The 56,572-nt window shown below is 67.8% G+C and carries 51 protein-coding genes and 1 tRNA gene (2 of these 52 running past the window's edge); 21 read left to right on the top strand and 31 right to left on the bottom strand.

Going from position 1 to position 56,572, the window contains the following annotated elements:
• From gyrA to ACT9AS_RS11525, 8 genes are all read right to left on the bottom strand, one after another.
• Positions 1-371, bottom strand: the 5' end (the start) of a protein-coding gene (gene gyrA, locus ACT9AS_RS11560; protein ID WP_445100271.1) for a DNA gyrase subunit A. Its footprint begins 2,263 nt before the window's first position; the window shows 371 of its 2,634 coding nt (coding positions 1-371); its start codon is at positions 369-371; the stop codon falls past the left edge of the window.
• Positions 372-585: 214 nt separating this feature from the next.
• A complete protein-coding gene (mtnA, locus tag ACT9AS_RS11555) occupies positions 586-1,644 on the bottom strand; it encodes an S-methyl-5-thioribose-1-phosphate isomerase (protein WP_445100270.1) in 1,059 nt (352 codons plus the stop codon).
• 120 nt (positions 1,645-1,764) lie between these two features.
• Complete coding sequence (gene epmA, locus ACT9AS_RS11550) at positions 1,765-2,760, bottom strand: EF-P lysine aminoacylase EpmA (RefSeq protein WP_445100269.1); 996 nt, start codon at positions 2,758-2,760, stop codon at positions 1,765-1,767.
• Between the two features lie 106 nt (positions 2,761-2,866).
• Positions 2,867-5,269, bottom strand: a complete 2,403-nt coding sequence (ligA, locus tag ACT9AS_RS11545) for an NAD-dependent DNA ligase LigA (protein WP_445100268.1) — start codon at positions 5,267-5,269, stop codon at positions 2,867-2,869.
• Between the two features lie 118 nt (positions 5,270-5,387).
• Positions 5,388-6,140 carry a cell division protein ZipA gene (zipA, locus tag ACT9AS_RS11540; protein WP_445100267.1) on the bottom strand — a complete coding sequence of 251 codons (753 nt, stop codon included), beginning with the start codon at positions 6,138-6,140 and terminating at the stop codon, positions 5,388-5,390.
• A gap of 18 nt (positions 6,141-6,158) precedes the next feature.
• Positions 6,159-9,662 (bottom strand): chromosome segregation protein SMC, encoded by a 3,504-nt coding sequence (gene smc, locus ACT9AS_RS11535; protein WP_445100266.1) that lies wholly within the window; start codon positions 9,660-9,662, stop codon positions 6,159-6,161.
• 209 nt (positions 9,663-9,871) lie between these two features.
• Entirely contained in the window at positions 9,872-12,880 is a 3,009-nt protein-coding gene (locus ACT9AS_RS11530; RefSeq protein WP_445100265.1) for a TonB-dependent receptor domain-containing protein, read from the bottom strand.
• Positions 12,881-13,089: 209 nt separating this feature from the next.
• Entirely contained in the window at positions 13,090-13,389 is a 300-nt protein-coding gene (locus tag ACT9AS_RS11525) for a YciI family protein (protein ID WP_445100370.1), read from the bottom strand.
• 523 nt (positions 13,390-13,912) lie between these two features.
• On the opposite strand from ACT9AS_RS11525, the gene ACT9AS_RS11520 reads away from it, so the two are divergent.
• The 3 genes from ACT9AS_RS11520 to ACT9AS_RS11510 are packed head-to-tail and all read left to right on the top strand — an operon-like array spanning position 13,913 to position 17,259.
• Positions 13,913-14,767, top strand: a complete 855-nt coding sequence (locus ACT9AS_RS11520) for a segregation/condensation protein A (RefSeq protein ID WP_445100369.1) — start codon at positions 13,913-13,915, stop codon at positions 14,765-14,767.
• A gap of 21 nt (positions 14,768-14,788) precedes the next feature.
• A complete protein-coding gene (gene scpB / locus ACT9AS_RS11515) occupies positions 14,789-15,688 on the top strand; it encodes an SMC-Scp complex subunit ScpB (RefSeq protein ID WP_445100264.1) in 900 nt (299 codons plus the stop codon).
• Positions 15,685-17,259, top strand: a complete 1,575-nt coding sequence (locus tag ACT9AS_RS11510) for a pseudouridine synthase (protein WP_445100263.1) — start codon at positions 15,685-15,687, stop codon at positions 17,257-17,259. Before scpB ends, ACT9AS_RS11510 begins: the two co-directional genes overlap by 4 nt.
• A 507-nt stretch (positions 17,260-17,766) precedes the next feature.
• Here the strand turns inward: ACT9AS_RS11510 and yecR are convergent.
• Both yecR and ACT9AS_RS11500 read right to left on the bottom strand, forming a co-directional pair.
• A complete protein-coding gene (gene yecR / locus ACT9AS_RS11505; RefSeq protein ID WP_445100262.1) occupies positions 17,767-18,105 on the bottom strand; it encodes a YecR family lipoprotein in 339 nt (112 codons plus the stop codon).
• A gap of 93 nt (positions 18,106-18,198) precedes the next feature.
• Positions 18,199-20,037 (bottom strand): 3-hydroxybutyrate oligomer hydrolase family protein, encoded by a 1,839-nt coding sequence (locus tag ACT9AS_RS11500; RefSeq protein WP_445100261.1) that lies wholly within the window; start codon positions 20,035-20,037, stop codon positions 18,199-18,201.
• A gap of 116 nt (positions 20,038-20,153) precedes the next feature.
• Between ACT9AS_RS11500 and ACT9AS_RS11495 the strand changes: the two genes are divergently transcribed.
• Positions 20,154-20,819, top strand: coding sequence for a response regulator (locus ACT9AS_RS11495; RefSeq protein ID WP_445100260.1), 666 nt, complete (start codon positions 20,154-20,156; stop codon positions 20,817-20,819).
• A gap of 96 nt (positions 20,820-20,915) precedes the next feature.
• On the opposite strand, the gene ACT9AS_RS11490 is transcribed toward ACT9AS_RS11495, so the two are convergent.
• Positions 20,916-24,272 (bottom strand): PAS-domain containing protein, encoded by a 3,357-nt coding sequence (locus ACT9AS_RS11490; protein WP_445100259.1) that lies wholly within the window; start codon positions 24,270-24,272, stop codon positions 20,916-20,918.
• 129 nt (positions 24,273-24,401) lie between these two features.
• Positions 24,402-26,639 carry a TonB-dependent receptor domain-containing protein gene (locus ACT9AS_RS11485; RefSeq protein ID WP_445100258.1) on the bottom strand — a complete coding sequence of 746 codons (2,238 nt, stop codon included), beginning with the start codon at positions 26,637-26,639 and terminating at the stop codon, positions 24,402-24,404.
• Positions 26,640-26,825: 186 nt separating this feature from the next.
• Here ACT9AS_RS11485 and ACT9AS_RS11480 point away from each other — a divergent pair, with 186 nt between their 5' ends.
• On the top strand, positions 26,826-28,229 hold the full coding sequence (locus ACT9AS_RS11480) for a GntP family permease (protein WP_445100257.1): 1,404 nt from the start codon (positions 26,826-26,828) through the stop codon (positions 28,227-28,229).
• A gap of 9 nt (positions 28,230-28,238) precedes the next feature.
• Here the strand turns inward: ACT9AS_RS11480 and ACT9AS_RS11475 are convergent, their stop codons facing one another.
• From ACT9AS_RS11475 to ACT9AS_RS11460, 4 genes are read right to left on the bottom strand one after another with little or no spacing between them, the layout of a single operon-like run.
• A complete protein-coding gene (locus ACT9AS_RS11475) occupies positions 28,239-28,727 on the bottom strand; it encodes an arsinothricin resistance N-acetyltransferase ArsN1 family B (protein ID WP_445100256.1) in 489 nt (162 codons plus the stop codon).
• Entirely contained in the window at positions 28,724-29,845 is a 1,122-nt protein-coding gene (gene arsB / locus ACT9AS_RS11470; protein ID WP_445100255.1) for an ACR3 family arsenite efflux transporter, read from the bottom strand. The genes ACT9AS_RS11475 and arsB overlap by 4 nt, the downstream gene beginning before the upstream one ends.
• Positions 29,838-30,350, bottom strand: a complete 513-nt coding sequence (locus tag ACT9AS_RS11465) for an arsenate reductase/protein-tyrosine-phosphatase family protein (RefSeq protein WP_445100254.1) — start codon at positions 30,348-30,350, stop codon at positions 29,838-29,840. The genes arsB and ACT9AS_RS11465 overlap by 8 nt, the downstream gene beginning before the upstream one ends.
• Complete coding sequence (locus ACT9AS_RS11460; RefSeq protein ID WP_445100253.1) at positions 30,347-30,679, bottom strand: metalloregulator ArsR/SmtB family transcription factor; 333 nt, start codon at positions 30,677-30,679, stop codon at positions 30,347-30,349. Before ACT9AS_RS11460 ends, ACT9AS_RS11465 begins: the two co-directional genes overlap by 4 nt.
• Positions 30,680-30,722: 43 nt before the next feature.
• Between ACT9AS_RS11460 and arsH the strand changes: the two genes are divergently transcribed.
• Complete coding sequence (arsH, locus tag ACT9AS_RS11455; RefSeq protein WP_445100368.1) at positions 30,723-31,445, top strand: arsenical resistance protein ArsH; 723 nt, start codon at positions 30,723-30,725, stop codon at positions 31,443-31,445.
• Between the two features lie 55 nt (positions 31,446-31,500).
• On the opposite strand, the gene ACT9AS_RS11450 is transcribed toward arsH, so the two are convergent.
• From ACT9AS_RS11450 to ACT9AS_RS11430, 5 genes are all read right to left on the bottom strand, one after another.
• Positions 31,501-32,112 (bottom strand): COG4315 family predicted lipoprotein, encoded by a 612-nt coding sequence (locus ACT9AS_RS11450; protein ID WP_445100252.1) that lies wholly within the window; start codon positions 32,110-32,112, stop codon positions 31,501-31,503.
• Complete coding sequence (locus tag ACT9AS_RS11445; RefSeq protein ID WP_445100251.1) at positions 32,109-32,447, bottom strand: thioredoxin domain-containing protein; 339 nt, start codon at positions 32,445-32,447, stop codon at positions 32,109-32,111. The genes ACT9AS_RS11450 and ACT9AS_RS11445 overlap by 4 nt, the downstream gene beginning before the upstream one ends.
• Before the next feature lie 288 nt (positions 32,448-32,735).
• A complete protein-coding gene (locus ACT9AS_RS11440; protein WP_445100250.1) occupies positions 32,736-33,533 on the bottom strand; it encodes an amidohydrolase in 798 nt (265 codons plus the stop codon).
• Positions 33,534-33,599: 66 nt separating this feature from the next.
• The gene (locus tag ACT9AS_RS11435) at positions 33,600-34,856 is read right to left on the bottom strand and encodes a serine hydrolase (RefSeq protein WP_445100249.1); all 1,257 of its coding nucleotides are present in this window, start codon (positions 34,854-34,856) and stop codon (positions 33,600-33,602) included.
• 266 nt (positions 34,857-35,122) lie between these two features.
• Entirely contained in the window at positions 35,123-36,271 is a 1,149-nt protein-coding gene (locus ACT9AS_RS11430) for a methionine aminotransferase (protein WP_445100248.1), read from the bottom strand.
• 115 nt (positions 36,272-36,386) lie between these two features.
• On the opposite strand from ACT9AS_RS11430, the gene ACT9AS_RS11425 reads away from it, so the two are divergent.
• The 14 genes from ACT9AS_RS11425 (at position 36,387) to ACT9AS_RS11360 (ending at position 48,032) form a co-directional block, all read left to right on the top strand.
• A complete protein-coding gene (locus tag ACT9AS_RS11425; protein WP_445100247.1) occupies positions 36,387-36,884 on the top strand; it encodes a DUF3293 domain-containing protein in 498 nt (165 codons plus the stop codon).
• 51 nt (positions 36,885-36,935) lie between these two features.
• Entirely contained in the window at positions 36,936-37,595 is a 660-nt protein-coding gene (gene ccmA / locus ACT9AS_RS11420) for a heme ABC exporter ATP-binding protein CcmA (protein ID WP_445100246.1), read from the top strand.
• Complete coding sequence (gene ccmB, locus ACT9AS_RS11415) at positions 37,592-38,281, top strand: heme exporter protein CcmB (RefSeq protein ID WP_445100245.1); 690 nt, start codon at positions 37,592-37,594, stop codon at positions 38,279-38,281. The genes ccmA and ccmB overlap by 4 nt, the downstream gene beginning before the upstream one ends.
• A 74-nt stretch (positions 38,282-38,355) precedes the next feature.
• Positions 38,356-39,114 (top strand): heme ABC transporter permease CcmC, encoded by a 759-nt coding sequence (gene ccmC, locus ACT9AS_RS11410; protein ID WP_445100244.1) that lies wholly within the window; start codon positions 38,356-38,358, stop codon positions 39,112-39,114.
• Entirely contained in the window at positions 39,111-39,284 is a 174-nt protein-coding gene (gene ccmD, locus ACT9AS_RS11405; protein WP_445100243.1) for a heme exporter protein CcmD, read from the top strand. The genes ccmC and ccmD overlap by 4 nt, the downstream gene beginning before the upstream one ends.
• Positions 39,281-39,766 (top strand): cytochrome c maturation protein CcmE, encoded by a 486-nt coding sequence (gene ccmE / locus ACT9AS_RS11400; RefSeq protein ID WP_445100242.1) that lies wholly within the window; start codon positions 39,281-39,283, stop codon positions 39,764-39,766. The genes ccmD and ccmE overlap by 4 nt, the downstream gene beginning before the upstream one ends.
• A gap of 147 nt (positions 39,767-39,913) precedes the next feature.
• On the top strand, positions 39,914-41,848 hold the full coding sequence (locus ACT9AS_RS11395) for a heme lyase CcmF/NrfE family subunit (RefSeq protein WP_445100241.1): 1,935 nt from the start codon (positions 39,914-39,916) through the stop codon (positions 41,846-41,848).
• The gene (locus ACT9AS_RS11390; protein WP_445100240.1) at positions 41,845-42,402 is read left to right on the top strand and encodes a DsbE family thiol:disulfide interchange protein; all 558 of its coding nucleotides are present in this window, start codon (positions 41,845-41,847) and stop codon (positions 42,400-42,402) included. The genes ACT9AS_RS11395 and ACT9AS_RS11390 overlap by 4 nt, the downstream gene beginning before the upstream one ends.
• An 80-nt stretch (positions 42,403-42,482) precedes the next feature.
• A complete protein-coding gene (locus ACT9AS_RS11385; protein ID WP_445100367.1) occupies positions 42,483-42,905 on the top strand; it encodes a cytochrome c-type biogenesis protein CcmH in 423 nt (140 codons plus the stop codon).
• A complete protein-coding gene (locus ACT9AS_RS11380) occupies positions 42,905-43,909 on the top strand; it encodes a c-type cytochrome biogenesis protein CcmI/CycH (RefSeq protein ID WP_445100239.1) in 1,005 nt (334 codons plus the stop codon). The genes ACT9AS_RS11385 and ACT9AS_RS11380 overlap by 1 nt, the downstream gene beginning before the upstream one ends.
• Before the next feature lie 7 nt (positions 43,910-43,916).
• A complete protein-coding gene (gene metX / locus ACT9AS_RS11375; protein WP_445100238.1) occupies positions 43,917-45,068 on the top strand; it encodes a homoserine O-acetyltransferase MetX in 1,152 nt (383 codons plus the stop codon).
• Between the two features lie 186 nt (positions 45,069-45,254).
• On the top strand, positions 45,255-45,848 hold the full coding sequence (locus ACT9AS_RS11370) for a cysteine dioxygenase (RefSeq protein WP_445100237.1): 594 nt from the start codon (positions 45,255-45,257) through the stop codon (positions 45,846-45,848).
• Positions 45,849-45,928: 80 nt separating this feature from the next.
• Positions 45,929-46,381, top strand: a complete 453-nt coding sequence (locus ACT9AS_RS11365; protein WP_445100236.1) for a DUF2214 family protein — start codon at positions 45,929-45,931, stop codon at positions 46,379-46,381.
• A gap of 211 nt (positions 46,382-46,592) precedes the next feature.
• Positions 46,593-48,032 carry a DUF6538 domain-containing protein gene (locus tag ACT9AS_RS11360; RefSeq protein ID WP_445100235.1) on the top strand — a complete coding sequence of 480 codons (1,440 nt, stop codon included), beginning with the start codon at positions 46,593-46,595 and terminating at the stop codon, positions 48,030-48,032.
• A 171-nt stretch (positions 48,033-48,203) separates the two neighbouring features.
• Here the strand turns inward: ACT9AS_RS11360 and ACT9AS_RS11355 are convergent, their stop codons facing one another.
• The 7 genes from ACT9AS_RS11355 to ACT9AS_RS11325 all read right to left on the bottom strand — a co-directional run bounded on the left by ACT9AS_RS11355 (position 48,204) and on the right by ACT9AS_RS11325 (position 54,282).
• Positions 48,204-48,809, bottom strand: a complete 606-nt coding sequence (locus ACT9AS_RS11355; protein ID WP_445100234.1) for a hypothetical protein — start codon at positions 48,807-48,809, stop codon at positions 48,204-48,206.
• A gap of 93 nt (positions 48,810-48,902) precedes the next feature.
• Positions 48,903-49,739 carry a hypothetical protein gene (locus tag ACT9AS_RS11350; protein WP_445100233.1) on the bottom strand — a complete coding sequence of 279 codons (837 nt, stop codon included), beginning with the start codon at positions 49,737-49,739 and terminating at the stop codon, positions 48,903-48,905.
• Positions 49,740-50,101: 362 nt separating this feature from the next.
• Positions 50,102-50,638, bottom strand: coding sequence for a hypothetical protein (locus ACT9AS_RS11345; protein WP_445100232.1), 537 nt, complete (start codon positions 50,636-50,638; stop codon positions 50,102-50,104).
• Positions 50,639-50,765: 127 nt separating this feature from the next.
• Complete coding sequence (locus tag ACT9AS_RS11340; protein WP_445100231.1) at positions 50,766-50,981, bottom strand: hypothetical protein; 216 nt, start codon at positions 50,979-50,981, stop codon at positions 50,766-50,768.
• Complete coding sequence (locus ACT9AS_RS11335) at positions 50,978-51,775, bottom strand: hypothetical protein (RefSeq protein WP_445100230.1); 798 nt, start codon at positions 51,773-51,775, stop codon at positions 50,978-50,980. Before ACT9AS_RS11335 ends, ACT9AS_RS11340 begins: the two co-directional genes overlap by 4 nt.
• A gap of 623 nt (positions 51,776-52,398) precedes the next feature.
• The gene (locus tag ACT9AS_RS11330; protein WP_445100229.1) at positions 52,399-53,001 is read right to left on the bottom strand and encodes a recombinase family protein; all 603 of its coding nucleotides are present in this window, start codon (positions 52,999-53,001) and stop codon (positions 52,399-52,401) included.
• A gap of 1,194 nt (positions 53,002-54,195) precedes the next feature.
• Positions 54,196-54,282 (bottom strand) — tRNA-Leu (locus ACT9AS_RS11325).
• A 90-nt stretch (positions 54,283-54,372) separates the two neighbouring features.
• Between ACT9AS_RS11325 and ACT9AS_RS11320 the strand changes: the two genes are divergently transcribed.
• A complete protein-coding gene (locus tag ACT9AS_RS11320) occupies positions 54,373-55,158 on the top strand; it encodes an NRDE family protein (protein WP_445100228.1) in 786 nt (261 codons plus the stop codon).
• Positions 55,159-55,327: 169 nt separating this feature from the next.
• Here the strand turns inward: ACT9AS_RS11320 and ACT9AS_RS11315 are convergent, their stop codons facing one another.
• From ACT9AS_RS11315 to ACT9AS_RS11305, 3 genes are all read right to left on the bottom strand, one after another.
• A complete protein-coding gene (locus ACT9AS_RS11315; RefSeq protein WP_445100227.1) occupies positions 55,328-55,807 on the bottom strand; it encodes a hypothetical protein in 480 nt (159 codons plus the stop codon).
• Positions 55,808-55,841: 34 nt separating this feature from the next.
• Positions 55,842-56,045: a PspC domain-containing protein gene (locus ACT9AS_RS11310; RefSeq protein WP_445100226.1), complete on the bottom strand. Its 204-nt coding sequence runs from the start codon at positions 56,043-56,045 to the stop codon at positions 55,842-55,844.
• Positions 56,046-56,124: 79 nt separating this feature from the next.
• Positions 56,125-56,572 carry the end of a class III poly(R)-hydroxyalkanoic acid synthase subunit PhaC gene (locus ACT9AS_RS11305; protein ID WP_445100225.1) on the bottom strand. Its footprint extends 644 nt past the window's final position, so the window shows 448 of its 1,092 coding nt (coding positions 645-1,092); its start codon lies off the right edge, out of view — the gene reads right to left on this strand; the stop codon is at positions 56,125-56,127.

Raw genomic sequence — 56,572 nt, 5'->3', positions numbered from 1 at the left:
TCGGTGTAACGCATCGCCGCGGCGGAGTCGCCATCGACCGAGCCGAAGTTGCCCTGGCCGTCGACCAGCAGGTAGCGCAGCGAGAACGGCTGCGCCATGCGCACCAGCGTGTCGTAGACCGACTGGTCGCCGTGCGGGTGGTACTTACCGATGACGTCACCGACGATACGGGCTGACTTGTAGTACGGCTTGTTGGCGTGGGCGCCAAGCTCGTTCATCGCATACAGCACGCGCCGGTGGACCGGCTTGAGTCCGTCCCGAACGTCCGGGAGCGCGCGGCCGACGATCACGCTCATGGCGTAATCGAGGTAGCTGCGACGCATCTCGTCTTCGAGGTTTACCGGGATGATTTCCTTGGCGAGTTCGGCCATCGGGTTTCCGTCTTGGGCAAGGTCGATGCTGCTCCCGCAAGCGCCCGGAAAGCCGCGTGGCGGCTGCGTTCCGGAGCGATTTCGGGGCAGATGAAAAAGACGTGAAATGATAGCACGGAACGGGGGTTCACTGCGCCCCTATTTCCGGCCATAAACAACAACTTAGCAGTCGTTTTAAAGCCCGGCGCCGATGCCGCGCAGGGGCGGCGCGCAATCAGCCACCGAAGGCCTCGTGCATCGCGCTGGCGTCCGGGTTCTCGATCACCCCGCGCTCGGTCACGATCGCATCGATCAACTCATGCGGGGTGACGTCGAACACCGGGTTCCAGGCGCCGATGTCGGCCGCCGCGGTGCGGGTGCCGCCGATGCCGAACAGCTCGCCCGGGTCGCGCTCCTCGATGTGGATCAGGTCGCCCGACGCGGTGTCCATGTCGACCGTCGAGGACGGTGCGGCGACCATGAACTTCACGCCGTGGTGGCGCGCGGCGATCGCCAGCTGGTAGGTGCCGATCTTGTTGGCGACATCGCCGTTGGCGCAGATGCGGTCGGCGCCGACCACCACCCATTGCACCTTGCCGGACTTCATCAGGTGAGAGGCGGCGGCGTCGGCGATCAGGGTCGGGGCGATGCCGTCCTGCTGCAGTTCCCACACGGTCAGGCGCGCGCCCTGCAGCCACGGGCGGGTCTCGCCGGCGAAGACCTGGTCGATGCGTCCCTGGGCGACACCGGCGCGGATCACCCCGAGCGCGGTGCCGAAGCCGGCGGTAGCGAGCGAGCCGGTGTTGCAGTGGGTCATGACGTTGCTGCCGGGCTCGATCAGGGCGGCGCCGAGCGCGCCCATGCGGCGGTTGGCGGCGAGGTCCTCGGTGGCGATGGCCTCGGCTTCGCGGGCGAGAACTTCACGCCAGTCGGCGCCCGCAGCGGCAAGTGCGCGGCGCATCCGCGCGAGCGCCCAGGCCAGGTTGACCGCGGTCGGACGGGCGGCGTTGAGATGGGCGATGGCGGGATCGAGCCGGATCGCGGCCTGTGCACCGTCGGACGCCTCGATGTCGCGCGCTGCGAGTACCACTCCCCAGGCGGCGGCGATGCCGATGGCCGGTGCACCGCGTACGGTCAACGCATTGATCGCTTCGGCGACGGCTTCGCTGGTGTCGCAACGGACGTAGTCGACTTCGAACGGCAGCTTGCGCTGGTCGAGCAGTTCGAGCGCGTCGCCGGTCCAGCGGATCGGGCGGATGCGGTCGTAGCGGTCGAAGTCGATGGTGTCGGTCATGGCGGCAATTCTAGGCGACGGGGGTTGGCCTGGTGTAGGAGCGACGTGAGTCGCGATTTCACGGCGATCCCGGGTATCAGTGAAATCGCGACTTACGTCGCTCCTACACGAAGCGGGGGTTCAAGCGCGGAAAAAGTCGAAGGCAAGGACGTCGGCGATCCGGTCCGCGCCAAGCATCGCCATCATCAGCCGGTCGACGCCGAGGGCGACGCCGGCGCAATCGGGCAAGCCGACCTGCAGGCCCTCCAGCAAGCGTTCGTCGCACGGTGGCAACACATCGCCATCGACACCCTCCCCGCGTTCCCTGCGCCGCTGCAGGTCGCGCTCGAACCGGGCGCCCTGCTCCACCGCGTCGGCCAGCTCGTGATAGCCGTTGGCGAGTTCCAGCGGGCCGAGGTAAAGCTCGAACCGCTCGGCGACCTGCACGCCATCGGCGTCGGTGCGCAGGCGCGCCAGCGCGGCCTGGGTCGCGGGCCAGTCGTGGATCGCGAGCATCCGGTCGTCGGGGAATGCCGGCTGCAGGCGGTGCGTCATCAGCAGGTCGAGCCAGTCGTCGCGGGTCAGGCCGGCGGGGTCGATGACGACGTCGCCCAGCGCGTTGTGCAGTTGCTCGTCGCTGGCGGTCATCGGATCGATGCCGAGCTGCTCGCGATAGAGGTCGCGGTAGGCAACCTCGACCAGCGAGGCCTCACGTCCGACCAGGGCCAGCGCGGCATGGACCAGCGCTGCGGTTTCCGCTACCAGTCGCCGGTGGTCCCAGCCGACCCGGTACCACTCGAGCATGGTGAACTCGGGGTTGTGGCGACCCCCGGCCTCGCCATCGCGGAATACCCGGCCCAGTTCGTAGCAATCGCCGAAGCCGGCAGCGAGCAGGCGCTTGAGCGGGTACTCGGGCGAGGTGCGCAGCCAGCGCGTGCGTGGCGCGCCGTCGGTGCGACCGCTGAACTGGAGCGCGAACGAGGCGATGTTGGGCTCGGTGTTGCCGGCGACGGACATCACCGGGGTTTCGACCTCGGTGACGTCGCGTTCGGCGAAGAAGCTGCGGATGCGGGCGTTGAGTGTTGCGCGCAGGCGTAGCGCGTCGAAGCTTGCGGTCGGCTGCCAGTCGAGCGTCATGTTCGGGGTGAGGACGGATGTAGGAGCGACGTAAGTCGCGAACGCGCAGGGAATCGGGCGTTCAGAGGGTCGCGACTTACGTCGCTCCTACATGGGCTGGTGCCGGTCATTCGTATTGACCAAGGAAATCGAGCAGCTTCGCCTCGTCCCAGACATCGATGCCCAGCTCGGCGGCCTTCGCGAGCTTGGAACCGGCGGCCTCGCCCGCGACGACGAAGCTGGTCTTCTTCGACACGCTGCCGGCCGACTTCGCGCCCAGCGCTTCCAGCCGGTCCTTGGCCTCGTCGCGGGTCATCGCCGACAGGGTGCCGGTCAGGACGACGGTCTGGCCGTCGAGCGGGCCGGCTGGTGCGGTGTCGGCGGCGGGAACGATCGCATCGAGTCGCGCCAGCGCCTCGCCTGAGGAAGCCAGCAGGGCGGCGTTGGCGGCATCCTCCATCCACTTCGCGAACGCGGCCGCGGTATCGGCCGGCAGCCCGGCGGTAACCAGGTTGTGCTGCTGCGCAACGCGAAGGCCGGCGGCCGCGTCGGCCTGGCCGGTCACCGCGGGAAACGCGGTCGCCAGCTGCTCGGCGCGGATCGGCGTGACCTTCGGAATCTCAAGGTCAACCAGCAGTTGCGCCAGCCCGAGGCTTTCGCGCAGCTTCGGCGATGGCGGGTGCGCGTCAGTGATGGTGACGCCGCGTGCCAGCAGGTCGTCGATCACCTGCTGGTTGCCGGGCTGGTCGAGGAAGTGGCCGATCGCCCGGGCGACTTCGCCGCCGATGTCGGGCACGCGCTTGAACATCGGCCATGGCAGGCGGCGGATCAGTTCGAGGTCGCCGAACCACAGCGCGAGCGCCTTGGCCGTGCTCTCGCCAACGTGCTGGATGCCGAGCGCGTACAGGAAGCGCTCCAGCGTGGTCTGGCGGCTGCGGTCGATCGCCTCGATCAGGTTCTCGGCCCAGCGGGTCGCGACCTTGCCCGCCTTCACCGTTTCCGGCGTGGTGCCGTCGCGCTCGTCGGCGCGCTGTTTCATCTGCAGCAGGTCGTCGAGGGTGAGTCGGTACAGGTCGGCGACCGATTGCACGTAGTCGAGATCCGACAGCGCGGCGATGAAGCGTTCGCCGAGTCCTTCGATATCCATCGCCCGACGCGAGGCGAAATGGCCGATCGCCTCCTTGCGCTGCGAGGCGCAGGTCAGCTCGCCGGAGCAGCGCCAGACCACGGCGCCCTCCTCGCGCACGATCTCCGAGCCGCAGACAGGGCAGGTCTCCGGCATCCGCCACTCCGGCGCACCGGGGCGGCGTTGCTCGGGCAGCACGCGCACGACTTCGGGAATGACGTCGCCCGCGCGCCGCACGATCACGGTGTCTCCAACGCGTACGTCGAGCCGCGCGACCTGGTCGGCGTTGTGCAACGTAGCGCGGGTCACGGTGACGCCGCCGACGTGGACCGGCTGCATCAACACCCAGGGTGTGACCGCGCCGGTGCGGCCGACATTGACCTCGATCGACTCGACCACGGTGGTCTGTTCCTGCGCGGGGAACTTGTGCGCGAGCGCCCAGCGCGGCGCGCGCGAGACGAAGCCCATCTCGGCCTGCGCGTCGTAGTCGTCGAGTTTGTAGACCACGCCGTCGATGTCGAACGGCAGGCTGTCGCGGCGCTCGCCGACGCGGCGGTAATAGTCGAGCAGGCCCGGCAGGCCCTGCACCACATCGCTTTCGTTGCTGACCGGCAGACCCCATTCGCGCAGCTGCTTCAGCGTTTCCGAATGGCTGTCGGGCAGCTCGCCGCCCTCGACCTTGCCGATCGCATAGGCATAGAACGCCAGCGGACGCTGCGCGGTGACGCGCGGGTCGAGCTGGCGCAACGAACCCGCCGCGCCGTTGCGCGGGTTGGCCAGCACTTTCCCGCCTTCCGCCAGCGCGCGCTCGTTGTAGCGCTTGAAGCCGGCCAGCGGCATGTACACCTCGCCGCGCACTTCCAGCACGTCGGGCCAGCCGTTTCCACGCAACTGCAGCGGGATGGCATTGACCGTGCGCAGGTTGGCGGTGACGTCCTCGCCGGTGGCGCCGTCGCCGCGGGTCGCGCCCTGGACGAAACGGCCGTTCTCGTAACGCAGGCTGATCGCGAGACCGTCGAGCTTGGGTTCGGCCGAGAACACCAGCGCGTCGCCACCGAGCTTCTGCTCGATCCGGCGGACGAAATCGGCAACCTCGTCATCGGTGAAGGCGTTGCCCAGCGACAGCATCGGGATCGCGTGGCGAACCGGGGCGAATGCACCCGACGGCGCGGCGCCGACGCGCTGGGTCGGCGAGTCGGGGCTGGCGAGCTCGGGGTGTTCGGCTTCCAGCGCTTCGAGTTCGCGCAACAGGCGGTCGTACTCGACGTCGGGGATCTGGGCGTCGTCGAGTACGTGGTAGCGGTAGTTGGCGTCGTCTAGCTGGCGGCGCAGGTCGGCGATGCGGGTGGCTGGGTTGGCGGTCACGGTGGTCTCGCCGTTCGACGGGGGCGTAAGGCCGGCCATTGTAGGAGCGACGTAAGTCGCGATCGCACGGCGGTCCCGGATGTCAGTGAAATCGCGACTTACCGGCGGCCACATGCGGCCGCCACTCCTACAAAGAACGGGAAGTCGCGCGGCGGACTTACCAGCGCGTCGGCTTGCTCAGCGGGGGTGCTTCGCGCTGGCGGTCGTAGGCGCGCAGGTCTTCGCGGATCTGGCCGATGCGCGGGCGGCCGAGCACTTCGCGCTGTTCGTCCAGTACCAGGCCGTTCAACAGTTCGGCCATGCGTTCGGCGGTCGGCAGCATGGTCTCCCATGCGTCCAACGCCGCCACCGGGGCCGGCAGGGTCAGGAAGAACGCGATGGCCGGGGTTTCCAGCGACTGGATGTCGGCCATGTCGAAGTTGCCCGGCTTCATGATGTTGGCGACGCTGAACACCGGGCCACGCTCGGGATGATGCTCGACCAGCCGGTGGAACACGCCCATGTGGCCATAGACCAGGCCGGCCTTCTCGGCCGCGACGACGATGTCGGGACCGTGCAGTTTCTCCCCGGCGCGGGCGGCCAGGTAGACGGTCACGATCTTGTCGAACTCGTCGCTGACGCGGCGGCCCAACTCGCTGTTGGCGCCGGTCGTGGCGGGGTCCTGGGTGCGTTCGAACAGTTCCAGCTCGGCCTGCGCGGTGGTGTCGCCCGGGGCATCGGAGTCGGTGCCCAGCTCGCCTTCGAGCTGTTCCCCGAGCGTCGGCTCCCGGCGCTCGCCGTGGGTCGCGCCATCACGTGCGACGCGCTTGCCCTGCCCCGGCTTGCGCGGGCGGCCGAAGAAGACGATCGCGGCGATCAGGATCAGTCCGGCAATCAGGATTCCGATCCGCAGCAGGGTCACGTCGGACATGGTTGCTCCTTGATGAACTTAGGCCGCGCCGGCCAGGCGGGTCGCCTCGGCCAGGTCGACCGAGACCAGGCGGCTGACGCCCGGCTCGCGCATGGTCACGCCCGACAACTGCTGCGCCACTTCCATGGTCGCCTTGTTGTGGGTCACGAACAGGAACTGTACCTGTTCGCTCATCTCGCTGACCATCGCCGCGAGGCGGCCGACGTTGGCTTCGTCCAGCGGCGCGTCGACCTCGTCGAGCAGGCAGAACGGCGCCGGGTTGAGCTGGAAGATCGCGAACACCAGCGCCACCGCGGTCATCGCCTTCTCGCCGCCCGACAGCAACGAGATGTTGGACACGCGCTTGCCGGGTGGGCGCGCCATGATCGCCACGCCGGTATCGAGCAGGTCGTCGCCGGTCAGCTCGAGGTAGGCGTGGCCTCCGCCGAACAGCCGCGGGTACAGCTGCTGCACGCCGGAGTTGACCCGGTCGAAGGTGTCCTTGAAGCGGCCGCGGGTCTCGCGGTCGATTTTCCGGATCGCGTCCTCCAGCGTTTCCAGCGCGCTGGTCAGGTCGATGTTCTGCGCATCGAGGTACTCGGCGCGCTGCGCGGCCTCGGCGTGCTCGGCAATCGCGGCGAGGTTGACCGGCTCCAGCCGGCGCAGCTTGGCGTCGAGCTCGTTGACGGTGCGTTCCCAAACCTGCGGCTGCATGTCGTCGGTCAGGGTGTTGACCACGTCCTCGAGCACGAAGCCGGCTTCGACCACGGCTTCCGACAGGGTCTCGGCCTTGAGCACCAGCGCCTGCTGGTCGAGCCGGCGCTGGCCGATCGCCTCGCGCTGCTGCAGGGACTGCTCGTCGCGCTGTTGGCGGGTCTGCTCGAAGCGGCGCAGGTCGTTGTCGATGCCGTCGAGCGCGGTGCGCGCGGCGGTGAGTTTCTGTTCGGACTGGACGCGTTGCTCCAGTGCGACCTGGCGTTGCTCCTCCAGTTGAACCACCGGGGCGTCGCCGTCGGCGAGCTGCGCGGCGAACTCGCCGAGGCGCGTATCGAGCTGGCCGCGCTGGCCACCCATGCGATCGAGCGCCTGGGTCAGCGAGGCGATCTGGGCGCGCTGCGACTCCAGCGTCAGCGCCAGCGAGTGTGCGGTGTCGCGCGACTCGCGGGCCATGCTGCGGGCCTGGTCGCGGGCTTCGGTCAGGCGGCGGCGTTCGGCGTCGAGCTCCTGCCGGGTGTCCTCCAGCTCGGTCATCCGCATGACCGCCTCTTCCTGGCGGCTGCGGGCCTCGCGGCCCTGCTCGCGGGCGCTATCGAGCGACTCCGACAACTGTGCCAGTTCGGCTTCGATCTTCTCGATCCGCCCGCGCGCCGAGTCCAGCCGGCCCTGCTGGCTTTGCAACTGGCCGGCCAGCTCGGAGACGCTGCGGTGAGTCATGTACAGCGTGCGCTGGGCATCCTCGCGCTGCTGCTCGGCGGCGAGCAGGCGGTCGCGCATCTGGGTCAGGCCGGATTCGAGTTCCTGCTCGCGCGCCTGCAGGGTCTCGATCTGCTCGCGCAGGGTATTGATCTCGCGCTCGCGCAGCAGGGCGCCCTGCTTGGCCGCGCCCGAACGCAGCACCCGCATCCAGCCGGCACCGAGGCGCTCGCCATTGCGGGTGATGACCGATTCGCCGTCGCCGAGGCCGGGCAGCAACGCGCGCGCGGCTTGCAGGTCTTCGGCGGCATGCAGCTTCGACAGGATGCGGCGGATCGCCAGCGGCCCGCGGACCTTCGAGGCCAGCGAGGTCTGGGCGAAATCCATCGAGTCGTTCTGCGCCGCGACCAGCGCCAGGCGGCCGTCGCCGAGTTCGCCGATCGCATCGACCAGGGTTTCCGGCGCCTCCACCAGCACGCCTTCGATCAACTGGCCGAGCGCGCCTTCGACCGCGTTCTCCCAGCCTTCGTCGACCGTCAGGGTCTCGCCGACGCGCGTCGCCGAATCCAGCCCGCGTGCCTTCAGCCAGTCCAGCGCGGCGCCCTGCTCCTGCCCGAGCGCGGCGTGCTGCAGGGTTTCCAGCGACGACAGCCGGCCGCGCGCGGCCTGCGCCTGCTTGCGGACCTCGGCCAGCTCCGACTGCATGCCGCGCTGCTGTTCCTGCAGTCCGCCGACGTCGCTTTTGCGCGCTTCCAGCGCCTCGGTGAGGCTGTCGAGCGAGAGCTTGCGGGTCTCGTGCTCTTCCTCAAGGCCGGCGAAGGCCTCGGCCAGCGCGGTCAGGTCGAGCCCGGTGCGCTCGCCGGTCAGCGCCTCGCGGCGGCGGTCGGCGTCGAGCGCCTGGCGGTCGAGGTGTTCGATCCGGGTGCGCTCGACATCGGCGGCGCGGGCGGCCTCGGACTGCGCACGGCTGTGCTCGTCCCAGCGCTGCTGCCAGCCGGCCAGCGCCGATTCGGCGTCGCGCAGGGCATCCTGGCGCGCTTCGTCCTCGGCCTGCAACTGCTCCAGGCGCGGCTCGTCGTTCTCGATCGCGGCGGTCAGCACGTCCAGTCGCGACTGGTCCGAGCCGATGTGCTGGGCGATTTCGGCCAGCGCCGCCTCGGCCTCGTCGCGGGCCTTCTGCAGGCGGGTCGACATCTCGCGCTGGTGCTGGATCTGCTGCTCGATCCGGGCCAGTGCGCCGCCGACCTCGTAGCTCTCGGCCTGCGCCTTGTTGAGCGCCTCGGCCGCTTCCTCGCGCTTGACCCGGCCGGTCTCGATCTCGCGCTCGGCCTCGCGCTGCTCGGCGATCAGTTGCTGCAGGCGGGTTTCCTGCTGCGCCAGCTTCTCGCGCTGGGACTGCAGTTTCTGGTCGAGGGCGCGGTGTTCCAACGCCTTCCACTCGGCGTCCTTGACCCGGCGCTCGGCCTGGATGGCCTGGTACTGCTCGGCCTGGCGGGCCTGGCGCTTGAGGTGTTCGAGCTGCTTGCCGACCTCCTCGCGCAGGTCGTTGAGGCGGTCGAGGTTCTCGCGGGTGTGGCGGATGCGGGTCTCGGTCTCCTTGCGGCGCTCCTTGTACTTGGAGATGCCGGCGGCCTCTTCGAGATACACGCGCAGGTCCTCGGGCCGGGCCTCGATGATCTGGCTGATCATGCCCTGCTCGATGATCGAGTAGCTGCGCGGCCCCAGGCCGGTGCCGAGGAACAGGTCGGTGATGTCGCGCCGGCGGCACTTGCTGCCGTTGAGGTAGTACTGGCTGGCGCCGTCGCGGCTGACCAAGCGCTTGACCGAGATCTCGTCGAACGCGCCGTACTCGCCGGTGATGGTGTGGTCGGCATTGTCGAAGATCAGCTCGACCGTCGCCTGCGACACCGGCTTGCGCGCCGAGGAGCCGGCGAAGATCACGTCGGTCAGCGAGTCGCCACGCAGGCGGCTGGCCGAGCTTTCGCCCATCACCCAGCGCACCGCGTCGATGATGTTGGACTTGCCGCAGCCGTTGGGCCCGACCACGCCGGTCATGTTGCTCGGCAGGTGCAGGGTGGTCGGGTCGACGAAGGATTTGAAGCCGGACAGCTTGATCGTGGACAGACGCATGCGTCGCGGGAGCCTCTGCGACGCCGGGGCGGCGACGCCGTGGAATTCGAAAGAAGATCAGGTTGTGCGCGTATCCATATGATTTTTCGAAACATGGATGACGCCCGCCCGGATCGGACCTGACCGAGTATAGGGCCCTGCCGTCGCCACCGCACGGGCCGTGCGCACGTCCCCGCCCCCGCCATCGCGGCTCCGGGCGCGGCGCGGGCCTACCAGTCGAAACCCATCGAAAGCTTGAAGGTGCGCGTGGGCAGCAGGATCCCGTCGCCGTTGCGGGTGCCCCAGTCCGCGCGCCCGGCGCCCGGGCCGCCGCGGTCGTTCTGGAAGTCGGTCCAGTTGCGCCAGTCGAAGGCGTTGATCAGGTCGAACCGCACCCAGGGCGACAGGTCGGTGCCGGTGTCCCAGCGCTTCTGCAGCGCGATGTCGAACTGCTTGAAACCCGTGTGCGGGGTGTACGGATCGAAGAAGCAATGGTCATTGCTCACGGCGGCGAAGCAGTTGACCGCATCCCGGACCGGCGCGGTGGCCAGGGTCAGCTTGCCCGAGGCGGTGATGCCCCACGGCGCGTCGTAGATGCCCGTGGTCACCAGGCGGTGGCGGGAGATGCCGACCGAGGCCAGCATCGGCTGCCCGTCCAGCCCGGGGTAGTCGAACAGGTAATGCTCGTCGGAATTGGCCGCGTTGAGGCGGTTCTCGCTGGCATCGCTGTAGGTGTAGGCCACGGTCACGCCCCAGCCCGAGTCCGCGGTGTACGGCTTCTCCAGCGACAGCAGCAGGCTGTCGAGTTCGGTCTCGATGCCGTTGCGTGCGATCAGCAGGGTGCCGTAGCCGGGAATGGCTTCGCCCCAGGGTTGGTTGCCCCAGGTCGCGCCCGGGTTGGCCGGGTCGCGGAAGCTGCCGTCGGGGAAGCGGTTTCCGAGCGCGAAGTAGATGCCGTCGTAGCTGCGGATATGCGCCAGCGTGACCGAGGTATTCCAGTCCACCTGGCCCAGCGCGACGACGTTGCGCATGCCGAGGCTGAACTGGTCCGAGTACGGCGTCTTGAGGTCGTTGTCGATCAGGTTGACCTCCGCGCCGAGGTTCGGGTTGGCCGCGGCCAGTTCCTCCAGCCGCGCCGGGTCGAGCCAGCCCGGGTCCCATGCCACGCAGTTGCCCTCGCCCACGGTGCACGGGTGTTCGGCCGTATCAAAACGGTATTGGTAGCTGGGGAAGGTGTGCTTGGACTGCTCCAGCGCGAGGTAGTCGAACAGGTTGCGGTCGTAGGCGCGGCCCGCTCCGCCGAAGATCACATGCCGGCCGTCAGCGTTCAGGTCATACGAGAACCCCAGCCGCGGCTGCCAGGCGTCCTTGAACGCCTTGCGGTTGTTGCCGGTGGATATGAAATCCTCGATGTCGTAATCGGTGTCGGCGATGTTGCCCCAGCCGCGCAACGCGGTGGCGATGCCCTCGTCGGTCACGTAGTCGAGGAAGCCGGGCGTCTCCTCGTAATCCCAGCGCACGCCGAGGTTCAGGGTCAGGCGCTCGTTGACCTCCCAGTCGTCCTGGATGTAAATGCCGAACTGCTTGTTGCCGGACGTGACACGGCGGTCCGCGGTGAGCGTGCTGGCATTGAAGTCGACCTGGTAGGGAATGGTCGGGTCGCCGGCGATGTCGTAGCGGAACTGCGGGTTGTACGGCTGCTGCTCGAAGGCCTCGACATCGACCTGCTTGTACTTGATGCCGACCTTGATCGTGTGCCCGCTCCACCCGTACCAGGTGAAGTCGTTCTGCAGGCCCAGGCCCTGCTGGCCCTTGTCCTGGTAGTCGGCGCCACCGCCGGCGGCGAGGATCTGCCGTTCCTGCGGGTTGCCCTCCCCGTCCAGCGGCCAGGTGTAGAGCAGGTAGCCCGGCGCGATCACCTTCGAGCGCGGGTTCCAGAAGCTCTCCTCCCAGGTCAGGTGCGCATCGTTGAGCCAGTCGGTGGCGTTGACCTGCCAGCGCAGGTCGAGACGGGTTTCCTCGTTGTTGTCGGTCTTGGCCCGGCTGGCGGTGTTGATGCCGCTGTCGAGCAGCAGGCCGGTTTCCTCGCGGCGCTTCGCGGTCAGCTCCAGCAACTGGGAGTCGCTGGCCTGCCAGCTCAGCTTGCCGAAGTAAAGATCCTCGTTGAACCGGGCCTGGTTGTTGCCGACCAGCGGGCGCAGGTGCTCCGGCAACTGGTCGACGGTGAAATCCTCGCCGATGCGTACCTCGCGCGGCTGCGAGAAATCCTTCGCCTCGTAGGTCAGGAAGAAGTGCAGGCGGTCGCGGATGATCGGGCCACCGAAGGAGACGCCGTACTGCTCCTCCATCGACGGCACCTTGGCCCCGTCCGCCTCCTCGCGCGGGGTCGGTTCACGCCACTGGTCGGACGTGCGATCCCAGAAGAAACTGCCGCCGAACTCATTGGTGCCCGAGCGGGTCACCGCGGTGACCGCGGCGCTGCTGATCTGGTCGTACTCGGCCTTGTAGTTGGAGGTGATGACCTTGTACTCGCCGATCGCCAACTGCGGGAACGGGTTGCCGCGGCTGCTGTTCTGCCCGCTCACGCCGCCCTTGGTCACGTAGTTCTTCTGGCCGACGCCGTCGATGAACACGTTGACGCCGTTGGACGACTGCGCGCCGCTGCGCAGGCTGCTGTAGCCACTCTCGCCACCGCTGACGAATTGCATGCCGGGCACGGTGTCGGCGAAGGCCAGGAAGTTGCGCGATGCCTGCGGCAGTGCCTCGATCTGCTTCTGGGTGACGTAGTTCGCGACTTCCGAGGTCCGGGTTTCCACCAGCGCGGTGGCGTTGACCTCCACCGTGTCCAGTTGGGTGTCCACCTCGCCGGTCGCGGTTTCGTCCAGGCCACCGGTGGCGAGGTCGAGGGTGGCGACCTGGCCGACCTGCACGGTCACGACCTGCGAATCGGTGCGCCCATCGGCCACCATCTCGACCCGGTACTCGCCTGGCGGAAGGCCTGCCAGCGAATAACCGCCATCGGCGCCCGCGTTGACGCTACGGGTCAGGCCAGTCGCCACGTTGGTGGCGGTAACCCGGGCGTTGGCGGCGGGTGCGGCGTCCAGGGTGGCCTCGCCGCGGATCGTGGCGGCGGTGCTCTGGGCCAGTACGGACGGCGCGACGGTGGCAGCCAGGCATCCGGTCAGGGCGACGACAAGCAGCCGGCGGACCGGGCGGGCAAACGGGGGAAACTGCGGCATGGGACTCTCGCTGGCGTGACGGATACAGACCTGCGCCGGCGTGCGGATGCAAGGACCGGCGAGGCGGCCGCGGATTGTCCCGGCACGGCCGGTAAGGAGCCGTGACGATGGGATGAATACGACGACCGCCAGCCAGCGCCGACAGCCGTACACGCACGCATCAGAGTGCGTGGATATCGGCCCGTATCACCCTGCCGAGGGCGAGGTACTTACGGCAGCACCGGGTTGAATGGCCGTACCTCGGTGCGGATGTAGACACCGGCAGCGGTATACGGATCTCCGTCGGCCCAGGCCCGGGCGGCCTCGAGCGACTCGAACTCGGCCACCACCAGGCTGCCGCTGAAACCCGCCGGACCCGGATCCCGGGCGTCTATCGCCGGGCACGGACCGGCCAGCAGCAACCGGCCGGCTTCGGCCAGCGCGGTCAGGCGTGCGAGGTGTTCCGGGCGCGCCGCCTTGCGCTGGTCCAACACGTTCTCGCCGTCATATCCCTCGATCACGTACCACATGTCCACGTCTCCCCTGCCTGGGCGGCTCATGCCCCGGCTGGGGCTGGGCGGATTGTAGCGGCCACGCGGCCCGTGAATCCCGGCCACAACCCCGCTGGACAGCGGTTTCGCCAGCCCGTACCCTACATGTCATATCGAGGCCTGAAGCAGCGGCCCGTCGCGACCGGCCCGCGCCATCGCGATGCCCGTGCCCCCAACACGGCCTGCTGCCCACCACGGCCCGCACTCGACGAATCCATGCCATCCGCCGCCACGTCCCCGACGCGGCGCGCTTGCCCGAACCGTACGAGCGCAAACCGGTCCGCTGTTCCGCCGGACGCATGCCACGCATCAACCGAGTTCCACTGTTTGCGCCACGGTCCGGAGGGACCGGTCCCGCATGATCAATGACCCCGCGTCCGAGACGACCGACGACAACGTGCCGGGCGACAACGTGACCGACCAGAACCAGACTCCCCCGGCCGCGGCCGGTCCCGAAGCGACGGATGCGATTCCGGCGCCGGCCCGGCCGCAGCAACAGGAAATGCCACTGGCGATGGTCCACGGCCAGCCGGTGCTGCAGATCCCGCAGGACCTGTACATCCCGCCGGACGCGCTGGAGGTCATCCTCGACGCGTTCGAAGGACCGCTCGACCTGCTGCTGTACCTGATCCGCCGGCAGAACCTCGAGATCCTCGACATCCCGGTGGCCGAGATCACCCGCCAGTACGTCGACTACATCCAGGCGATGCACGAGATGCGTTTCGAGCTCGCCGCCGAATACCTGGTGATGGCCGCGATCCTGGCCGAGATCAAGTCGCGCATGCTGCTGCCGCGCGCGGTCAACGAGGAAGGCGAAGAAGAAGACCCGCGCGCCGAACTGGTGCGGCGACTGCAGGAGTACGAGCGCTTCCAGAAGGCCGCCGAGGACATCGACGCCCTGCCCCGGCAGGACCGCGACACCGCCCCGGCGCAGGCGTTCGTGCCGGACCGGGCCTCGATCAAGCTGCCGCCGGAAGTCGACCTGCGCGAGATGCTGCTGGCCCTGCACGACGTGTTCAAGCGCGCCGAGCTGTACACCCAGCACGCGATCAAGCGCGATGCCCTCAGCGTCCGCCAGCGCATGGGCGAGCTGCTGTCGCGGCTGGAGGACGGCGCGTTCCACCGCTTCGAGAGCCTGTTCGAACCGCGCGAGGGCAAGCAGGGCGTGGTGGTCACCTTCCTCGGCCTGCTGACCCTGGCCAAGGAGCAGCTGATCGAGATCGTGCAGGAAGCCCCCAAGGACGCCAGCACCACCTCGCCGGCACCGATCTACGTCAAGTCGCTCGCGCTCAACACCGACCCGTCGAAAATCCAGCTCAGCAGCGAGTTCGACGACGCCGCCAACGACGACGCCTGAGTCGCCAACCGAACGAACTGAATGGACCAGACCCTGATCACCCGCATCATCGAGGCCGCCCTGCTCGCGGCCAACCAGCCGCTGACGCTGGCGCAGCTCAACGGGCTGTTCCCGGAAGACGAGCCGGCACCCGCCGGCAGCGTCGGCCAGGCGATCGAAACCCTGCAGGCCGACTGCGCCGAACGCGGCGTCGAACTGGTCGAGCTGGCCTCCGGCTTCCGCTACCAGGTCAAGGCCGACGTCCACCGCTGGGTCGCCCGGCTGTGGACCGAGCGCCAGACCCGCTACACCCGGGCGACGCTGGAAACGCTGGCGCTGATCGCCTATCGCCAGCCGATCACCCGCGGCGAGATCGAGCAGGTGCGCGGCGTGGCGGTCAGCAGCAACATCATCCGGGCGCTGGAAGAGCGCGAGTGGATCCGCGTGGTCGGCCATCGCGACGTGCCCGGCAAGCCGGCGCTGTTCGGCACCACCAAGGTTTTCCTCGACTACTTCGGGCTGAAGCGGCTGGACGAGTTGCCGCCGCTGTCGGAACTGAAGGACATCGGCGAGCTGGAACCGCAGTTCCAGTTCGATGCGGAGAAGGACGCGCCGAAGACGATCGAGGCCGGTGGGATCGGCAACGAGGGCGAAGCGGAGCCCGCTGAAGCTGAAACTGAAACCGAAGCTGATGCGACTGCGACCGGCGAGGCCGAAATCACTGCCGACGTCGATGACCGCGCCGACGCTGAAACCGGACCGGCACCCGACGACACCGCTGTCGATGACGCCAGCGACCCCCCAACCGACGCCGCGCCGGACCCTCGCGCGGACGAAGCGGACGACTCCGCCCCCCAATCCCACGACGTCGAATCCCCGACCGTGGACGAGCAACCCCAGGATGACGACGCCGAACTGGCCTCGTCGGAGCAATTGAAATGACTGAAGAAACACGCAACAAGCTGTCCCTCAAGCGCGGCAGCGACGCCGGCAACGGTGCCCCGCGGCTGGAGGAACGGCTCCACAAGGTACTGGCGCAGGCCGGGCTCGGCTCGCGCCGCGCGCTCGAGCAGCGCATCGCCGACGGCCTGGTCAAGGTCAACGGCGCGGTCGCGCAGGTCGGCCAGAGCATCGGCAGCGGCGACAAGGTCGAGATCGACGGCCGCCAGTTCGTCGCCAGCGCGCTGGTCGAGCCCTCGCGCGTGCTGATGTACAACAAGCCCGAAGGCGAAGTGACCACCCGCGAGGACCCCGAAGGTCGCCCGACCATCTTCGAGGCCCTGCCCGCGCTCAAGGGCGCGCGTTGGATCGCGATCGGCCGCCTCGACATCAACACCACCGGCCTGCTGCTGCTGACCACCGACGGCGAGCTGGCCAACGCGCTGATGCATCCGTCGTTCGAAGTCGAGCGCGAGTACGTCTGCCGCGTGCGCGCACCGGAAGGCCAGGACCGCGTGCCCGACAACATCCCCGACCGGCTCAAGCGCGGCGTTGCCCTTGACGACGGCCCGGCGAAGTTCGACGACATCGAGCGCATCGGCGGCACCGACTCGCACGACTGGTTCCGCGTGGTGGTCAAGGAAGGCCGCAACCGCGAAGTGCGGCGCCTGTGGGAATCGCAGGGTTGCCAGGTCAGCCGGCTCAAGCGGATCAGCTACGGCGACGTCTCGCTGCCGCGCGAGCTGATGCGCGGGCAGTCGCAGGAACTGGAGAACGACAAGGTCGAGAAGCTGCGCGCCGACCTCGGCCTCGAGGACGGCACGCCATCGGCGCTGACCCTGCAGCCGGTGATCGGCCAGCGCAAGGCGAGCAAGTCGACGATCAACCTCAGCGGTCGCAGCGCCGGCCCCGGTTATGTCGGCGGCCACGTGACCACCGCCGACGAAGGTCGCGAGCTGCGGCGCTTCGACAACGTCCGCGAAGACCGCGGCGGCCGTGGTCGCGGTGGCCCGAAGCGCCACGGCGGCCTGACCGTCAGCGGCGAGGCCGCGGCCAAGCAATCGCAGAAGCCGTTCAAGCAACGCAAGGACAAGGGCGCGCGTGCCCTGCCCGACGGCAACCCAGCCGCCTTCCGTACCTGGTACGTGCCCGACGGCGTCGAGACCGGCCCGAGCGGGCATCGCAACGCCGACGGCCGCGGCCCGAAGAAGCCGTATGGCAAGCCCGGTGGGCGCTCCGGTGGCGGCGCGCGCCCGGGAGGCGGTGGTGGCGGTTACCAGGGTCGCGGCGAGCGCGGTCCGGGTGGTGGCGGCCAAGGCCAGGGACAGGGCCAACGCGCTCCGCGTCCCTACGGCCATCCCGGCAATGCGCCGACCTTCCCGTCCGACCACGCCAACCCCGGCGGCTTCAACCCGTACGGCGACAGGTCACGCAGTGCGCGGCCGTCCGGCAAGCCCGGCGGTCGCCCGGGTGGCCCGCGTCCGGGCGGCAACAAGCCCGGTGGTCCGCGCCAGGGCCCGCCCCGCGGCGGCCGTCCCGGCGGCGGCAACCGCGGGCCGCGCAACGGCGGCTGATTCAGAAAGGGCGCCTCGGCGCCCTTTTCCAGTAAGTCTCGTTAGAACGCGGTCAGATAACCGTTCGGTCTATGTGCGAACTCATAAGGTTGACACTCGAACCGGGCGACTTCAGTAATCTTCGTCAGCTGCACCGCGATTCCGTAACCTCTCGACACACAGGCTTGGAGTGCAGTCCGCCGTGCTTTCGCGTGGTTGGATAGTTGTCCCGATACCACGACCACCTCATTGACGGAGCCTGCTTCGGATACAACCCAATCGCTGGTCGTAGTGGCACACCCCCCGAGCACCAATACGATCACGCAAACTCCAGTTGACCGCATTTTCACTAGACTTCCTCCGCTGAAGTGATCGAACAGGCTTCACGAACCTAATCCTTGTTGAAAGCGCTTTCAAGTCAAGGACTTTAGGGCGGAATCGCCAGGTTAATGCGGATAATGGATTGCCAGGGTCGCGGGGGTGTTTTACCGATGACAACGCCAGTTGGTCGCGGAGCGGCGCCTTTTCCTATTTTTTCAAGGTGCCGTTGAAAGCCACCGGATGATCGTCCCTCGCAGGACGACACTCGAATGTCACAACCCTCCGCGTGGTAGCGCATTGCGCGCTGGCAGCGGAACTGCAGGTCATCGCACGATCATCCAGTTCAATGGTGCGAGCGTAGCCCCTGGACTCGCATGTCCGCAGCGCTGTCTGTCGCGCCTTCGCATCGTTGCCCCGTACGCCGGATTGCGATACCAGCTCCACCCGATCCGACTGACTGGCATCCAGCACTGCCCAATCGCTGGTAGTGGTGGCACAGCTGGCCAGCAGGATCGTCGGTATCAAAAAGCCCGCATGCATCTTCATCGTCATTTCCTCCGCTGAAATCGATGGGGTCGGCTGAACCTAGCACAACTCCAGCCGCGCAGCAGCACCATCATGCATGGCCCCGCACCAGTTTCAACGTGGGATGGCGAGGTCGGCAGCCTCCAATGGAGTGTCCGATTTGCCGCGCGGCGTCGTTTCGATCACGGCATCGGTCGGCAATGACCTACCGTCGTGCAGGTGCGCCCAGGTCCGGTCCAACGCCTCGTAGACATACGGCAGCAGCGGCACGTACTGCGCGCCGTAAACCGGCAGGCCGAGGAAGGCGTCGAAATGCTGGGCGTTGCGGACCTGCCAGTAGCGCACGTCGCGCTCCGCCGCCTGCGCGGCGGCGACGTACGGCGCGCTGCTGAAGGCCGACGGGATCAAACCGTCGTCGAGGCCGTGGACCACCATGATCGGCAGGCCTTCGCGCGGCAGCCCGGCGCGGATTTCCTCGATACCGGCACGGACGCGCCCGGCATCGGCGCCCTCGCCGTCCCACAACGCCCGCAGGCATTGCAGTTGCGCCAGCGGAGCGGTTGCATCCGCCGTCGGCGCGATGATGCCGACGCCGGCACCCGGCGGGATGCCACCGCCATCGGCCGGCCAAGCGGCGCGTTCGGCTGCGGTTGCCGGTCGTGGCGTACCGTTCTTCTCCTGCGCCGCGAACGAATGGCCGCAAGGATGCTCGTCCGCGCCATAACGACCGTAGGCCGAGGCGTAGGTCACCGCCACCGCGCGCCACAGGTCGAAGGCGACGCTGATCGAGCCGGCGCGCATTGCGGCGTCGGTCCAGCCATTTGCGCGCAACGTGTCGTAGGCGGATTTCTGCTGTTGCTCCAGCGTCGAACCGGAGACCAGCCCGGCCTCGGCCAATGCCGCGCAATGCGCCGCCGCGGTCGGCATCGGCGGGATGCCCAGTGCAGGCAGCGCGCACGGCATCAGCAGCGCCGCCTCGGTCATGTAGTCGTACAGCGGTCGCGCCCCGGCGACCTGCACGTTGGGTTCGCCGGCGACGACCGCGTCGAGCCAGTCGCCTTCGAGTTCCGCCGCGCGCAGCACCGCGCCGCCGCCGTTGGAGATGCCGACCGCGATCACCGTGGTGTTGTCGAACGCGAATGGCGCTGCATCCGGGAAGGCCTGGTCCAGCGATTGCAGCGCAAATTCCGCAGCCTGCTTCACGTGGCGTCCCCAGTCGGCCTCGGGGTTGTCGCGCGAGTGCGCGTGCTTGACCGCGATACCGCTGCCGGTCGCCGGTTCCGGCACGAACGCCAGCGGCTGGTCCGCCGACGGCGCACCGATGGTGCCGTCGAGGCGGACGCCCAACCCCGCATCGAGGTCGAAGTAATCGTTGCCGTTGCCCTTATCGGTGTAGGCCACCGCGCAGCCCTTCGGCAGCGCCCACGGCCCCGCGACGGCGATCGCGCCGAGCACGCCACGTGAACCGGACGCCGGCGCCACCACGATGCAACGCGCCTGCTGGTCGAAATTGTCCGGCACCTGCACCAGCACGCGGTGTGGCTGGCTGGCGCCCGGGACTTGCGCGAGCGCCTGGAACTCGCGCCCTGGCACCGCAGCAACGCTGCCGTAAAGGTCACCATAGCCACCACCCGGCGCGAGGTCGGCGATGCCGCGCCAGTTGCCCCAGATCGCGCGGCGACGCAGTTCGGCCGGCGTCGGCGCAGCGGGATCGGCGAAACCCGGCGGGGTCATCGCACGCAGGCCGTCGAGCCCGAGGCCGGCGGTCAGCAGATCATCCTGCCCGCGGTGTTCGGTGACCGCGATGGCTGAAACCAGGTTCGATCCGGACGTCGGGGCCATGTCGTCGGCGGAAGTGGCGTGGGGGGCGGAAGTCGCGCAGCCGGCCAGCAAAGCCACGGCACCGACCACCGGGAGACTCGAAGCGGAGAGGTTGAACAAGGACATCTTCATGCCGCAACCCTAGCAAGCCGCCGCGACCGCGCCATCGTACCTTCGTACCACGCCGACCGCGGAGGCGCTTGCTAGTCTGGGCGCCAATCCTCCACCACCGCGATGCCCGCCCTTCAATGCCCGCGCTGCTGATCGCCGACGACCACCCGTTGTTCCGGGCCGCCCTGCGCGGTGCGGCGGCTGATGCCGTGGCCGGGCTGGTGGTACACGAGGCCGGGTCGCTCGACGGCGTGCTGGCGGTGCTGGAATCCGAGCCCGACATCGACCTGGTCCTGCTCGACCTGCACATGCCCGGCAACCACGGCCTGGCCGGCCTCGCCGCGATCCGCGCGCAGTACCCGGGCGTGGCGGTGGTGGTGGTGTCGGCCAATGACGACCCGCGGGTGGTGCGGCGTGCGCTCGACCACGGCGCGGCCGGTTACCTGCCAAAAAGCTCCGGGCTGGACGAACTGCGCGACGCGATCCGCGCGGTGCTGGCCTGCGAGCAATGGCTGCCGCCGCCGTTGCGCGCCGCCGTTGCGCGTACGCAGAGCTCGAGCAGCGACGCCGATCTGGCTGCGCGGCTGGCGAGCCTGTCGCCGCAACAGTTCCGGGTGCTGACCTTCGTTGCGGAGGGACTGCTGAACAAGCAGATCGCCGATCGGCTGGAGGTGCAGGAGCGCACGGTGAAGGCACATCTGTCGGCGATCTTCGAACGGCTGGGTGTGCGCAACCGGACGCAGGCAGGGGTGGTGCTGCGGGAACTGGAGTTGAGTGATCCGTCGCGGCGGATCGAGGGTTGAGCCTGGTCGCCTGGACCTTTCTTCGTTGTAGGAGCGACGTGAGTCGCGATTGCACGGCGATCCCGGATATCAGTGAAATCGCGACTTACGTCGCTCCTACAGTCGTTCCTTCGGCACCTTCGCGGTGGCGCGGATCTCGGTGGCGGCGATCAGGCGGTCCATGACGGACTTCAACGCAAGCGGCTTGAGCGGCTTGGCAAGCAGTGAATAGCCGGCTTCCAGCACTGCTCGGCGCACGGCGTGGGTGCCGTCCGCGCTAAGCACCAGCGTTGGGCGCGGGCCGTGGTGCTCGCCGAGGTCGGCCGCCAACGCGATGCCGGTGTCGCCGTCGTCGAGGTGGTAGTCGAACAACCACAGTGACGCCGGCCGCGCCGCCATCTCCCGTTCGGCTCCGGCACGATCGACCGCGGTCGCCACCTCGCAGCCCCACCCGCGCAGCACGCCAGCCAAAGCATCCAGCGCCTGCGGATCGTTGTCGACCAGCAGCACGCGCAGGCCGGCGAGGCCCCGCGGAGCATGCGGCACCGCAGCCAGCAACGGGACGTCCGCCCGTACGACCCGCACCGCGAACACCGTCCCGCGCCCCGGCGCACTGCGCAGGTCCAGTGGTGCGTGCAGCAGTTGCGCGATGCGGTCGGCGATCGACAGGCCGAGTCCCAGGCCCTGCCCCGGCGCATCGTCGCCACGGCGGAACTCGTCGAAGATGGCCCGTTGCATGTCGGCCTGGATGCCCGGGCCGGTGTCGTGGACCTCGATGCGCAAACCGTCGCCATCACGGCGCACGCCGAGCAGTACGCCACCGGCCGTGGTGTAACGCACGGCGTTGGCGAGGAAATTCTGCAGCACGCGGCGCAGCAGTTGCGGGTCGCTGTGCACCCACGCCGCGGTGCCGACGAAACGGAATGCCAGTCCACGCGCCGCGGCAATCGCGCCGAACTCCGACGCCAGCGGCTCCAGCACCTCGGCCAGCGGGAAGTCGCGCGGCTGCGGTACCAGCCCCCCACCCTCCAGTCGCGACATGTCGAGCAACCCGGTCAGCAGGTCGCCGGTGGAATCCAGCGCGCCGCCGATCTGCACCAGCACGCCGCGCAGCGCCGGATCGTGCAACTGGTCCGACAGCGCATCGGTGAACAGCTGCGCGGCGTGCAACGGCTGCATCAGGTCGTGGCCGATCGCGGCGAGGAAGCGGCTCTTGCCGTCGTTGGCGCGCTCGGCCTCGCGGGTGGCGACCTCCAGTTCGCGGGTCCGCTCGACCACGCGTTGCTCCAGCGTCTCGTTGGCCTGCAACAGCCCGGCCTCGGCACGACGGAACTCGGTGACGTCGGTGTAGGTCGCAACGAACCCACCACCGGGCATCGGGTTGCCGCGGATCTCGACGATACTGCCGTCCGGCATCACCCGCTCGGTCAGGTGCGGTGTGCCGGCGCGCATGAAGGCCAGCCGCCGCTCCAGCGCGCGCTCCAGGTCGCCTCGTGGTGGCAGTTGCTGCAAGGCCCAGCGCGACAGGTCGGCGATCGGGCGTCCGACCTGCAGCAGCTCGCCGGGAAAGCCGAACAGTTCGGCGTAGCGCCGGTTCCAGGCCACCAGCCGGAGTTCGGCATCGACCACGCTGATGCCCTGGCTCATGTTCTGCAGCGCTGCCTCGAGCACGCGCTGGTTGAAGCGCAGGTCGGCCGATGCCTCGCCGACGATCGCGGCGACGGTATCGAGGTCGCCGGCCTCGCGCCGTGCCGCATCGAGCAGCACCCGCGCCGACGCCGAGCCCAGCACCGCCGCCAGCTCGCGCTCGACGCCCGCCTCCACCTGCGTCGGCACCGCACCCGTATCGGCGACGCCGCGCAGCAGATCCGCCACCCGTTCGCGCGGCAAAAAACGCATGCCGGCGTCACGCAGGCTCTTCGCGTCCAGTCCGCGGTAGGCGCGTCGGGGCACGTCGCGGCGCCACACCGCGGCCAGCACCGTCGCCAGCGTACCCAGGAACAGGCTGGCGCCGACCGCGCGGCCCAGACGGCTCCAGCCAGTCAGGCCGAAGACGCCGTCCGGCGCCAACCAGCCCAATCCGAGCGGACCGGCGTCCAGCCAGCCCGGCGTATCGCCGCCCAGTTCGAACACGGTCGGCAGCAGCAATACCCACGCCCATGCGGCGAACCCGACCGCGATCCCGATGACCGCGGCACGCGGCGGCGTCTGCGGCCGCCACACCGCGAATGCCAGAGCCGGCGCCAGCGTCGCCAGCGCCGAAAACGACACCGCACCGACATCGGCCAGCGCCTCGCTGCCCGCCACCAGCCGGCTGTAGGCCCACGCCAGCAGCATGATCACCACGATGCCGGCGCGGCGCAGCGCCAGCACGCTGCCGCGCAGGTCGCTGCCGTCGTTACGCGACCACGCGCCGCGCAGCAGGCCGGGCGCGAACCAGTGGTTGCCGATCATCAGGCTCAGGGTCAGCGTGCTGACCACGACCATGCCGGTCGCCGCGCTGAGCCCGCCAAGGAATGCGAACAGCGCCAGCCCGTGCTGCCCCTGCGACAACGGCAGCGCCAGCACGTAGAGGTCCGACGGCACCGTGTCTCCCAGAAGCGCCGCACCGGCGGTCGCCAGCGGCAGCACCGGCAGCGCGATCAGCACCAGGTACAGCGGGAACTGCCAGCGCGCGGTGCGCACGTCGCGCTCGTCGCGGCATTCGACCACGCCGATATGGAACTGGTGCGGCAGGATGAACATCGCCAGCGCGCCCAGCAGTACCAGCGGCATGAAACCGCCGGCCGACGCCACCGGCGGTGCCTCCGCGACCACATCAGGCAAGGCATCCAGTCCAAACCAGACGAACGCCCCGATCGCCAGCATCGCGGTCAGCTTGAACACCGACTCCACCGCCATCGCCAGCACCAGCCCGCGGTTGTGCTCGGTCGCACTCGCCCTCCGGGTGCCGAACAGCATCGCGAACAGCGCCATCGCCAGCGCCACGTACAGCGCGCTGTCCTGCCACGCCGGCGCCACGGTGCCGCCGTCGCGCGTGGTCAGCATCGCGAAGCTCATCGCCACGGCCTTCAGCTGCAGCGCGATGTACGGAATCAGGCCGAGCGCGGCGACCAGCGTCACCGTCGCCGCCAGCCACGCGTCCTTGCCGAGGCGGGTCGCGATGAGGTCGGCGATCGAGGTGGCGTTGGTCTCGCGCGCCAGCCGCACCAGCCGGATCATGAAACCGACCGCGAGCGCATAAAGCAGGATGGCGCCGAGGAAGGTGGGCGGCAGCGGCCAGCCGTAGCGCGCGGCCTGGGTGACGGTGCCGTAGAACGTCCACGAGGTGCAGTGCACCGCCAGTGACAACGCGTAGACGTGGCGCCAGTGGCGCGACCACAGCGCTGGCCGGCGTTCGGCGTACAGCGCGACGCCGAACATCAGTCCCAGCCAGGCCAGGCTGGCGAGGGCGACGGTGGTGAAGTTCAGCATGGCGCGAGAATACCGCGGCCCCGTATCCGCACCTTGGGACCATCGACTTCGTCGACAAAAACGGCAACGACGGGCCGAAGCCCGCCGTCACCGCCCGACCGGGGGTCCCCGGTTGTTCCGGACCTGCCGTCAGAAGTCGTAGCGTACGCTCAACGAATACTGACGCGGCGGGCCGTAGAAACCGGTCATCACGCCCAGCGCGGTGTTGAGGTTGTAGCCGGTGGTGCGGTACTCCTCGTCGGCCAGGTTGGTGCCCTGCAGCTTGACCGTCCACGGACCGCCGTCCTTCCAGGTGATGCCGGCGTTGACCAGCCCGTAACCGTCCTGGGTGATCGGCAGTGCGCCGGTGCGGACGATCTCGGTGGTCGCCACCACGTCGCTCTGGTAGCTGTAGCCCACGCGGGTCGACAGGTTGCCGCCGCTGGCCAGGTCGGTGCGGTACTCGAGGTTGAGTGCCCCGGAGAACTCCGGTGCGTTGGTGAACTCCTGCTCGTCGGCGATGTTGGCGCCGGCGTACAGGAACTCGTCGTACTTCGCGTCCAGCCACGCCAGGTTGCCGGAGACCAGCCAGTTGCGGGTCGGCAGCCACTGGTACTCGGCCTCCACGCCGTTGACGGTGCCCGAGCCGGCGTTGGTGAAGTCTCCGAAGAACGCGTCGTCGGTGCCGTCGCCATTGCTGTCGAACGCGGTGAACACCGACAGCTGGATGTCCTCGTACTTGTTGTGGAACGCGGCCAGGTTGAGGAACAGGGTCTGGTCGAGGAAGCCCATCTTGCTGCCGATCTCAAAGCTGTCGACTACCTCGTCGTCGAACGGCTCGGCCGAACGCGGCACCGCGGTGGCCTGCGCGCGGATGTTGAAGCCGCCGGACTTGAAGCCGCGCGACGCCGAGCCGTAGACCATGACGTCCGGGGTCACCTGGTAGTCCAGCGAGACCTTCGGCGAGGTGTTCTTGAAGTTGATGGTCTTGTCGAACTCGGCCACCGTCGCGGTCGGCACGCTGTAGGTGTCGTCGGTGTAGCCGCGGTTGAGCACCACGGCGTTCTTGTCCTCGTCGGTGTAGCGCGCGCCGACGTTGAGCGCCCATTGCGTGCCCAGGTCGAAGGTCCAGTCGGCGTACAGCGCGACGCTCTCGGTGTAGACCGTGCCCTGGGTGTCGCCGAACAGCAGGTTGAAGAAGTTGTTGAGCACCTGCCCGCCAGCTTCGCCGTCGAACGCGTACAGGCCCATCACGCCACGCGCGCGGCCGCCGGCATCGAAGTTGGCCTGCAGCTCGTGGCTGACCTGCTCGTCGCTGTAGAACGCCTTCACGTCGGCGATCTTGGCCGGCAGGGTGTCGAAGTCGATGTTGGTCTCGGTGTCGGATTCGCGCTTGGCCAGCACGTACTTGAAGGCCCAGTCGTCGTTGGCGCGCCAGTTCACCGTCGCCGAGGCGCCGGCGATCATGGTGTCGTTGATGTTGGGCATGCCGTTGCGCACGTCGTAGCGGCTGTCCATCGGGTCGAAGCCCGGCACGAACCGGTTCGGTGCGAGCATCTTCGCGCCACGCACGCCGGACTGGTCGTCCATCCAGTCGAACGCGAACTGGATGTCGAGGTCCTCGCTGACATAGGCGCCGAGGTTGGCGCGCAACGCGAGGATCTCCTTGTCGCTGACTTCCTGGTCGGTCAACGTGTTCTGGCCGAAGCCGTCGCGGTTGAGGCTGGCCACCGCCAGGCGTGCGCGCAGGGCCTCGCTGCCACCGAGCGGACCGCCGACGGCGGCCTTGACGTCGAGCTGGTTGTAGTTGCCGACGGTGACTTCGGCGAAGCCGCCGAAGTCCTTCGGCAGGCCACGCGAGATGTACTTGATGGCGCCGCCGATGGTGTTCTTGCCGTACAGCGTGCCCTGCGGACCGCGCAGCACCTCGATGCGCTGGACGTCGAACACGTCCAGCAGCGCACCCTGCGGCCGGGCGATGTAGACGTCGTCCATGTAGATGCCGACACCTGGGTCCACGCCCCACAGCGGATCGGACTGGCCGACGCCGCGGATGTAGGCGGTGATGGTGCTGCTGGAGCCGCGCGCGGCATAGATCGTCAGGTTCGGCACCTGCGCGTCGAGACCGCCGAGGTCCTCGATCGCGAGCCGGTCCAGCGCATCGGCGGTGAACGCGGTGACCGCCACCGGCACGTCCTGGATGGTTTCCTCGCGCTTGCGCGCCGTCACTGTGACCGCGCCCAGGTTGGTCGCCTCGGCCTGCTGCGCGGGTGCTTTCGCGGGCGTGGCGTCCTGCGCCCATGCCGCCGGCGCAAGCAGCGCGCAGGCGATGGCGACGGCCAGGCCGCTGCGACCCGAAATGTTGCGACTCTTGGCGTTGCGACCCATCAGAACCTCTCCCCAGATAACCGGATGCGTGCTCACCGGCCCGGGCCGGTCGGCGGAGGATGCCGCCATGACGGCAAGACTAGGAGCCGGCGCCGGGCGGGACAGCTGTACCTTCGGACAATGCCCCCGCGGCGGCCGCGCGCCGACACTCCAACATCACTGAAGTAGCTTGGAGTGTGGGGGCGTATGGATTTCCTGATCGTGCTGGGCGCGCTGGCGTTCCTGATGTTCGTGGCCTATCGCGGTTACAGCGTGATCCTGTTCGCCCCGGTGGCGGCGCTCGGCGCGGTGCTGCTGACCGACCCGTCGTTGGTCGCGCCGATGTTCACCGGCCTGTTCATGGACAAGATGGTCGGGTTCCTGAAGCTGTACTTCCCGGTGTTCCTGCTCGGCGCGATCTTCGGCAAGGTGATCGAGCTGTCGGGCTTCTCCAAGGCGATCGTCGCCGCGACCATCAAGCTGTTCGGCGCCAGCCGCGCGATCCTGTCGATCGTGATCGTCTGCGCGGTGCTGACCTACGGCGGTGTGTCGCTGTTCGTGGTGGTGTTCGCGGTGTACCCGTTCGCCGCGGAACTCTTTCGCCAGAGCGACATCCCCAAACGCCTGATCCCGGGCACGATCGCGCTGGGCGCGTTCACCTTCACGATGGACGCCCTGCCCGGCACCCCGCAGATCCAGAACATCATTCCGACCACGTTCTTCGGCACCAACACCTGGGCTGCGCCGTGGCTGGGCACCATCGGTGGCATCTTCATCCTTGCCGTCGGCCTGGCCTACCTGGACTGGCGTCGGCGCGTCGCGCTCAAGGCCGGCGAGGGTTACGCGGGTGATGCCGTGCTGGTCAACGAGCCGGTCGCGTTCACCGGCGGCCGCCTCGCCAACCCGCTGATCGCGATCCTGCCGCTGGTGCTGGTCGGCGTCGCCAACAAGCTGTTCACCGTGTGGATTCCGCGCGTCTACGGCGAGTCGCACTCGTTCGACCCCGCGGTGATCGGCGATGCCGCGCCGATCGTGCAGCAGGTGTCGTCGATCACCGCGATCTGGGCGGTCGAAGGCGCATTGCTGGTCGGCATCTTCAGCGTCATCGCGTTCGCCTGGAAGCCGGTGATGACCAGCTTCGCCAATGGCACGAAGGATGCGATCGGCGGTGCCCTGCTGGCGGGCATGAACACCGCATCGGAATATGGCTTCGGCGCAGTGATTGCCGCCCTGCCCGGCTTCCTGGTGGTCGCCAACGCGCTCGGCACGATCGATGATCCGCTGGTCAACGAAGCCATCACCGTGACCGCCTTGGCCGGCATCACCGGCTCGGCCTCCGGCGGCATGGGCATCGCCCTGGCGGCGATGGCCGAGACCTTCATCGCCAACGCCAATGCCGCCGGCATCCCGATGGAAGTGCTGCACCGGGTCGCGGCGATGGCGTCCGGCGGCATGGACACCCTGCCCCACAACGGCGCGGTGATCACCCTGCTGGCGGTGACCGGCCTGACCCACCGGCAGGCCTACAAGGACATCTTCGCGATCACGATCATCAAGACGCTGGCGGTGATGGTGATCATCGGAGTGTTCTACGCGACCGGGATCGTGTGATCGGACGGATCAGAACGTGAGTTGCCAGTAACCGACGTCGACCCAGCGGCCGAACTTGAAGCCGACTTCCTCGAACTGCCCCACCTTGCGGAAACCGAGCTTCTCGTGCAGTGCGATGCTGGCCGGGTTGGGCAACGCGATACCGCCGATCGCCACGTGCATGCCGGTTTCGCGCAACGTCGCGAGCAGTCGCTCGTAGAGTTGCCTGCCCAGGCCCCGCCCATGCACCGCCGCGTCCAGATAGACCGTCGTTTCCACCGCGAAACGATAGGCGCAGCGTCCCTTCCACTTGCTTGCATAGGCGTGGCCAAGCACTAACCCGGCATCGTCTTCCGCTACCAGCCATGGCAGGCCTGCGGCCTGGACCTCGGCGATACGCACGGCCATCTCCGTTTTCGACACCGCCGTTTCCTCGAACGTCACTGTGGTGTCGAGCACGTACTGGTTATAGATCCTCGCCAGTGCAGCGGCGTCACTTGGCGTTGCATCGCGAATCATGGCTCGCTCCCTGTTCGGGCCACTTCCGGCAAGGTTGTCCGGACTTGGGCACCCGCTTCATACCACCCCTTGCTGCGGTTGACGATGCGCACCACCGACAGCATCACCGGCACTTCGATCAACACTCCGACCACGGTCGCCAGCGCCGCGCCGGAGTGCACCCCGAACAGGCTGACCGCCGCGGCCACCGCCAGTTCGAAGAAGTTGCTGGCACCGATCAGCGCCGACGGACCGGCCACGCAGTGGGCGACGCCGAAGCGGCGGTTAAGCAGGTAGGCCAGTCCGGAGTTGAAGTAGACCTGGATCAGGATCGGCACCGCCAGCAGCGCGATTACCAGCGGCTGGTCGATGATCTGCCGGCCCTGGAAGCCGAACAGCAGCACCAGCGTCAACAGCAGCGCGGCCAGCGACAGCGGCCCCAGCCGCGCCAGCCAGCGCTCCAGCAGCGCCGGCCCGCCGCGCGCGACGATCAGTTTGCGCGCGACCACCGCGATGACCACCGGCACCACGATGTACAGCGCGACCGACAGCGCCAGCGTGTCCCACGGCACGGTGATCGCCGATATCCCGAGCAGCAGCGCCACCAGCGGCGCGAACGCGAACACCATGATCGCGTCGTTGATCGCCACCTGGCTGAGGGTGAAATTCGGCTCGCCGTCGCACAGGTTGCTCCACACGAACACCATCGCAGTGCACGGCGCCGCCGCCAGCAGGATCAGGCCGGCGATGTAGGAATCCACCTGCCCGGCCGGCAGCCACGGCGCGAACACGTGGCGCAGGAAGACCCACGCCAGCAGCGCCATCGAAAAGGGCTTGACCGCCCAGTTGATGAAGAGCGTCACCCCGATGCCCTTCCAGTGCCGCCCGACCTGCCCCATCGCGCCGAAGTCGATCTTCAGCAGCATCGGGATGATCATCAGCCAGATCAGCACCGCGACCGGCAGGTTGACCTTGGCCACCTCCATCGCGCCGAGCGCGGCGAAGCTGCCGGGCAGGAAGTGGCCGAGCGCGGTGCCGACCACGATGCACAGCGCCACCCACAAGGTCAGGTAGCGCTCGAAGAAGCCGATGCCGGGGCGCGATTGCGCCGGGGATGCATAGGCGACCGCCTCAGACATGCTCGCCATCCTCCGATTCGATGAACCCGATCTTGTCCAGCGCCTGCTTCAGCGCCTCGCGGTCGCTCCACTTGTCCGGCGCGAGGGTCAGGAATGCCATCAGCCGCTTGCGGATCACCGCATGGGCCTCGGCGAACGCCGCGCGCTTGTCGTCGTCGCTACCCTCCACCGCCGCCGGGTCCGGCAGGCCCCAGTGGGTGCGCACGAAATCCCCGAAGAATACCGGGCAGGTCTCCGCCGCGGCGCTGTCGCAGACCGTCACCACCACGTCGATAGTCGGCGCGTCGTCACCGGAAAACTCGTCCCACGATTTGCTGCGCAGGCCGGAGGTCGCGATGCCCTCGGCCGCCAACTGTTCCAGCGCGAACGGATTGACCTTGCCGGTGGGCTGGCTGCCCGCACTGAAGGCCTCGAAGCGCCCGCCACCCCAGGCGCGCAGGGTCGCCTCGGCCAGCACGCTGCGGGCGGAATTGCCGGTACACAGGAACAGCACTCGATGGTTCATGCGGGTTTTCCCTTGGTGGTCGGAGCTACGCAATCGGCCGAGGACGACCCCGCACAGCAGTTGTGGGTCAGGAAACCGATCAACGCGTTCATCGCGCCGAAATCGGCGCGGTAGCAGACGTAGCGTCCCTGCGACTCGCCATGCACCAGCCCCGCCGCCGACAGTTCCTTTAGGTGGAACGACAGCGTCGCCGGCGGCACCGCCAGCGCCTCTGCGATGTCGCCAGCCATGCGTCCGGCCGGCCCGGCCTCCACCAGCAGCCGGAACACCGACAGCCGGGTGTTGTGGCCCAGCGCGGTCAAGGCGTGTATTGCGTCATTCATTTCCATTTTTATAGAATAATCAAATCAAATGACCGCAAGCAAGCCCGCCATGACCTTCGACGACCTCCCCAACGTCAGTCCCGACGCCATCGATTTCCCCCGCCTCGACAAGCTCGGCTTGCCCACCGAGGCCCGCCACGCCCCGCGCATCCTGATCCTGTACGGCTCGCTGCGGCCGCAGTCCTACAGCCGCAAGCTGGCGCTGGAGGCCGAGCGCATTCTGCAACGCTTCGGCGCCGAGACCCGGGTGTTCGACCCGCACGATCTGCCGCTGCTCGACAGCGTCGACAAGCAGCATCCAAAGGTCCGCGAGCTGCGCGAACTGTCGCAGTGGTCCGAGGGACAGGTCTGGGTCAGCCCCGAGCGCCATGGCGCGGTCACCGGTGTGTTCAAGAACCAGATCGACTGGCTGCCGCTGGAAGACGGCAGCGTGCGCCCGACCCAGGGCCGCACCCTCGCGGTGATGCAGGTCTGCGGCGGCTCGCAGTCATTCAACGTGGTCAACAGCCTGCGCCTGCTCGGTCGCTGGATGCGGATGGTGACGATCCCCAACCAGTCGTCGGTGGCCAAGGCCTGGCAGGAGTTCGGTGACGACGGCCGGATGAAGCCCTCACCGTTCTACGACCGCGTGGTCGACGTGATGGAGGAGCTGGTGAAGTTCACCCTGCTGGTGCGCGGGCGCAGCGACTATCTGGTCGATCGCTACAGCGAACGCAAGGACGCAGCCGCTGCACGTACATTGACAAGGCAAGCCTCCGTCGCCGAGACGTGACTGATCGCCAGCGACGGTGATCAAGTGTTCTACGCCACATGCATCGTCAGTGGCGTCAGTCGCCAACCTCCTGCGTATCGGAGACATCAGGAGCATCACCGTCCCTTGGCAGCGCGCCAACCGGCTCTCCAATGGGCTGGCCCTGCGGTGTCAGCAGACTCCAGTGGCCCCAGTCGTCGCGGAGGTCGTGGCCGGCGGTGTCGCCCCGCGCCGTGTCGCCGGCGTAGTGGTACAGCGGGTGGCCGTTGTAGCTCATCTGCGCGGTGCCGTCGGCGCGGGTGACCACGCCGGCAAGGACCGGTGCCAGCCCTTCGCCGAGGTCCGGCTCACCGGTCGGCGCATAGACCGGCGCCCACTGCGTGAGGCAGTCGTCCGCGCAACCGCTGCCATCGGTATCGCCGGCCAGCATGTAGACCGCGCGGCGGTCGCTGTCGGCCACGAACGGTTCCGGCCCGCCGACCGACATGACCTGCAGGCTGTCGGAGGTCATCGTGCGCTGGGTCACCAGTGCGCCGCTGTCGGAGGTGATGGACGGAGTTTCGGCGCCTTCGGTAAGCATCGGCGGCCGGTCGGAACCGCCGCCGCAGGCCTGCATCAGCGGCACCGCCAGCAGGCTCGCCGCGAGGGCCGGGAAACTGGACCAGTGGTTTCGGCGTGACGGCTTCATGGGCTTTCCTCCGGGTCGACCAGGGCAAGGGCATCGTCAATGGACTGTTGTCCGGTTGGCCGTACCACCCGGGCGATCTCCTCACCGTCGCGCAGGAACACCAGGGTCGGCCACAGCTTGATGCGGTAGGACCGCCCGAGGCGCCGGCCGGGACCGTCCTCGACCTTGAGATGGCGCACGTTGCGGTGGCTGGCAAACGCGTCCGAAATCAGCGGTTGGGCGGCGGTGCAATGGCCGCACCAGTTGGTCCCGAACTCGAGCACCGTGGCGCCCGGCAATGCGTCGACGTCCTCCCTTGCGGGCGCGTCGGCGGTGTATTCGCGTTGCATGGCCAAGGTGCGCTCCTCCGGTCGCTCCGGTTCGGCCAAAGCCTAGCGCCACCCCCATGCACGAGGCGCGAAAGCCGCCGATCGTTCCGATCCAGAGCGGAAAAGACGCCACTACGCCCTTCCCGATGGAATCTTGATGAGGATTGCGCCGAGCGACTCGCGGCCGCTTGGAAGCAGCTATGCACTCGGATGCGGACCTATGTAGGAGCGACGTAAGTCGCGATTTCACGGCGAATCCGGGCATCAGTGAAATCGCGACTTACGTCGCTCCTACAACGAAGCATCCCGCCCCGATCAGGAAATCCGGAACGCATCCCCGTCGAGCATCGCCGGGAACTTCTGGCGGTGCCGCGCCAGCTCGGAACCCAGCAGCGTGTTGGTCACGACGACTTCCTCGTCGGTGCATTCGGTCACCGGATGACCAAGGAAATCGATCACCGCGCTGTCGCCGCTGTAGTGGATGCCGTTGCCGTCGGTGCCCACGCGGTTGAGGCCGGCGACGTAGCACAGGTTCTCGATCGCCCTCGCGCGCAGCAACGTCTTCCACGGGTAGGCGCGCGCGGCGGGCCAGTTGGCGACGTACAGCGCGAGATCGTAGTCGAGTTCGCCGGGGCGCTCGACATCGAAGCGGTTGCGCGAATACACCGGGAAGCGCAGGTCGTAGCAGACCAGCGGGCAGATCCGCCACCCCTTCCAGTCGACCGTCAGTCGCTCGCGGCCGGCGGCATAGCGCTCGTGTTCATGCGCGTAGCGGAACAGGTGGCGCTTGTCGTAATGCCGCACGTCGCCGTCGGGGGTGACGAACAGCATCCGGTTGAACACCTTGTCGGCGTCGCGGATCTGCACGCTGCCGGTGATCGCCGCCTCGAGCGCGGCGGCCTGTTCGCGCATCCAGGCGACGGTCGGGCCGTCCATGGTCTCGGCGTTGTCGATGGCGTCGTTGCTGAAGCCGCTGGTGAAGGTCTCCGGCAGCAGCACCAGGTCGGTGGTGCCGTGCAGCGGCGCGATCAAATCGCCGTAGTACTCGCGGTTGCCGGCCGGGTCGTGCCAGAGGGTGGCGCCTTGCACGAGGGAGATGCGGAGGTTGTTCATGGGTGGTTTTTCATGCGGTTTGGCCCACTGTAAACCAGCCTCCCGCGCACGGCGTCCGCGGGCAACTCAGGGCACGTCGGCAGTCGACGCGGACGCCAGATCACCCATCGCGACGGCCAGCTCGATCACGCGTTCGGTGAAGTCGCCGTAGCCGTCGGTTTCAGGCTGCTGCCCATCGTTGGCGGGCGCCTCGACCTGGCGTACCGCGACCAGGCCAGCCGATGGAACAACCACGATGTACTGACCCAGGTAACCCTGCGCTTCATAGGCGGCGACGGGGCCGCGGTCGATCTTGAACAACCGGTAGGGGCCGATCCTGTGCTCGCCGACCAGCTCGTCGCGGACCCTCGACACATCCTCGCCCAGTCGTTCGGACAGGCCCGCCATCAGTGCATCCGGCCCATCGAACCGCGCGCCCGCCAGTGCCCGCCCGAGGGTCTGCACCAGATCCTCCGAAACACCCCGCTCGCGCAGCATCGCAAGGCTGCCGGGGTCGAAACTGAAATGCATCCAGGCCGGGCGCAGCCACCAGAGCAATCCGCTCGACGGGTCCACCCCCTGCCCCGGGGACAGCATCGTGTCGATGTAGGTCGCGGGTACCAGTTGCCTGCCCTGCCGGTTCCCGCGCTGGAGCACCAGTTGGCCGATCCTTGCCGCATCGGCGGCGGTCAGTGGCAGGCCGGCCATCGCGTAGGGATTGCCGACCTCGTCCTTGTCCCAGGGGCCAGGCGCCACGTCGAGCTCGGCGAACAGGCCGTCGCGGAAGAACACGTCCATCGGCTTGCCGGATGCTTTCTCGATGATGCCGGCAAGCAGGTTGGTCGCCTTGTTGTTGTAGGCGAACCCCTCGCCCGGCGCATGCTCGAGTTCCGCGGCGAGCGCCAGCTGGACGGCATCGGGCGCGGGATAGATTTCGGCCGGCGCCATCGCCACGTTCTGCAGGCCCGAGGTGTGGTCGAGCAGCATGCGGACGGTGATGTCGCGTTTTTGCCCCTGCCTCCACTCGGGATAGAAATCGGCCACCGGCTGGTCCAGCGACTTGATGCGTCCCTGCCCGATCAACTGGCCGATGCCGAGCGCGACCACAGACTTGGTCGCCGACATCAACTCGATCGGCCCTGGCGGCGTGCCGCCGGAGTAGTAGTGGCCGAGTTCCTTGCCGTCCTTCAGGACCAGTACCGCGTCGCTGTGGCTGTCGCGGCCACCGTCCAAAACGCGTTGCAGTGCCGCCCTGGCAGGCGGCGTGAGGTCGGCCGCGAGCGCGGGCAGCGCGAATGCGATTCCGAGAACGGCGATGACGAGCGTGGCGAAGCGATGCTGCATCGGGACGGTTCCGTGGTGATGTGTCGAAGCACGGTAGCGACGGTCTGCTCCTGGGGCATGTGCCGGTAGGGATCGAACTTCTGGCACGTGCTCCAGACATGCCGATGCGACCACACCTGTAGGAGCGACGTAAGTCGCGATCTCACGGCGAGATCGGGAAGAAAGACGATCGCGACGTGCGTTGTTCCGTGGGAAACGGGCTTTCCCGCAACGGAAAGCGTGATCGCGACTTACGTCGCTCCTACACAAGGCAAAAAAGCGCGCCCCTACAACTTCCGCAGGCGCTCGATCGCCTTGTCCAGCGTCGCCTCGCTCTTGGCAAAACACAGCCGCGCCAGCCGCTGGCCTTCAGGCGGGGTGCCATAGAACGGCGACAACGGAATCGCGACCACGCCATGCTCGACGGTCAGCCAACGGCAGAACGCGGCGTCGTCGAGATCGCTCACGCCGGAGTAATCGACCAGTTGGAAGTACCCGCCCGGCACCGGCAACGGCTTGAGCTTCGTCGTCAGCAACTGCTCGCGGAAACGGTCGCGCTTGTCCTGGTAGAACGCGCCCAGCGTCTCGTAATGCCCGGGCTCGGCGTCGATCATCTCGGCGAACGCGAACTGCGCCGGGGTGAACGTGCAGAAGGTGTTGTACTGGTGGACCTTGCGGAACTCGGCGCTCAACGCCGGCGGCGCGATGCAGTAGCCGACCTTCCAGCCGGTGCAGTGGTAGGTCTTGCCGAAACTTGAAATCACGAACGCGCGCTCGCGCAGCTCCGGGTAGCGCAACGCCGACTCATGGCGGGCACCGTCGAACACGATGTGCTCGTAGACCTCGTCCGACAGCAGGATGATGTCGGTGCCGCGCAGTAGCCGGGTCAACTGCTCGATGTCGTCGGCCGTGAACATCGCGCCCGACGGGTTATGCGGGGTGTTGGTCATCAACATCCGGGTCTTCGGCGTGATCGCCTGGCGCACCAAGTCCCAGTCGGGCGCGAAGGTGCGCGGGTCGAGCGGCACGTGCACGGCGATGCCCCCGGCCAGCTCGATCGCCGGCTCGTAGCAGTCGTAGCAGGGGTCGAGCACGATCACTTCGTCACCGGGGCGGATGACGGCATGCACCGCATCGAAGATCGCCTCGCTGGCGCCGGAGGTGACGGTGAGTTCGGCGTCGATGTCGGGCCGATGGCCGTAGCAGCGTTCGGTCTTGTTGGCGATGGCCTGCCGCAGCGGCGCCACGCCGTGCATCGGCGAATACTGGTTGTGGCCCTGCTTCATCGCGCCCGCCAACGCATCGACCAGCCGTGCGGGCACGTCGAAGTCCGGGAAACCCTGTCCCAGGTTGACCGCGCCGTGCTCGGCGGCCAACTGCGACATCACGGCGAAGATGGTGGTGCCGACCTTCGGCAGCTTGGTCTCGGGGGTCATGGCGTATCGCGGGCGTCTGTGGGCCGTCGAGTGTACGAAATCGCGCCGCTGCGATCCGCCTGTCGGCGCCGCCGGCAAAGTTGCATCGTCGCTGGAGCCGGCCGACACTGCGGCCATGCGTGAACTCCAGGTTGTCGACGCGACTGAACTGGCCGCTGCCTATGCCGCCGCGCATTACGCGGTGGTACTCGACGGCGACACGGTGCCGTTGCGGGTCGGCCATCCGGCCAGCGACCTGGAGGCCTACTGCCCGGCGCAGCGATACGTCTTCATCACCGCCTGGAATCCCGCCTCGGAGCCGCATTCCGACACCGCCAACGAAACCGCGGACGCACTGCTGGTCGCCCAGCTCGACGCCATCGGCGTGCAACGCCATGTCGCCTGGAGCGAATGCCCGGACGGCCAATGGCGCGAACCGGGCTGGCTGCTTGCCGACATCGATGGCCCGACCACCGGACTGCTGGCGCAGGAATTCGGCCAGGCAGCGGTGCTGGACTGGCAGCGCGGCCAACCGGTGCGCCTGCGGATGCTTGTGGAGCGCCCCGACGCACGCCCCCTGCCAGAGGCGGTCGCCGCATTCACCGATTGGGTGGATGACGTTGTCACTGCGTAAAATGAAGGTTTCGTGGTCCCCGGGACCGCGGCTCTCCATCGCCTGGCCACCATGACCCCACCCGATCGCCCCGCCCCGCCGCTGCTGCAAGCCCGCGGCCTGCGCTTCGCACGCAATGACGAACCGGTCTTCGGCCCGCTCGACTTCAGTGTCGATGCCGGCGAGGCGTTGCTGGTGCAGGGCGACAACGGTGCGGGCAAGACCACCCTGCTGCGGGTACTGGCCGGGCTGCTGCGCGCGGACGGTGGCGAGATCGATATCGATGGCGAACGTACGCATGCCGCGCGCCGCGCACGGGCCATCGCCTACCTCGGCCACCTGCCGGGCCTGAAGGCGGACCTGAGCGCGCTGGAGAACCTGGACTTCCTGTGCGGCCTGCAGGGGCGTCGCCGCGCCCAGTTGCCCGGACACGCCATGGCGATCGTCGGCCTGTCCGGCTACGAGGACGCGCTGGCGCGGCAGTTGTCGGCGGGCCAGAAGAAGCGCCTGTCGCTGGCCCGGCTGTGGCTGTCGCCGGCGCCGCTGTGGCTGCTCGACGAGCCCTACGCCAACCTCGACCTGACCGGCATCGAGCTGGTCAACCGGATGGTGCAGGCGCATTTGCGCTCCGGTGGCGCGGCACTGGTGACCACCCACGGCGCCTACGCCGCGCCGCCAGTCCGGACGCGCCTGCTGGTGATGCAGCGGCCGGGCCTCGAGGCGGCGGCATGAGCGCCTCCGCGCCGACCCTGGCCGGTGCCGCCCGGGCCTTGATGCTGCGTGACCTGCGCCTGCTCTGGCGCCGCCGTGGCGATGCGCTGCAGCCGGCACTGTTCGCGGTGCTGGTGGTGACCCTGTTCGCGCTGGCGCTCGGCGGCGAAGCCGATGCCCTGGCCGGGGTCGCCGGTGCCGTGCTGTGGTTGGCGGTGCTGCTGGCCGGCCTGCTGGCGCTGGATACGCTGTTCCGCGGCGACGCCGAGGACGGCTCGCTGGAGCAGTGGATGCTGGCGCCGGTGCCGCTGGGCTGGCTGGTCGCTGTACGCACGTTCATGCACTGGGCCACGACCGCGCTGCCGCTGCTGGTCGCAACCCCGTTCCTGGCCGAGCTGATGCACCTGCCGCGCGGGCAGTTGCCGGTGCTGATGGCCTCGCTGGCGCTGGGCACGCCGCTGCTGAGCCTGCTGGGCGCGGTGGTGGCGGCGCTGACGGTCGGAATGAGGCGCTCCGGTATACTGGTGGCGTTGCTTGCGTTGCCCCTGTACGTGCCCGTGCTGGTGTTTGGCGCCGGTAGCGTGACCGCCTCGGCCCAGGGACTGGACCCCGTCGGCGCCTTGCTGTTGCTGGGCGCCGGGCTGGTGGTGGCGCTGGTGCTGGCCCCGCTGGCCGCCGCCGCGGCCATCCGCATCGCGCTGAACTGAAGCCGGTGCCGGATGCCGACCTTCGCGTGCCCCCACCCCGGCCCTCTCCCGCACGCGGGAGAGGGGGAAACCGTATGAATCCAATCGTCCGCTGGTTCCACAAACTCGGTTCGCCCCCCTACTTCGATCGCTTCGCCGCGCGCTGGGCGCCGTGGGCCTATCTGTTCGGCCTGCTGACGATGGCGTGGGGGCTGTACGGCGCGCTGTTCGTGGTGCCGGCCGACTACCAGCAGGGCGACAGCTTCCGCATCCTCTACATCCACGTGCCGAGCGCCTGGATGAGCCTGGCGGTGTTCGGGCTGATGGCGTTCTACGCCGCGATCGCGCTGGTCTGGCGGATCAAGCTGTGCGAGATCCTGGCAATGGCCTGCGCGCCGATCGGCGCCGGTTTCACCCTGATCACCCTGGTGACCGGGGCGATCTGGGGCAAGCCGATGTGGGGCACTTGGTGGGACTGGGACCCGCGGCTGACCACCGAGTTGATCCTGCTGTTCCTGTACCTGGGCGTGATCGGCCTGTACAACGCGATCGACGACCGCCGCGCCGCCGCGCGCGCCGCCGGGCTGTTGGCGATCGTCGGCGTGGTGCTGCTGCCGGTGATCCGCTACTCGGTGGTGTGGTGGAACTCGCTGCACCAGGGCCAGACCATCCGCCTGTTCGGCGAATCGTCGATGGCGCCGAGCATGCTGCCGCCGCTGCTGTGGATGGTGGTCGGCACCCATCTGTGGTTCATCGGCGCGCTGCTGATGCGCGCGCGCGCCGACAACCTGCGGCGCGAGTCCGGCAAGGCCTGGGTCGCGGAACTGGCCGCGCCGCCGGGGAAACGCCGATGAGCTACCAGAACTACGTCATCGCGGCCTATGCCGTGTTCGCGGTCGTGCTGGGCTGGGACTACATCTCCACCCGCCTGCAGATCCGCCGCGAGCTGGGCAACGCGCGCCGCCGCGCCGCGCGACACGCCGGCCGCTCCACCCCGAAATCCCCCGACGAGTTGACCCGATGAACCCGATCCGCCGACGCCGCCTGCTCTGGGTGGCCGCCCTCGTGGTCGCCGCCGCGATCGCCGCGACCCTGGTCGCGATGGCCCTGCAACGCAACGTCGCCTACCTGTACACGCCCAACGAGGTGATCAGCGGCGAGGCCGGCGCGGAGGTGAAGTCCGGCCAGGCCCGGTTCCGGCTCGGCGGAATGGTCGCCGAGGGTTCGATCGAGCGCATCGACGGCACCCTGGAATCGCACTTCACCGTCACCGACGGCGACGCGCTGATGCCGGTCACCTACACCGGCATCCTGCCCGACCTGTTCCGCGAGAAGCAGGCGGTGATCGCGACGGGGCGCATGGACGGCGACCGTTTCGTCGCCGAGGAAGTGCTGGCCAAGCACGACGAGACCTACATGCCCAAGGAAGTCGCCGACAAGATGGGCATGGCGCACCAGAAGCACGACGTCGAGGCGCCGGATGCGCCATCGGGGACGAATCCGTGATCGCTGTTTTTGCCCCCTCTCCTGCAACGCGGGAGAGGGTTGGGGTGAGGGCAGCTTTTGATGTTGCTGCTCCAAAAAGCAATCGCGCCTGCGGCGCTCACCCCCTCATCCCGGCCTTCTCCCGCAAGCGGGAGAAGGAGCCAAGTCATGCTGCCTGAACTCGGACAGGTCGCGCTGGTCCTGGCGCTGCTGCTCGCGGCGCTGCAGGCGGCATTGCCATTGGCCGGGGCGCAGCGCGGCATCGCACCGTGGATGGCGGTCGCCAGGCCCGCGGCCTATGCGCAGTTGCTGCTGGTCGGGCTGGCGTTCGCGATCCTCACCTACGGCTTCGTCAGCCAGGATTTCTCGCAGCGCTATGTCGCCGAGAACTCCAATTCGTTGTTGCCGATGGTCTACCGCTACACCGCGGTGTGGGGCGCGCATGAAGGCTCGCTGCTGCTGTGGGCGCTGGTGCTGGCGTTGTGGACGGCGGCGGTCGCGCGGTTCTCTCGGGCGCTGCCAATGACGGTGGTTGCGCGCGTGCTCGGGGTGATGGGCGTGGTCAGCGTCGGCTTCCTCGCGTTCCTGATCTTCACCAGCAACCCGTTCGAGCGACTGCTGCCGGCGGTGGTCGAGGGCCGCGACCTCAACCCGCTGCTGCAGGACCCGGGGATGATCATCCATCCGCCGATGCTGTATTTCGGTTACGTCGGGTTCTCGGTGCCGTTTGCGTTCGCGATCGCGGCGCTGCTCGACGGCAAGGTCGATGCGCGCTGGCTGCGCTGGACCCGACCGTGGACCAATGTCGCGTGGGCATTCCTGACGGTCGGCATCGCGCTGGGGTCGTGGTGGGCATATTACGAGCTGGGCTGGGGCGGCTGGTGGTTCTGGGACCCGGTCGAGAACGCCAGCTTCATGCCGTGGCTGGCCGGCGCCGCGCTGCTGCATTCGCAGGCGGTGACCGAAAAGCGCGGCTCGTTCCGCGGCTGGACCCTGCTGCTCGCGATCGCGACGTTCTCGCTGTCGCTTCTCGGCACGTTCCTGGTGCGCTCGGGCGTGCTGACCAGCGTGCACGCGTTCGCCGCCGACCCGACCCGCGGGCTGTTCATCCTGATCTTCCTCGGCATCATCATCGGCGGCTCGCTGCTGCTGTACGCGCTGCGCGCGCCGGGCGAGGACGACGGCAAGCCGTTCGAGCCAGCCTCGCGCGAAACCCTGCTGCTGGCCAACAACCTGCTGCTGTCGACCGCCTGCGCGATGGTCCTGCTCGGCACCCTGTACCCACTGCTGGCGGATGCGCTGGAACTGGGCAAGATCTCGGTCGGCCCGCCGTACTTCGCATTGCTGTTCACCCTGCTGATGGCGCCGCTGGTGTTGCTGCTGCCGTTCGGGCCGGTGACGCGCTGGCAGCGCGAGCAGGTCTCGAAGCCGCTGGCGATGCTGCTGCCGTGGGCCGGGCTGGCGCTGGCCGCCGGCGTGCTGGCGTTCTTCTTCGCCCCGCAGGGCCCCTGGAAAGTCGCGGCCGGCGTGGTCGGTGCGGTCTGGATCGGCGCCGGCACGTTGCGGTTCGTGTGGTCGCGGCTGCGCAGTTCTGGCGGTCGCCTCACCGCCGAAATGCTCGGCATGACCCTCGCCCACTTCGGTGTCGCGGTGTTCCTGGTCGGCGCACTGCTGGTCGAGGGACTCAATGTCCAGCGCGAGGTCGCGGTGAAGCCCGGCCAGACCATCGAAGTCGGCGAATATTCGTTCCGTTTCGATGGCGTCCAGCAACGCCAGGGACCGAACTACCGCGCCGACTACGGCACCGTGCAGGTGTTCGCCGACGGCGCGCCACTGGTATTGATGCATCCGGAAAAACGCGCCTACGCCAGCGGCGGCCAGGTACTCACCGAGGCGGAGATCGAGCGCGGCTTCACCCGCGACCTGTACGTCGCCCTCGGTGAGCCGCTCGGCGGCGGCGCCTGGGCGCTGCGCGTGCACATCAAGCCGTTCGTGCGCTGGATCTGGGCGGGTGCGCTGCTGATGATGCTCGGCGGCCTGGTCACCGCCACCGACCGCCGTTTCCGCCGCGTCGACACCGCCCGCAGGGAGCCCGCGAAATGAGCACGAACAAGTCTCCGATGATGCGCTGGCTGCCGCTGGTCGCGTTCGCCCTGCTCGCGCTGTTGCTGCTGGCCGGAGTGATCCTGAGCCGCGACGGCAACCGCGAGGCCCTGCCCTCGCCACTGATTGGCAAGCCCGCTCCGGCATTCGAGCTGCCGGTGCTGCACGAGGCCGGCCGGCTGGTCACCTCGCAGGAGCTGGCCGGCGAGCCCTACCTGCTCAACGTCTGGGGCAGCTGGTGTCCGGAGTGCCGGGTCGAGCACCCGGTCCTGACGAAGTTCGCCGAGTCCAAGCGCGTGCGCGTGATCGGCTACAACCTCAAGGACGAACACGCCGATGCGCTGAAATGGCTGGAGCAGTTCGGCAATCCCTACTGGCTGGTGCTGACCGACTACACCGGCGAGAACGCGATCGACTGGGGCATCTACGGCGCGCCGGAAACCTTCCTGGTCGACGCCGACGGCATCATCCGCTGGAAGCACGTCGGACCGATGAGCGAGGCGACCATCGAGCAGGAGTTACTGCCGGTACTGGCCGAGGTGGAGACGCGATGAATCTTGAGTCGCGTCGTGAAACCGCCGTTTCCGGGCAGGTCGCCGGCTTCCTGAAGCACCTCGCATTCGGCGTCGCACTGATGCTGGTGCTGGTCGTGCCGACCCTGGTGTTGGCCCAGGCCACCGATACCGTCGCGCCACCGCAGTTCACCGACCGCGCCGAGGCCAGGCGCTTCCACGCGCTGACCGAGGAACTGCGCTGCGTGAAGTGCCAGAACCAGTCGCTGGCCGACTCCAACGCGGCGATCGCCCAGGACCTGCGGCAGGAAGTGCTCGACCTGATGCGCCAGGGCAAGACCGACGCCGAGGTCAAACACTACCTGGTCGCGCGCTACGGCGAGTTCGTGCTGTACCGCCCGCGCGTGGAGCCGACCACTTGGCTGCTGTGGTTCGGGCCGGCAGCGGTGCTGCTGGTCGGTGGCTTCGTCGTCGCCGGCATCGTGCGCAAGCGCGGTGGCAACCGGCAAGCCGCCGCTGCCGTCGACGAAGACCAGGAGTGGTGATGACCGCGTTCGTGATCGCCAGCGCGCTGCTGGTCCTGCTGGTCCTCGCGTTCGTGTTGCGGCCGCTGTGGCGCGCGCGACCGGCGGCCGGTATCGGCGTACTCGTCGCCCTGGCGGTCACCACGGGCCTGGTCTATGCGCTGGTCGGCACCCCGCGCGCGCTCGATCCGGCCCAGCGCAAGGCGCCGGAAACGCTGTCCGAAGCAATCACTCAACTGCGTACCGAACTGGAACGCGACCCCAACCAGGTCGAAGGCTGGCGCCTGCTCGCCCGCGCCTACGATGCCGAGGGTCGCCTGCCCGAAGCGCGCGATGCCTATGCCCGCGCCGTGCAGCTGGCGCCGGACGAACCGGCTCTGCTGGCCGAGGCCGCCGAAGCCCGAGCCAAGGCCGCCGAGGGCCGCCGGTTCGACGCCGAAGCCATCTCGATGCTGCAACACGCACTGCAGGTCGAACCCATGCACCAGCGCGCCCGCTGGTTCCTCGGCATCGCCCAGCGCCAGGCCGGACAGGCGGCCGAAGCGGTCGCGACCTGGGAACCGCTGCTGGCCGCCGTCGATGCGAACACCGCGGCCAGCCTGCGCGAGCAGATCAACCTCGCCCGCGCCGACGCCGGGATGGAGCCGTTGCCAGCCGTCGCGGAGCCGGATGCCAATGCCGCCCGCATCACCGTCAGCGTCTCGCTCGACCCGGCGCTGGCGATGCAGTACCCCGACGGGGCTGTGGTGTTCGTGATCGCCCGCCAGCCCGACGGCCCGCCCATGCCGGTCGCGGCCGAGAAACTGCGCGCCACCGGCTTCCCGCTGACCGTCACCCTCGACGACAGCGACAGCCCGATGCCGACGCTGAAGCTGTCGCAGGTGGAACAGGTCGAGCTGGTAGCGCGCATCTCCGCCAGCGGCGACGCGACCGCGCAGCCGGGTGATTTCGAATCCGCCCCGGTGAGGGTCGACACCGGCCCGGACGCCACCGCGGCGCTGATGATCGACCACGTCATCGAATAGGACGTCCATGACCGAATTCATCCCCCCCGGCACCCGCTACATCGACCTGCCCTCGCCGTTCCCGATGAAGCGCGGCGGCGAGCTGCACGGCGCCCGGATGGCCTACGAGACCTGGGGCACGCTGAACGCCGCACGCGACAACGCGATCCTGATCGTCCCCGGTCTCTCACCCGACGCCCACGCCGCGGCCAACGACGGCAACCCCGCGCCGGGCTGGTGGGAGGCGATGCTCGGCCCCGGCAAGCCGATCGACAGCGACCGCTGGTTCGTCATCTGCGCGAACTCGCTGGGCAGTTGCAAGGGCTCGACCGGACCGGCCACGATCAACCCCGACACCGGCGCGCCTTACCGCCTTGATTTCCCCGAACTGTCGATCGAGGACGGCGCGGAGGCCGCGGCCCACGTCGTGCGCGCACTCGGCGTCGACCAGCTCGCCTGCGTCATCGGCAATTCGATGGGCGGCATGGCCGCGCTGGCGCTGCTGGTGAAACACCCCGAGATCGCCCGCAGCCACGTCAACATTTCCGGCGCGGCGAAGGCGCTGCCGTTCTCGATCGCAATCCGATCCCTGCAGCGCGAGGCGATCCGGCTCGACCCGAACTGGAACAACGGCGGCTACGACGACGCCAGCTACCCCGAGTCCGGCATGCGGATGGCGCGCAAGATGGGCGTCATCACCTACCGCTCGGCGCTGGAGTGGGACGGCCGCTTCGGCCGGGTGCGACTGGACCGGTCCTCGCAAGACGGGGACGGCGCCGACGACGAGCCGTTCGGGCTGGAGTTCGAGGTCGAAAGCTACCTCGAGGCCCACGCCCGCCGCTTCGTCCGCAACTTCGACCCCAACTGCTACCTCTACCTCAGCCGCTCGATGGACTGGTTCGACCTCGGCGACTACTGCGCGCAGCGCTCCGGCGACGGCAGGAGCAACACCCGCGCCGGCCTCGCCTCGATCCGGGTCGACAGGGCGCTCGCGATCGGCGCCGCGACCGACATCCTCTTCCCCCTGCAGCAACAGCGCGAAATCGCCGACGGCCTGCGCGCGGGCGGCGCCGAGTCGCGTTTCCTGCCGCTGGACTCCCCGCAGGGCCACGACGCCTTCCTTGTCGATTTCGACCGCTTCGGCCCCGCTGTCCGGGAGTTCCTGGACAACCTGCAATAGCTGCCAACCACCGGATGCCCCTGTAGGAGCGACGTAAGTCGCGATCGCACGGCGATCCCGGATGCCAGGGAAATCGCGACTTACGTCGCTCCTACAGGGAACCCGCTCAAAACGCGTCCCGAAGCCTTCGTACAACCACCACCCGCGCCACAGCCCCCCGTATCGAACGCGGGTAGAATCGACCCCATGAGCACCGAAGCCCTGCCCGACATCGCCTTCCCCGGCCACGACAAGCTCGTGAGCGCCATCGACACCGCCGTCAGCAGCGGCGACGAGCACGCAATCACCGCGGCGCTGCGCAGCACCCTGTGCCGGATGATCCGCGACCGCGACATACAGTTGCCGCAGTGCGTGTTCGAGCCGATCGAGGACCATTACGCCCGCCGCGAGATCTACCGCAGCCCACAGCACGGCTACAGCGTCGTCGCGATGACCTGGGGCCCGGGGCAAGGTACGCCGGTACACGACCATTGCGGCCTGTGGTGCGTCGAAGGCGTCTGGGATGGCGAGCTGGAGATCACCCAGTACGAGCTGCTCGAAGCCGATGGCGACCGCACGCGTTTCCGCGCCGCCGGCGGCATGGTCGCGGGCCCCGGCAGCGCCGGCAGCCTGATCCCACCGCACGAGTACCACTCCATCCGCAACACCAGCAACGACGAAGTCGCCGTATCGGTGCACATCTACAAGGCGCAGATGGAAGCGTGCTCGATGTTCGTTCCGCAGGACGGCGAGTGGTTCACCCGCGCCGCCAAGGCGCTGCCGACCGACGGCGCCCACTGACGCCCGCGACCCGGACGTCGCCCCGCGCCGCATCGAGCCTGGCGACCTGACGCGCTGCTCCGGCCCCCACGGAACCCGCCATGCTGACCGACTTCCTCCTCGCCGCCCTCCACCACGTACTGGTATTCGGCCTGGTCACGATGCTGGTATCGCAGTCGGTGTTGCTGCGCGGAACCCTGGATACCCCGGTCCTGCAGCGGCTCGCCCGCCTGGACGCCGGCTACGGCCTCTGCGCCGTCCTGCTGCTGATCGCCGGCCTGCTGCGCATCGGCTTCGGCATCAAGGGCCACGACTTCTACCTGCACAACCCGTGGTTCCACGCCAAGATCGGCGCCTACGTGCTGGTCGGCCTGCTGTCGATCCTGCCGACCCTCAACTTCGCCCGCTGGCGCAAGGCCGTGCGTGCCGATCCCGCGTTCCTGCCGGCCATCGAGCAGGTCGGGCGCGCCCGCCGGATCGTCCGCTTCGAGTTGATGCTGGTCGGCGTGATCTTCGTGTTCGCCGCGGGGATGGCGCGCAACGGCGGGCTGTGACCGCACCCTGCATCGAAGCGGATGCATCGATCAAAACAAAGGGCCTGCGATTGCTCGCAGGCCCTTTCCTGTAACTGATTTGTAACTGGTGCCGAAGGTGGGACTCGAACTCGGACCCCTGTCAAAGCCGCAGCCCTTGTAGTTATTAGCTCTCAGCCGGGGTGCATGTACTAAACACATGTACTAAAGTTGCCCTCGGAGGTGGCCCCCGATGGCATCCAAAACCCGCGCCCCGTCCTACCTAAAACAGCGTGGCTTGGGCTGGTATGTCCAGCTTGCCGTCCCACGCGAACACCAAGCCGCCGTCGGCCAGAAGGTCCTACTCCGCTCCCTCCAGACTCGGGACCGCGTCGAAGCCAACCGCCGCAAACATGCCGCGATCGCTGAGCTCCAGGCACTCATCGCTAGCGCCGTCGCGAGGGCTCCGAATCCCTCACTCTCCGACACACCCGAAGGTCTCCTGGAGCTCGCCACGCGCGCCCGTGAGGGCATCGAAGCGGGCACCGAAGACCCCGACCAGGCAGAGGCCGGATTTGACGCGGCCGTCGAAGACTTCCTGGACGATCAAGCCGCCCACCTGGGCCGCGACGATGAAGGCAATCCCCGTCTCCCTCCTGAGGCCCTCTCCAAGGTCCGCAGGGGCTACAAGGTCCTCAGCGGCTCCCTGTCGCGCACCTTGGCCAAGCGCACCGAAGCCTACCTGGAGGAATCCGCGGGGCACCTAACGGCTCAGACGGTCGACGAAAAGCGCCGTCACCTCGCCGCCTTCCTGGACTGGTTCGGTAGCGATCGCGAGCCCCTGGAGGTCTCCCGCAAGGTCGCCGGAACCTACGTGGCTGACGTGGTCCAGAAGCGCACCCGGAAGGGCCCCGACGGCGCTCCCGTCCCACTGTCGGCATCCGCCCGCCAGAAAGAGGTCGGCACTCTACGCACCTTCTTCGCCTGGCTCTCGGCGCGTGGCTCAATCGACGCCAATCCCTTCGACCGCCTCACGGTGCGCGAGTCCGGCCGCGGCAAGGCCCCACGGCGCCGCCCGTGGTCGTCTGAGGAGCTCGGGACCGTCCTGCATGGCATCGCCCCTAACGATCCCGTCTGGGCCCTTACGGTCCTCGGTGCCTATACCGGGATGCGCCGGGAAGAGGTCGGCGAACTGGAGGTCTCCAACATCGACGGCGACGGTCTCCGCATCACCCAGGGAAAGACACCGGCCGCAATCCGCCGCGTCCCGATCCATCCGGCCATCGCTCCGCTAGTGGCGCAGCTCGCCGCCACCTCCACCGATGGTTTCCTGATCCCTGGATTGTTGCGAGGCGGTCCCGACTCAAAGCGTTCCTGGTACGTCGGAAAGCGATTCGGCCGTGTGATCCGCCAGCTAGGAGTCACCGACCGCGCCCTAGATTTTCACGCCCTGCGCGGGACTGTCATCACTCAGATGGAGGGCGCCGGGGTCCCTGAGTCGACCATTCAACTGATCGTGGGACACAAACGCCAGGGCATGACGTTCGGTGTCTACTCGGCAGGTGTCGGCGACGACGCGAAGCGCGAAGCGGTCCGCGCAGTTTCCTACGGCAGGGCCCTCGATTCCTTCGTGCGGAAGGTAGGCCGGAAGGTGGTTGTACGCCCGTCTGCAAAGGCCCGCGGCTCAAAGTAGTCCACCCGCGGGGACGGTGTCACACAGTCAACTTTTTTGGATGTAGCGTCGGGACTGGGGCACCTGTCCGCCCCTTTCGGAGTAACCGCTATGAAGGTCTCAACCGCTGTCGAATCCCTGTTGCCTGGTGAGCTCGCCGACCGCGCCAAGGTCTCGCGCACGGCCCACGGTTCATGCGTCGAACTGGTCCTGTTCCGCCGCCGCTTCATCGTCGACATCGTGAAACCCGCGCCATCCGCGGCGTCTCGCGTCCTCTAGCCTCTGTCGCACCTGGGGGCTCAGGTTGGCTAGGGTGCGCGCTCGCTCCTGCTCGGGCGTGCGTACCGGGGGCGCCTCCTGCCTGAGCTCCTGGCACAGCAGAAACAGCGGCTCGACCTCCCGTAGGAAGTCGGCCGATAGCTCGCACCCCTCAGCCGCCTCTAGCCGTACCCGGTCCATGCGCTCGACCATCCCGGGCACCCTGGCTCGACCGTTCCAACCGTCCGCGCACAGCGGGAGCTCTCCCTCCCGCCCCCAAGGGCTGACGCCCTCGGTGTGCATCGCCTCCAGCTTGGCCGCCAGGGTATCCAGACGGCCCCTCAGGTCCCCCAGGCGTCTCCGTGTGTTCGCCCGCTGGCGCCATGCCTGGTCCTGGTCCCTGGTGCGTGGCTTGGCCTCTGAGGGCTGCTCCAGTCGCCTGTAGAGCTCGGCAAAGATGGCCCGCTCTTCCTCCCGCTTGGCCTCCTGCTCTGGGGTCGGAGTGAAGCGCGGCGGGCCGGTGGTTTGGTAATCGTTCATGGTTTTCCTGTCGGTGGTTGTGTGGGTCGATCGGTCGGCCGATAAGTGACCGATTCGGTCATCCGTGACCGGCGTGTAACGTCCCTGTTTCGGTCAAAACTCCAGCGTTTCTTCCTCCATGACCACGGCGTGAGCCGCGTCCAGGTCGGTCTGTAGCGCTTGCTCGTCTGCGTCCATCGCTTCCCGCTTTAGCTCCTCGTGGGCCAGCATTACGGCCCTCGGGTCCGTTCGTTCCCACAGCTTCACCAGGTGCCCCTTGTACTTGTGCGCGGCCCACTGAAGCCGGGCCTCGGGGGTCATCTCCTGATAGAGCCCGTTACGGGCCGTGGCGCCCACGTAGCGCCAATGGGGCCACCCTGTAATCCCGTCCCGGTGTTCCGGGGGGTATTCGTCGGGGATCACATGGGGGAGTCGTTTGAGCATCCGTTGAACGGTGTCCAGCGATCCCCCAAAGCGACCCTGAAGGGACCTCTGGGAAACCCCAACGGGCAGAGGGTTGGCCCCTTCGTGCGTGATGGCCGCGAGGTGGTGCCACAAGGCGTTGCGCTTCTGCGCCGCTCGCATCTCCAGCTTCGTGTGAGTGACGTTCGCCAGCTTCGATGCATGGCTAGCCTGTCGCATGGACATCGGCTTTATCCGTGCCGGCACCTGGTCCCGCTTCGCTCGCTTGTACGCCTGCAATCGGTGGTGACCATCGACCACATACAGCTCCCCTCCTACGTCGGCCAGGTGCAAGGGCACCAACTCCGCTTTGGGGTCGGCTTTCAGCAACAGCGCCATGTCGTGTATGTGCATCTCCGACTGGTCTTCCTGGCGCACGCGCTCGCGTTGTTTCAGTAGCGCCAAGTCGCGGGGCTGCAACGCGGGGTGCGTCTTGATCCGGGTCCGCTCGACCATCTCCACATCGGAGGCCTGCTCCACTTCCTTCACTGCACACCCCCCTACTTCAGAGGGCTATTGAGGATGAACCTGGACAACGCTTCCCCGTTGGTCATCGTGCGACCTTCAGCCGCCTCTAGCTTCCTTTGGTACTCCTTCAACTTGTCGAAGGCCGCGCACTCAAAGGACACGTTCCGGTAAATGTAGGACGCACGCTCGGCGCCCTGCTCTCTCTGCTCTTTCATCGTTTCTCTCTGTGATCGGTTGGGTACAAAACCCGCGCCGATCCCTCCCGTTAGCCACGTTTGCACGGGCGCCCGTGGGCACCTATGGGAATGGGCAGGAGGGACCGGCAGGGGCCCCAAGGAACCTCTCGGCTCCCTGGGATTACCTGGTGGTCCTAACGGCCTGGCTTAGCCGCCTTGGCCGGTGCTGCGCCGCTGGAACCGCACCTTTTCCACCGCGGCTCGGGCTTCCTCTTCCTCGGCAATCTCCATCGCTCGCGCCTGGATACGCGCCTTTCGATCGAGCTCCGCCTGGAGTTTGTCGTTGGCGCTCGGCTTGGCTACCCGTCCTGCCTGGATCTCTGTCCACTTCGCCCTGGCATACGGGAGCTCGGCTTGTGTCAGATGCAGGAGCTCCCTGGTCAACCGGGCTCGGTGTTCCTGGTTGGTGATCGCCTTCATCGGGCGCCGGGTCGCGGGATCGAGTCGATTGGTCTCCTCGTCCAGCATCCGTTCGAGCTCTTCAATCCGTCGGGTGATCGGCTCGACCAACGTCCGCTCGCTAATGCCGGTGGTGTCCGCCTTGTCGGTGCCATCGGGGTTCCCAAGGTCCCCGCGGTGCCGGATGGTGACCAGCGACGGCTTGCCGTTGATCGGGTTGGTGCCGGTGTCGATGGTGGTCTCAGTGGCTAGCCCGCTGTTACCTCGCTTGAACTCTTCAGTCATCGTTTCGTTTCCTTTAGTGCCGCGCACAGTTCATCGCCAGCCCCTCGCGCGGATAGGGGACGGCGTGCGGCTCTTGCCGCATTGGTGGTGTTGTGGAGGTCCCTTAGGAGGGGACCGCTCGGCCTATCTACTCGGCCGGCATCGCTGCCGCTAGCAGCGCCTCGACGCTCTGCAACTCTTCCTCGACTCGCTGCCTCTCAGCGCCTCTCAGCAGAAACACAAACCCGCGGTTCTGGTCGAACCTCTGCGTCTGGTCCTTCATCTCCAGCAGCCGCTTTAGCGTGGTCCGTCGACTCAGTAGCGACGCGGTCAGACGCTCCAGCCGGAAGTCGGCGCCGTTCATGGCTCGCCCTCGCTGCCATCCTGGTCGTCGACCTCGGGCCCGCCTTGCTGATTCATTGCGGCCCACTTCGCAGCTCCTGAAATGGTCAGCTTCCATCCGTCGGGATTCGGCAATCGGGCTTCCGCCTGGCTGGCCTCATGCCATAGCTTTTCCGCCTCTGCCTTCAGCCGCCCCGCCGCATCCTGAGGATTCCTAAGGGCCGCGTTGATCGTCCGCCAGAAGCTAGTCGCCCATAGTCCGGCCTCGTCGGCGATCACCTCCCCTAGTGCCGCGGCAACCTTCGCCGGAGGAGTCACCGAGTACCGTCGACCTGTCTTCCCTGAGGTGGTTTGCGGCAAGGGACGCAGCTTCATCACCACGCGCCCCAGGTTGGCGTTCCTCGTCGTCACGCTCACAAACGCATTCGGGAACTGTGCGGTCATGCCATACACCGAGAGGATCGCCACCAGGATTTCCCTGGGGGTGACTTCATAGTCGCGTAGCCGGCTTAGATGCTCCTGCACCCGCTCGGGCAACCGCACGTTGTCATGCAACAACGCCTGGGCCCATGCCTCCGCCGCGATGACCGCGGGGTGATCCTTGCGCCTCTCCAGGAAGGTTTCGGCAAGCTCCCGATGCGGGGCTAGCTCCCTAGGTTTCAGTATCCGACCGTTGACGTCTCCGGTCCGGTGTCGCTGCCTGGCGTGGTTGGTACACCATCGCGACCAGGTGCGGGTCGGCCTGGCGCATCCGTCGACCGCACAGGTTGCATCGTCATAGCGCGGGGTCGCGCTCAGTGTCTTCAGTTTGTCCATTCTCCTGCTCTCTGTTGTGGTGTGTCCGGGGGTCAGACACGGGGAGACCTCACGGTCCCTGGGGGGTCCGCGCGGCGGTGAAAAAAGGTCGGATTCCGCACCCGTCAGAGGGTGGCCGTGTCGCTAACAACTTCGCCGAACTGGCGGGCTGTTGTGGGAGGGGAAGGGGTAATCGAAACGTCGGCGATCTTGCGCCTAACGTGTCAGCGCGGGGGCGCCTCTCCGCGGGGGGTCTCCTGAAGGCTTGGGACCGTCGTTAGAGGGGCGCGCACGGGGCCGCGCGGCTCCTGTCCCTCAACTACGTCCAGTAACCGTTCGGCGGCTCCGATTGGCGTGTGGGCAGTCGAATCCGGGTCCCGTCTATCGGGGGTAAGTAGTAATTGGAGGGGCGTCTGTAACGACTACGAGGTCCAATCGTTCGACGCCTATCCTTCGTGTGTGTCCGGGAATCGGAAGAACCCCCGGCCGCGGGTGCCGAAGGGAGGCGGCACGGGCGGCGCGAGGGTTCGTTTGGTGTGAATTGCTAGTGTGTCCGGTAATCGAAAGTTGCCCGAAGGGAACCTTTAGGCAAAGAAGAACTCACTCTCCCGGACCTCAGAGAGATCCAGGGTTCCCGCTGCGCCTCAGCCCGTCGCCTCCAGCCGCTGCACCAGCGACACCCCACACCCCGCTTCCCTCGCCGCCTTCCTGATCCCTACCCCCTGAGCCCTGAGCTCCCGCACCTTCGCGATGGTCGCCTCACTCGCCCTTGGCCTCCCGATAGTCTTCCCGTTGGCCCTAGCGGTTGCCATGCCGGCCCCGACGCGCTCGCGGATAATCTCCCGCTCGAACTCGGCGAACACGCCCAGCATCCCGAACATGGCCCGCCCCGCTGGCGTGGTCGTGTCCAGGGCCTGCTTGTGCAAGTACAGGTCAGCCCCCGCACCCCTCAGGTCCCCCAGGGTCTCCACCAGGTGCTGAAGGGACCGCCCCAGGCGATCGACCGACCAGGCCGCGACCATGTCCGCCTTACGCTGAGTGACCAGCTTCAGGACCGCATCGAAGGCGGGCCGCTTGTCGCGTCCCTTGGCCCCCGATATGCCCTCGTCGGCGAACACCCCGACCACGTCCCACCCCGCCCGCTCAGCGACCTCCAGGAGCTCCCTGCGTTGGTTCTCGGTGGTCTGATCGGTGGTCGACACGCGCACATAGATGGCAACGCGCTTGCGTGCTTTGGCGGTGGTCATGGCCTGGGTCTCCTGGGAGGTGGTGAGGGTGTACCGTAGCATCCCGTTTCGGTACATGCAAAGCGGCACGCATCGGCCCAAGTGGCACAAGGGTTTCAGCGGCCCCGGCTCGGGACCCTTTCGGTACACAAGGGAACTAGGGGTTTTCCTACGCAGCCGCGCGCCGTTGGCCGACTGTCTCCCAGGCCGCGGACTGCCATGCTGTCACCTGGTCGGCAACGTGCGAGCCGCAGGCAGTCCAACGCACGTGGGGCACACGGACAGTGCCCTGTCGGCCTTCCTGTCGCGCGCGCCCCCCGCCCCGCCTGGGAAACCCAGACACCCCCTACGGGGGGAACTGGCCGTCGATCGCTTGATGATGCGGGCTCGGTGATTTGTGCCAAAACGGCCGGGCGCTAGAGTGGGCGCTTGCTCGGGGGCTAAGGGGACAGCATGGCTAGGAGAAACTTGGCGGGGCGTGAGGACATTCCAGCCGACGCACTGCGCCAGCGGCGGGACATGTACGTTCTAGCGATTGGCCTTTTGATATACAACCTAGCCGGGGGCTCGCTCAGAGAGAACGCCACTGTCTCTGGGATGCTTCCGATTCGACTAGAACATCCCCAAGTCTTGCTAGCGGCTGCGTGGGTCGGCTTCTTGTACTTTTGGTGGCGCTTCTGGCTTGTGAGCAAAGTCCGCCCCTTCGCCGATTTCCTAAGTGATGCGAATTGCCAGCTCGGGGACACCGCAGCCGTTCGGAAGATCGCGGCCCCACACGTGACGGCTTCCGCGGGCAATACAGCAGAAGAACGGCGTAAGACAATACTGTCCAAATTAGGCCCTATGCCGAGAGCACAACTATCCGGCCGGGTGGTTTCGCTCAACTCCCTCCGAAGTGCAGGCGGGAGCATGAGCGGGAACTACGGCTCCAACAACATTGAGGTTTCGGCGGACGCGCTTTGGGCCTTCCGGCGCGCTAAGGCGGTCGCTCTTTACCGGGCTATCCGCTGCGAAAGAACCTTCACCGACTACACGCTCCCCCACCTGTTCGCTGCGGTAACGACCCTCGTTGGGCTCTCCCGGCTGATAGCGCGCGCTCTCTGAAAGCAGAAGGGCCCCCAGGTCTGCCTAGGGGCCCACATGTACTAGACACATGTACTAGACTTGCTCTAGTACACCCTTGCAAGCTACTGATTTACAAGGATTTTCTGCTACTGGTGCCGAAGGTGGGACTCGAACCCACACGCTTTTAAGGGCGGCGGATTTTGAATCCGCTGCGTCTACCGATTCCGCCACTTCGGCCGGCCGCGCAGTATAGCCGAGGGCGGATGGCGTGCTCCAGCGATTTGTTCGCCCGACGCTGGCGTCCGCGCGCTCCGTTACGATGCCCGCATGTGTCTGATTGCCGTCGCCTGGCGTTGCCACCCCCGCTACCGGCTGGCCCTGATCGCCAACCGCGACGAGTTGCATGCGCGGCCCGCCGCGTCCGCCGGACCGGATCCGGCTGCGCCCGATCTCTACGGTGGCCGCGACCTGCAACAGGGCGGCAGCTGGCTGATGGTGTCGACGCGGCGCCGGCTGGCGGCGGTGACCAATGTCCGTGCCGGCCTGGCCGGTGACCCGATGCCGCATTCGCGCGGTGCGCTGGTACGCGGCTTTGCCGATTCGACCGCTGCAGCCAGCACGTGGCTGGATACTTTGAGACTGGACGCCGCCGGCTACGGGCCGTTCAACCTGCTGGCCTGGGACGGCGACCGACTGATGTTCGCCGGTAACCATCCCGGCTATGCATTCCATCCCGTCACCCCGGGATTGCATGCCATGTCCAACGGGGCGTTCGACGCACCATGGCCCAAAAGTACCCGCGCGTCCCGGGCGCTCTCGGACTGGCTGGACACCACGCCCGCCGACAAGGCGGAAACGGACGACCTGGCCCCGTTGCTGGCGGCGCTGGCCGATGACTCGACCGCCCCGGATGCCGCCCTGCCCGACACCGGCGTCGGCCTGGAGCTGGAACGGATGCTCTCGCCACCGTTCGTGCGCAACGCGCGTTACGGCACGCGCTGCAGCAGCGTGGTGCTGGTCGATGATGCAGGTATCCGTTTCGTCGAGCGTAGATTCGGGCCGGATGGGGAAACCACCGGCGAGAGCGACGCCACGCTGGCGTTCATACCGTGAGGCCAGGCAATAAGAAGGCCCAGTCATTCGGACTTTCGTCCGAAGTGGCTGAGCCTTCCGTGCCGGAGCTGTTGCGTCGGGCCGAAGCCGTTCGCTTTTTCTCCGGTAACGTGGACTCTACGCGCGCCCTTGTTAGTTGGTCGTCAGACCTGCGTAAACAAACCGGTGATCAGGACCGACGCGGCAACAGCGGCGCCGGCCACGGCCACCAGCCCCGGCCCGTCATGGCGTAGCGGTCGGCGGCACGCTCGAACCGGTTGCGTACGCTCACGCCGCCGCAAGCCAGGTACACCGGCAGGAACAGCGGACCGAGCGCCATGTACTGGTAGACGTGCGCACGCTCATGGTCGGCCAGCACCACGGGCCTGTCCTCGCACAGGCCGGCGCGATGGGCATAGGTATGGCAGTTGCCATCGAGGCTGGCGCCGGTGTGCAGGATCACGTTGCCGAGGGTCAATGCACCGCCCGGCCCCCACGGCCAGTCGTGGAACACCAGCGCCAGGTCGCGTGGCCGCCAATGGGGGTGGGCACCGGACACCATGCCGGCCAGCCCGGCCAGCAGGCCGATGAAGGTGTTGGGAAAGGTCCACAACGCGCCGAGCAGCAGCAACGCGGTTCGCCGCCCGGGTACGTGGCCGGGCGAGCTCATCGTGGCGGGCTCATGATGCCCCGGGAGAACAGGCTCAGCCGCCCTCGTCGGGCATCAGCAGCCACAGGATCAGGTAGACCAGGATCCCTGGAAACGCGGCTGAAGCGATCGAAACCAGCACGAAGACCACCCGCACCAGCGTCGAATTCCAGCCGAATCGCCGGGCGATGCCGCCCATGACGCCAGCCAGCACGCGATCGTGGCGGGAGCGGACGAAGGGACGTGACGTGTGTTCCATGCAGTTCGAATTTCGGTGGACGATGCGGGCAGTCTAGCCGGGGAATGTGACGGCGGCGTCGCGCGTCCGCGTTACGCAACTACCGCGAACGCTGTGCCAGCCAGTCGTGGATCGCCTGCGGCACCTCGCGCTGGGCGCGGCCGGAAACGTAGATGCCGATGTGGCCGCCGCGGAACGACAGCTCGCTGTAGTCGGTGCTGCCGACCAGCCCGCCGAGCGCCTTCGACGACGCCGGCGGCACCAGGTGGTCGGCCGCGGCGAACACGTTGAGCACCGGCATGTCGACGTAGCCCAGGTCGACCGCGCGGCCGCCGATGTCGATGCCGCCATTGACGAAGCCGTTGCCCTGGTAGAACTGCTTGGCGAACTGGCGGAACGCCTCGCCGGCCTGGTCAGGCGAGTCGAAGATCCACTTCTCCATGCGCAGGAAGTTCTCCAGCGCAGCCTTGTCGTCGAGGATGTCGACCAGCCCGACGTACTTCTGCACGAACAGCCGCCACGGCTTCAGCGTGAGGTAGGTGAAGTTC

The organism is Lysobacter sp. F60174L2, from assembly GCF_052547135.1.
The sequence above is the reverse complement of the archived record's forward strand: the minus strand, read 5'-3'. Positions and strand labels throughout refer to the sequence as shown.

Coding starts and splice junctions, on each gene's coding strand:
- mtnA (WP_445100270.1), bottom strand. CDS start 1,644: ATGACCGACACCATCGACTTCGACCGCTACGACCGCATCCGCCCGATC.
- epmA (WP_445100269.1), bottom strand. CDS start 2,760: ATGACGCTCGACTGGCAGCCGACCGCAAGCTTCGACGCGCTACGCCTG.
- ligA (WP_445100268.1), bottom strand. CDS start 5,269: ATGGCCGGCCTTACGCCCCCGTCGAACGGCGAGACCACCGTGACCGCC.
- zipA (WP_445100267.1), bottom strand. CDS start 6,140: ATGTCCGACGTGACCCTGCTGCGGATCGGAATCCTGATTGCCGGACTG.
- smc (WP_445100266.1), bottom strand. CDS start 9,662: ATGCGTCTGTCCACGATCAAGCTGTCCGGCTTCAAATCCTTCGTCGAC.
- ACT9AS_RS11530 (WP_445100265.1), bottom strand. CDS start 12,880: ATGCCGCAGTTTCCCCCGTTTGCCCGCCCGGTCCGCCGGCTGCTTGTC.
- ACT9AS_RS11525 (WP_445100370.1), bottom strand. CDS start 13,389: ATGTGGTACGTGATCGAGGGATATGACGGCGAGAACGTGTTGGACCAG.
- ACT9AS_RS11520 (WP_445100369.1), top strand. CDS start 13,913: ATGCCACTGGCGATGGTCCACGGCCAGCCGGTGCTGCAGATCCCGCAG.
- scpB (WP_445100264.1), top strand. CDS start 14,789: ATGGACCAGACCCTGATCACCCGCATCATCGAGGCCGCCCTGCTCGCG.
- ACT9AS_RS11510 (WP_445100263.1), top strand. CDS start 15,685: ATGACTGAAGAAACACGCAACAAGCTGTCCCTCAAGCGCGGCAGCGAC.
- yecR (WP_445100262.1), bottom strand. CDS start 18,105: ATGAAGATGCATGCGGGCTTTTTGATACCGACGATCCTGCTGGCCAGC.
- ACT9AS_RS11500 (WP_445100261.1), bottom strand. CDS start 20,037: ATGAAGATGTCCTTGTTCAACCTCTCCGCTTCGAGTCTCCCGGTGGTC.
- ACT9AS_RS11495 (WP_445100260.1), top strand. CDS start 20,154: ATGCCCGCGCTGCTGATCGCCGACGACCACCCGTTGTTCCGGGCCGCC.
- ACT9AS_RS11490 (WP_445100259.1), bottom strand. CDS start 24,272: ATGCTGAACTTCACCACCGTCGCCCTCGCCAGCCTGGCCTGGCTGGGA.
- ACT9AS_RS11485 (WP_445100258.1), bottom strand. CDS start 26,639: ATGGGTCGCAACGCCAAGAGTCGCAACATTTCGGGTCGCAGCGGCCTG.
- ACT9AS_RS11480 (WP_445100257.1), top strand. CDS start 26,826: ATGGATTTCCTGATCGTGCTGGGCGCGCTGGCGTTCCTGATGTTCGTG.
- ACT9AS_RS11475 (WP_445100256.1), bottom strand. CDS start 28,727: ATGATTCGCGATGCAACGCCAAGTGACGCCGCTGCACTGGCGAGGATC.
- arsB (WP_445100255.1), bottom strand. CDS start 29,845: ATGTCTGAGGCGGTCGCCTATGCATCCCCGGCGCAATCGCGCCCCGGC.
- ACT9AS_RS11465 (WP_445100254.1), bottom strand. CDS start 30,350: ATGAACCATCGAGTGCTGTTCCTGTGTACCGGCAATTCCGCCCGCAGC.
- ACT9AS_RS11460 (WP_445100253.1), bottom strand. CDS start 30,679: ATGGAAATGAATGACGCAATACACGCCTTGACCGCGCTGGGCCACAAC.
- arsH (WP_445100368.1), top strand. CDS start 30,723: ATGACCTTCGACGACCTCCCCAACGTCAGTCCCGACGCCATCGATTTC.
- ACT9AS_RS11450 (WP_445100252.1), bottom strand. CDS start 32,112: ATGAAGCCGTCACGCCGAAACCACTGGTCCAGTTTCCCGGCCCTCGCG.
- ACT9AS_RS11440 (WP_445100250.1), bottom strand. CDS start 33,533: ATGAACAACCTCCGCATCTCCCTCGTGCAAGGCGCCACCCTCTGGCAC.
- ACT9AS_RS11435 (WP_445100249.1), bottom strand. CDS start 34,856: ATGCAGCATCGCTTCGCCACGCTCGTCATCGCCGTTCTCGGAATCGCA.
- ACT9AS_RS11430 (WP_445100248.1), bottom strand. CDS start 36,271: ATGACCCCCGAGACCAAGCTGCCGAAGGTCGGCACCACCATCTTCGCC.
- ACT9AS_RS11425 (WP_445100247.1), top strand. CDS start 36,387: ATGCGTGAACTCCAGGTTGTCGACGCGACTGAACTGGCCGCTGCCTAT.
- ccmA (WP_445100246.1), top strand. CDS start 36,936: ATGACCCCACCCGATCGCCCCGCCCCGCCGCTGCTGCAAGCCCGCGGC.
- ccmB (WP_445100245.1), top strand. CDS start 37,592: ATGAGCGCCTCCGCGCCGACCCTGGCCGGTGCCGCCCGGGCCTTGATG.
- ccmC (WP_445100244.1), top strand. CDS start 38,356: ATGAATCCAATCGTCCGCTGGTTCCACAAACTCGGTTCGCCCCCCTAC.
- ccmD (WP_445100243.1), top strand. CDS start 39,111: ATGAGCTACCAGAACTACGTCATCGCGGCCTATGCCGTGTTCGCGGTC.
- ccmE (WP_445100242.1), top strand. CDS start 39,281: ATGAACCCGATCCGCCGACGCCGCCTGCTCTGGGTGGCCGCCCTCGTG.
- ACT9AS_RS11395 (WP_445100241.1), top strand. CDS start 39,914: ATGCTGCCTGAACTCGGACAGGTCGCGCTGGTCCTGGCGCTGCTGCTC.
- ACT9AS_RS11390 (WP_445100240.1), top strand. CDS start 41,845: ATGAGCACGAACAAGTCTCCGATGATGCGCTGGCTGCCGCTGGTCGCG.
- ACT9AS_RS11385 (WP_445100367.1), top strand. CDS start 42,483: ATGCTGGTGCTGGTCGTGCCGACCCTGGTGTTGGCCCAGGCCACCGAT.
- ACT9AS_RS11380 (WP_445100239.1), top strand. CDS start 42,905: ATGACCGCGTTCGTGATCGCCAGCGCGCTGCTGGTCCTGCTGGTCCTC.
- metX (WP_445100238.1), top strand. CDS start 43,917: ATGACCGAATTCATCCCCCCCGGCACCCGCTACATCGACCTGCCCTCG.
- ACT9AS_RS11370 (WP_445100237.1), top strand. CDS start 45,255: ATGAGCACCGAAGCCCTGCCCGACATCGCCTTCCCCGGCCACGACAAG.
- ACT9AS_RS11365 (WP_445100236.1), top strand. CDS start 45,929: ATGCTGACCGACTTCCTCCTCGCCGCCCTCCACCACGTACTGGTATTC.
- ACT9AS_RS11360 (WP_445100235.1), top strand. CDS start 46,593: ATGGCATCCAAAACCCGCGCCCCGTCCTACCTAAAACAGCGTGGCTTG.
- ACT9AS_RS11355 (WP_445100234.1), bottom strand. CDS start 48,809: ATGAACGATTACCAAACCACCGGCCCGCCGCGCTTCACTCCGACCCCA.
- ACT9AS_RS11345 (WP_445100232.1), bottom strand. CDS start 50,638: ATGACTGAAGAGTTCAAGCGAGGTAACAGCGGGCTAGCCACTGAGACC.
- ACT9AS_RS11340 (WP_445100231.1), bottom strand. CDS start 50,981: ATGAACGGCGCCGACTTCCGGCTGGAGCGTCTGACCGCGTCGCTACTG.
- ACT9AS_RS11335 (WP_445100230.1), bottom strand. CDS start 51,775: ATGGACAAACTGAAGACACTGAGCGCGACCCCGCGCTATGACGATGCA.
- ACT9AS_RS11330 (WP_445100229.1), bottom strand. CDS start 53,001: ATGACCACCGCCAAAGCACGCAAGCGCGTTGCCATCTATGTGCGCGTG.
- ACT9AS_RS11320 (WP_445100228.1), top strand. CDS start 54,373: ATGTGTCTGATTGCCGTCGCCTGGCGTTGCCACCCCCGCTACCGGCTG.
- ACT9AS_RS11315 (WP_445100227.1), bottom strand. CDS start 55,807: ATGAGCTCGCCCGGCCACGTACCCGGGCGGCGAACCGCGTTGCTGCTG.
- ACT9AS_RS11310 (WP_445100226.1), bottom strand. CDS start 56,045: ATGGAACACACGTCACGTCCCTTCGTCCGCTCCCGCCACGATCGCGTG.